Here is a 41078-nt window from a genome sequence, read left to right on the forward strand (position 1 = left end):
AATACATTCATTATTATAACAATATTCGTATTCAAACGAAACTAAACAACCAATCACCGATAAACTATCGACAATTGGCTGTTTAAAAGGTGTTTTGATCCCTGTCTCAAAAACGGGGGTCAGTCCCCTATTTCGGACTAAGGTTTTTTTATATCCTTACAGCCAAGTTGACACTTTTGAAAGCGGTAAGCGATTGCTTTGATGAGCAGGTTTCACTGCTTTTCCGATTGAAATAAGCATAACCGGAACATAGCGCTCACTCACATCAAATTGCTTTTGGAACTGCTCTTTATTAAATCCGCCTATTGCGCAAGTGTCATAACCTTTTGCTTTTGCGGCAATCATAAGCTGCATAGCTGCTAAAGAAGCATTTAAGAAAGCGGAATCACGTGCGAATTGCTCGCTTTGGTAGGCACCGTTGATTTGGCCGAGTAGTGTTTGTTTGATTTCCTCTGTGATATAGCCTTGGCTTGCTAATTCATCGTAAACTTCTTCACCGTTTTCATTTGCTTTTAAATCGCCTAAAATGGCAACAACAGCAGAAGACTCAACGATTTGTTTTTGATTATACGCTATAGGAAGAAGCGCCGCTTTTGATTCATCGCTGTGGAAAACAGTGAAATGCCAATGCTGAAGGTTCCAAGCTGAAGGTGCTTTAACGGCAAGGTCCAGTAGCTCAGTCAGCTCCTCCTTAGAAATTGGGGCATTTGTATCATATTCCTTTACAGATGCACGTGCTTTTAAAACATCCAGAGTATTCGTCATAGTGTTTCCTCCTTCGGATAAACGTGGTATGATAATAGAAAAGTTAGAAGCTTACTAAATGTAACTTGAAAGATTATTGTAATGGATCATTTAATACATGTCAATCAATAGATGAAGGGATGAGGACTTATGGGAAATACAATGTGCCCTAAAATGGAATCCGCTTTCTCATTGTTGGGAAAACGATGGAACGGTCTGATCATCCATGTGCTTATGGATGGGCCGAAACGGTTTAAAGAAATAACGGAAACAATTCCGATGATCAGCCAAAAAATGCTCGCAGAGCGCCTTAAGGAGCTTGAACAAAATGAGATCGTCGAACGGCAGGTTCTCCCTGAAACGCCGGTCAAAGTCATCTACACGCTGACTGAAAAAGGAACAGCGCTTCAGGCTGTATTCCAAGAGATGCAGGCGTGGGCCGACCAATTTTGCGAGCCTGGTGATACCGTGTGCAAGGAAGAAAAGTAAGGAAAGAGGCGTTCGGGAAAGGGTCTTTATTTCATAACATATAGTCATGTAAGGGGGTGGTCGTTCATACCGCTTACATGGCTTTTTATATTGGTCAAGTGAGATCCAGGCTCCAGATCATCCCGCTATACCTCGTTTTGCTGGCAGTTTTCACACTGATTATTTCGCTCTTACCAAAAAGAAATAAGACAATGAAAAGAGAGGGCCTCTGATGAAGCCCTCTCTTTTTAAGCGCATTTTCATTAATTTATAGTTTTCCATTCGAAAATTGCGGCTCACCAAGACCGAAACTCCAGTCTGCGGCACCATTCTCGGTAATAGAAACCATTAGGTCTTCTGGAGATATCCCGCATTCTGTTTCTAGTTTTTCAGCCAGGAGGGAGATTTGTCTCAGACGCATGGGGGCTATCGAATTGCCATTACGCTAATCGACAGTTCGGGAGGAATCAAATACAGGCGGCGGTGGTCATTGCCCTGTTTTTTGAAATTGGTCTTGTTCTGTTGATTCCGATTGTGTATGCGATTGCCAAAGAATTAAAAATGCCTTTTCTCTATCTGGGAATCCCGATGGCAGCCGCCTTCAATGTTACGCACGTTTTTGCCCCCGCATCCTGCGTCAACTGCCATCTCAGTTGCATCCTGCGCCCATATTGGCCAGGTGCTGCTTTTAGGAATCATCATCGCTGACCCGACGACTGTCATTGCCGGGCCTTTATTCAATTAATTTGCGATGAAGCGGTTTCCCGGTGCGTATCAAAAAAGCGGAAACTTATCAGCGTTAGGGCCGCGGAAAGAATTTCAGCTGGATGAAACACCAAGCTTTTCAATCAGTGTTGCCACGTCTTGATTTCCGGTTATTTTTATGGCGATTGCGACTGTTTTTTCTTTATTGTTCAAAGAACATTCAAAAGGAAAAGACATCATAGAATGTATCGGTACGCCAGGGACGGCAATGCTTATTTCGCTTTTGCTTGCGCTCTATACGATGGGGTTTGCGCGTAAAATATCTGTGAAGGAGATCAGCAAATCATTATCAGAATCAATTTCACAAATCGCGATGATGCTGCTCATAATAGGTGGGGGAGGGGCGTTTAAACAGGTGCTGATTGACGGCGGGGTTGGTGATTTTGCTGCTGATCTTTTCAGTCAAACAAACATGTCGCCGCTGCTCGTTGCATGGATCATCGCTGCGGTTCTGCGTCTGTGCTTGGGCTCTGCTACCATGGCTGCACTTCCACTGCGGGAATGGCAGCTCCGCTTATGCACACGGGCAGTGTAAACCCGGCATTAAGGGTACTGGCAACCGGAGCGGGAAGTGTCATCGCTTGTCATGTAAATGATGCAGGATTTTGGATGGTGAAGGAATTTTTTGGCTTGAGCATGAAAGAAACATTTCAAACTTGGACGCTGCTTACAACAGTCCTTTCCGTAACCGGGCTTGTCTGTGTGTTTATTGGCAGGGCTTGTGATTAACACCGATAGATTCAGTCCATAGCCCAATCGTTTTTCTTCCTTGTTGAATACCTTACGTATAGGCAGACATAAAGGAGGAAAAATCATGTACCCTCATCATTCGTATTATCGCGGGAACCCAGACCCAGCCGGATACCCGGTGCGTAATCCTTTCTTGTTTGGAGCTCCTTTAGTCGGTGGTTTATTAGGTGGTTTTCTTGGGAGTGCTCTGTTTAACTATCCTCGTCCCTATGCTTATCCGCCTGGCCCTTACGGATATGGAGGCGCACCGTACGGTTTTGGCGCCGGCGCGCCATACGGGGGTTATCCCGGCTTCTATTAATGAAAAACGGCCTGCATCGGTGCAGGCCGTTTTTATCGGATGATTTCTATCTCGGACATATTGTAGTCTTGCTGTTTCTGAAACATGACTTCCAGAAGGCCGTCCTTATAGACGGCTTTTGTTCCTTTGCGTTTGACTAAACAAGGCAGGTTTATCTTTTTGGGATGCCCCAAATTCGGAAAATTTTCTATCATTAATGCGTGAGAGGTGTGTTTAATTTTCAACTGGTTCAGCTGGCTCTCATTAATTGGCACCTTTACAAACACATGGTCTGCTGTTTCGAATATATCAATATCAGGTTTGGCATTAGGTTTGGCGGGCTGTTCTTTTTTGGGAAGGGGATCGCGGAAAGGAAATTGAGCAGCGTAATCACTTCCGAACACACTTTCCATCACACGATTCACATATGTTTCAACTTCTTTTGGATCAGCTTTTTTTAAAGCTTCTTTAGAAAATTGATTGTGGAAAGGAAAGTACTTGTTCCACTCAAACATCGTCGTCACACCCTTTCTTCATGGACAAAATAGTATATGCCCGACAGATCTTTCACGTGATATAATATAAGATGCTCTAAAGAAAGGCAGGGATTTACATGCAATATACAGAAACGAAAAAAGGCGTTCTTTACACAGCCGTTTCCTTTATCATGTGGGGGCTGTTTCCGCTCTATTGGAAGCTTCTCGAACAGCTGCCGGCTCTTGATATTTTGGCTCACCGTATTATATGGTCTTTTGTTTTTATGTGTATCGTGCTTTTTTTCTTGCGGCAATGGAAAACAGGGTGGCAGGAGATGCGCTCTTTGAAAAAGAACGGAGGCATTCTATCTTTATTTCTCGCTTCTGTCCTGATTTCGATTAACTGGTTTGTATACATATGGGCTGTCAACCATGGTTTTTTGCTTGAGGCAAGTCTTGGCTATTACATCAATCCGCTTGTATCAGTGCTCCTTGGAATTTTATTTTTAAAGGAAAAATTGAATCGCCTGCAACTGGTGGCGGTTTCGATTGCGGCGGCAGGCGTCATTATCTCAGCGTTCCAATACGGCTCCATTCCTTATGTTGCGCTTCTGCTCGCATTCAGCTTCGGCCTGTACGGGTTAAGCAAAAAAAGAACAAGTCTGCCGAGCGCCATCGGTTTAACGCTTGAAACATTCATGATTATGCCGATTGCATTGGGATATTTGCTGGTGAGCGGCCGTGTTTTGCCAGCGGGTGCAGAAAGCGGGGGCACGGGCACATGGGTGCTTCTCTTTTTTGCTGGAGTGTTTACGGCTTTGCCGCTATTATTGTTTGCGGAAGGGGCGAAACGGCTTCCGCTCTATCAAGTCGGTATCTTGCAATATATTGCACCGACCATTACCTTGCTGATCGGGCTGTTTGTTTACCATGAGCCATTTTCAAGCTCAAAGGCTTTTACTTTCAGCTGTATATGGGCTGCGCTGCTCTTGTTTACGTTTTCACAAGTAAAGTGGAAACGGGCGTCAAAAAGCCATTGAGGCCTTTGGCTTTTCAGCTAAAGCATATATTATGTATAATCATTTCATGTATGTAAGACATAAAGGAGCAAGACGATGGACATTGATAAAGAGATAGTGAAAGCATACGCTTCACTTTGGAACAACAGATCTCTCACAAGTGATGACGCAGAAGCGGTAGCAGAGGCGATTGATCTTGAGCTCTTGGATAAACGAACACATCCGAGACTCCGGAAACCGATGCTGGAAAAATACGTTGCCGCGATTCAGCGCATTGTAAATTCACAGCTCGAACCGGCTATGAAATATCAGCTGGTCAAATTACATACAGAACGTGCAGAGCATTTAAAAGAAGAAAGAGGGGAGCAATCATGAAAGCAATCATAAAAGAAGATGTGCAAGCATCTTTAGAGCGATATGCGGACCGCCCTGTATATATCCATTTAGAAACCACAACCGGTTCTTATTCAGCGCACTTAAATGAAAAAAACATGACGGTTGTTGCATACATCCGCAATGCAAAAGTCACCTATCATCAGGCGAAAATCAAAGGCAGCGGACCTTACCGTGTTGGCTTAAAAACAGAAGAAGGCTGGATTTATGCCGAAGGCTTGACTGAATACACGATAGATGAAGAAAACCGTTTATTAATGGCGGGACACTTGCCGGGCGGTAAACTGGCTATTTCTCTGCAAATTAGCGAAAAACCGTTCACAGTTTAAAGAAAAGGGTGAAAAATAATGAAAGAACACGTACTTGTAATCCTGCCTCACCCTGATGACGAATCATACGGAGTGGCAGGCCTGATTGCCTTAAACAGAAAAGAAGACATACCCGTTACGTACGCCTGTGCCACTTTAGGTGAAATGGGCAGAAATATGGGCGATCCATTTTTCGCGAATCGGGAAACATTGCCATTGTTAAGAAAACAAGAGCTCATTAACGCTTGCAAAGAAATGGATATTAATGATCTTCGAATGCTGGGACTGCGTGACAAAACGCTCGAATTTGAAGACGATGAGTATTTAGCTGATATCATGGAAGAGATCATAGATGATGTAAAACCAAGTTTAATTGTCACATTTTACCCTGGACACGGTGTGCACCCTGACCATGATGCGTGCGGGGAAGCGGTTATTCGTGCATTGTACCGGAAAAAGAAAGAAGACCGGCCGCGCACGCTCTGCATGGCGATTACACGCAATAGAGAAGAGGTTCTCGGCGAAGCTGATGTTGTACTTGATATCAAAGAAGTAGCTGATATTAAAATGAATGCGTTAAGAGCGCACCGCACTCAAACAGAAGGCATGCTTAGAGAGCTTGAAGAAAAATTGAAAAACAATGAACCTGTTATGGCAACATGGTTTGAAGAAGAAGTATATTGGACGTATCAATGGAATGATTAATCAAAAAGGTATAAGGCCTTAAGCCTTATACCTTTTTAAATTTCAAGTCAGATGCAATCGCTGAAGCGAGGGTGGATCTTAAGGAAATATCTTCAAAAGACAAACCTAGCTGAACCGCGGTTTGCGCGATTTCTGGGCGAATTCCCGATAATGTGGATGAAACGCCGATTAAACGCAGCGCTTCAATCAGACTGAACAGCTGGTGGGCAACCATTGTATCAATAACAGCTACTCCTGACAAATCAATATACAGCTGCGTCACCTTTTTCTCCGCACATTGATGCAGGGTGTTTTCCATAATCAGCTTGGCGCGTACTGTATCAATATCTCCGATTAAAGGCAACAGTCCGACGCTATGAAACAGCACAATAACCGGTGCGCTTAATTCAGTAATCATATCTTTTTGAGCCTGAAGCTGAAGGCTTGTGTTTTTGTACATTTCTTCTATAAAAATATGAATCACAAGATCGAACGCTTTTATTAGGGAGTGATACAGATCTTCGGCTTCTTCTCCTTTCACAGTGTCCTGATTGAGATGGACAAATTCTTTCACATAGGAAACATATATATCTCTCACTCTAACAAACTCCCGGATGATATAGTGGATAGGAGTTTTTAAATGCTCTTGATCCTGTGTCACTTCAAAGGCCCATTCTTTCAGTATAGGCAGGTATACCTCCTCATCATCCATGAAAATGCGATTTATCTTATAATTGAAGGCGAGATTCTGGCTCTTTAAATTGTGAATGACAGCAGGGTCAGTTGATGCATAAATGGAATTCGGATCAGTTTCCTCGATTGTTTCGTACCATGTAGAACTGATCGTCTCCGCATGCTGAGAAAGATATTCGTATAATTTCTTATTTTTTGCCATGATTGATCACCTCTTTTAAATGTGTTGTTTTTGCGAATAACGTTTTTGCAGTTTAGCCAGCCTGAAAAACAGTCCAACTGCTCCTGCGGCGAGTCCTGTAATTAATCCGATCCAATAGCCAAATGCGCCGAGGCTTGTAAACGTACCGACCGCATAACCGACGGGAAGGCCAATGACCCAATAAGAGACAAAGGCGGCCACAAGCGTATAGTTCACATCTTTGTATCCTCGAAGCGCTCCTTGGATCGGTGCTGCAACAGCATCGGAAAGCTGAAAAAACAGCGCAAAAATTAAAAAGTGCTGTGTCAGCCGGAGCACATCGGGGTCAGTGGTGTACATGCCTGCAATTTGCTCTCTGAATAAAAGGATACAGGCTGCTGTCAACAAAGAAAAACCGATCGCCATCATGATGCCGATTAAGCTATATGAGCGCGCATCCTTAAAACGGGCTGCACCGGCTTCAAAACCGACGACAATTGTTAATGCCATGGACACGCTGAGCGGCAGCATATATAAAAGTGAAGCAAAGTTCATGGCTGCCTGGTGGGACGCGATAGTCACTGTATTAAAATGGCTCATCAGAAGTGTGACAGCTGCGAAAATGCTCGTTTCAAAAAACACGGCGAACCCAATAGGCAGACCGATTTTGAGCATATTTTTGCATGCTCCCCATGAAAATGTATACATTGTATGGAAAATCGCGTATTCGGAAAACGGTGCTGATTTATGAATAATGAAAAAACTGATGATGCAGATACACCAATAGGTAAGCGCGGACGCTAGCCCGGCGCCCACACCGCCAAGTGCCGGCATGCCGAATTTCCCGAAAATGAATACGTAATTCAATACAAAATTGATCGGAAGAGAACTGAGTGTAATCAGCATAGTGACTCTCGTTTTTCCTAATGAATCAATGAATGATCTCAAAACGGTGTAAACAAATAAAGGGAAAATTCCCAGCGATAAAAAGCCTAAAAAGTGTTTGGCAATTTGATGGACATGAGTTTCAAGGTCTAATTGGCCAAGAATTAGGTCAACTGCAGCATATCCAATCGCTAAAACGGCGACGCTAAGAAGCGCGGCCACGTATACAGCCTGTAAAACAGTAAAGGGAATTTGCTGTTTTTTTTCAGCGCCTAAAAACTGAGCGACAATCGGGGTGACCGCCATTAATATACCTGCAAGTCCTGTATAAACAGGGGTCCAAAGGCTTGAGCCAATAGCGACACCAGCTAAATCAGCGGGGCTGACTTTCCCAGACATCACCGTATCTAAAAAAGTCATAAGAGAAAGCCCCGCCTGGGTAATGAATATCGGAATTAAAATGTGCAAAAGCTGTTTGATCTTTTGCCGGGCGTTTCGAGTTTCTTTCATACATTGATCTCCGTTTCTTTTTCATAACGAGAGAAATTATAACATTTTATGTATAAAAAGCAATGAACGCCGGCCCTATTCTTTTTTTGTCGGTTTCGTTTTTCTAAACATTTGGGCATAAATAAAAGAAAGCGAAATCACGCCTAAAAAGGTGCAAACATACTGAATGATTCTTTCGATTTCCATTCTTTACATCCCTCCTTTACCAATAGAATGTGCATCAATAAGGTAAGCATGCGTGAAAAGTTGGAAATTTAAAAAGGAGATGAAGGTCTATGCGTTATGAACAGATATCAGAAAATGCATTTAAGGGAAAAATACAAGTGTATTTAGAGCAAATATTAGGTGATGCGTCGCTAATCTTAAAAACGCTACATGAAAAAGACCAGTGCCTTCTTTGTGAATTAGATGAATTGGGCCACATTTTTCAGGACATGCAGGGCATCGCATCATCGTTTTATTTGCAGACATACATTGAGCAATTTACACCGGCATTTATCGAGCTGGCCAAGGCGATTAAAGCCCTATCGGAACATAAACATGGTGCTTTAATTGTGATTGAAAGAGCGGAACCTGTTGAACATTTTATTCAAAAAGGAACCTCCCTTCATGCGGAGATCAGCGCTTCATTAATTGAAAGCATCTTTTTCCCCGGTAATCCTCTACATGACGGCGCTTTATTAGTGAGGGAAAATAAACTTGTCTCAGCAGCCAATGTCCTCCCGCTGACAACAAAGGAAGTGGATGTCCAATTGGGAACAAGGCATCGCGCGGCTCTTGGTATGTCGGGGTATACGGATGCGCTTGTGCTCGTTGTTTCAGAGGAGACAGGGAAGATGTCGTTTGCCAAAGATGGTGTATTATATCCGTTAATTTCGCCAAGAACGTAAAAATAAATAAAAGGGCCTGATTAAGAAACCTATCATGAGACAAAATGCCTGAATTCAGACCTTTTTTTAAAGCATTCACTTTAAGCTGAATGCTTTTTGTTTTGGAGACAGGAAATATAAACTGGTAGAAAAGTTTTACAAGATTAATATTAATTAAGTTAAATACTTTACCGTATTCTGTATTTGTAGTACCGTATAAAATATTACATAAATTTTAAAGGAAGGGTGCTGCGCCATGGCTAATGTATTAATGATCGGTTTTCCCGGTGAAGGGCATATTAATCCGTCTATCGGTGTAATGAAGGAGCTGAAATCACGGGGAGAACATATTACTTACTACGCAGTGAAGGAATACAAAGAAAAAATTGCAGCTCTTGATATTGAGTTTCGTGAGTATCATGATTTTCGAGAAGATTACTTTGGAAAAAACGCAACAGGAGATGAAGAAAGAGATTTCACGGAAATGATCTGCGCCTTTTTGAAAGGCTGTAAGGATATTGCGACTCATATTTATGATGAAGTCAAACATGAATCGTATGATTATGTCATATATGATCACCATTTACTGGCCGGTAAAATCATTGCCAACCTGCTGAAGCTGCCAAGATTTTCATTGTGTACTACCTTTGCAATGAATGAGGAATTTCTAAAGGAAATGATGGGTTCTTACATGAAAGGGCCAATTGAAGAATCGCCTCATTATGAATCTTATCAGCAACTTGTAGAAACAATAAATGCTGATTTTCAAACAGCGATCAAGAAGCCTTTTGACGTTTTTTCTTCAGATGGGGATTTGACAATTGTTTTTACATCAAGGGAATTTCAGCCAATGGCTGAGCAATTCGGTGATCGGTATGTATTTGTCGGCCCTTCTATTACAGAAAGGGCCGGAAACAACGGTTTCCCATTTGATCAGATTGACAATGAAGACGTGCTGTTTATCTCAATGGGAACCATTTTTAACAATCAAAAGCAGTTTTTTAATCAGTGTCTCGAGGTATGTAAAGACTTTGACGGGAAGGTTGTGCTTTCCATCGGCAAACATATTAAAGCAAATGAGTTAAACGACATACCGGAGAATTTCATTGTACGCCCGTACGTCCCACAGCTTGAGATCCTGAAAAGAGCCCGCTTATTTGTAACCCACGGGGGAATGAATAGCACAAGTGAAGGTTTGTATTTTGAAACCCCGCTTGTAGTCATTCCAATGGGTGCTGACCAATTTGCTGTAGGGAATCAAGTGGAAAAAATAGGCGCAGGAAAAGTGCTGAAAAAAGAACAATTATCTGAAGGCCTTCTGAAAGAAACCATTCAAGAAGTGATGAACAATCCTGTATATGCTGAAAAGGCGAGAGACATTGGCCAATCATTGAAAGCGGCAGGCGGCTCTAAAAAAGCAGCCGACAACATTCTTGAAGTTGTGAAACTCAAAACTCAATCAGCCAACGCATAATAATAAATGCCTGTTCTTATCAAAAGAACAGGCATTTTGACATTTTCATAAGAAAGCAGAGGAAGGGATTTGATACGACGATAGAGAATTGATAAGAAAAACAGACAAGAAAGGAGGAAGATCTGCTTCATTCATCAATAGAAAACCATCATTTTTACCCCCGCTTAATTAGTTCCTTAGACTTTCGAAAAACATGTACAGCTTATGTAAAATATTAGGTGTTTATTTGATTTAAAGGTCGAACGATGCTGAAATTGCAGCCAAATCTTTGAAAAAGGGTGTAACTTGCTGAAAAAGTGACGATAAAATTGATGTGTTCCATTTTTGGAAACAAAATACTAACTGTTTTTGCGATATAAACAGTTTAGGAGGTTGAATAATGAAAAAGAAGATTGTAGCCGGCTTGGCTGTTTCCGCGGTTGTCGGGTCATCAATGGGCTCAGCACCCGCGGAAGCAAAAACGATAAAAGTAAAAAGCGGTGACTCTCTTTGGAAGCTTTCCCGTCAATATGATACGACAATATCAGCGCTGAAATCCGAAAATAAATTGAAATCAACGGTGCTTTATGTCGGACAAAGCCTTAAAATTCCTGAAAGCAGTAAAAAAAGCACGACATCCTCACCAAGCTCAAGCAAAACATCAACATACACAGTTGCATATGGTGATTCGCTATGGATGATTGCTAAAAATCATAAAATGAGTGTTTCTGAGCTTAAAAGCTTAAACAGCCTGACCAGCGATCTGATTCGTCCTGGGCAAAAGCTTAAGATCAAAGGGACAAGCAGTTCAAGCGGCTCAAACGGTTCCAAAAAAAACAGCGGTTCCAATTCTTCTGGGTCATCGAAAAGTACATATACGGTTAAGCTTGGTGATTCACTGTGGAAAATAGCAAACAGCTTAAATATGACTGTAGCTGAATTGAAAACCTTAAATGGTCTAACATCAGATACCCTTTACCCTAAGCAGGTACTCAAAATAAAGGGCAACAGTTCACCTAAGAGCGGAAACAGCGGTTCCAAGAAGCCGTCAAACTCCAACTCCCCAAAAACAACTACATACAAGGTAAAAGCAGGCGATTCGCTGTGGAAAATCGCGAATCAGCTCGGTGTCACTGTGCAAAGTATCCGCGATAAAAACAATTTGTCATCTGATGTCTTGCAAATTGGACAGATACTGACCATCTCGGGAACAACAAAGTCTAACAATTCAAATCAGACAAAGCCAAAAGACAATTCAGGGTCAAACATTCAAATAGGTTCGAAGATTGACAGAATGATAACTGAAGCGAAAAAATATGTCGGGGTGCCATACCGCTGGGGAGGAAACACGCCTGCAGGTTTTGATTGCAGCGGCTTCATATATTACCTCATTAATAATGTATCATCGATATCAAGATTGAGTACGGCAGGATATTGGAATGTCATGCAAAAAGTCAGCCAGCCGTCAGTCGGAGACTTTGTCTTCTTTACCACATATAAATCCGGCCCGTCTCACATGGGAATTTATCTAGGCGGCGGAGACTTTATTCATGCAAGCTCATCAGGCGTCGACATTTCCAATCTTAGCAATTCATATTGGAAACAGCGCTATTTGGGCGCAAGAAGCTATTTTTAAAAATAAGTATGACAAAAAGCCTTTTTATAGGCTTTTTTGTTTATATCAGAAATTGATTGACCACACTGTTAGAAAAAACAAGGGGGAGACAGTATGTACCGTCTCTTGCTGTTCATGATGGTGACGGCACTGGGAGTTGCGGGATGCGGACAAAAAAAACCTCATGACCCTCCTAAGCGGGTACCGGAAAAAGAAGTGGTTGAAACGTCAGCGTTTGGCCATCATGTCCAGCTGATGAATCGTGAAGGCAAAGCAGTCGGTTTTATAGAAATTAAAGAATCAGAAGACGAGGGACTCGATATTCATATTTCCGCAAACAGCCTGCGCCCCGGCGCTTCGCTCGGTTTTCATATCCATGAGAAAGGTTCATGTGTCAGGCCGGATTTTGAATCAGCGGGAGGTCACTTTAATCCGCTAAACAAAGAACACGGCTTCAACAATCCGATGGGTCATCATGCCGGAGATCTGCCGAACCTTGAAGTCGGTGCTGATGGAAAAGTAGATGTCATAATGAATGCGCCGGACACCTCAATGAAAAAAGGAAGTAAACTAAATATTCTCGACCAGGACGGAAGTGCTTTTATTATTCATGAGCATGCCGACGATTATTTGACGAATCCTAGCGGCAATTCAGGTGCGCGTATCGTCTGCGGAGCCCTTTCCGGCAATAATGAGAAACAGTAATATCGTCCAAGCCCTTTTGTATTGAGCATACAGGGGCTTTTTTAGTATACTCGTTAATGGAATACGAATAGGAAAGGGAACTTGTCTATGACAACTCAATTACAGCACTTAACATTGCCGGAAGATATACAACAAAAGCTATTATCATATAAAGATCAGCCGATTTCCCCAGAGTTTCATTCGCTCATCGGGACATCAGGCTATGAGGCGGACGATGAAGCGATTTTATTCGACGCCATTATCGCATTAGCCATGGGAAAAAATGTCCTGCTGAAGGGGCCTACAGGCTCAGGAAAAACAAAGCTGGCAGAAACATTGTCGAGCTATTTTCATAAACCGATGCACAGTGTCAACTGTTCTGTTGACTTGGACGCAGAAGCCCTGGTCGGCTATAAAACGATTGACAATCAATCTGGCCAGGCGACGATCGAGTTTGTTTCAGGGCCTGTCACAAAAGCCATGAAAGAAGGCCATTTTCTTTATATAGATGAAATCAATATGGCAAAGCCGGAAACACTGCCTATTTTAAACGGTGTATTAGATTACAGAAAAATGATGACAAATCCGTTTACAGGAGAAGTTATTCGGGCTAAAGAAGGTTTTGGCGTCATTGCAGCCATCAATGAAGGCTATGTCGGAACTGTTCCGCTGAATGAAGCGTTGAAAAACCGTTTCGTCATCATTGATGTGCCTTATATTAAAGGCGAGCTACTGAAACAAGTGCTCATGTCTCAGTCAGCCCTGCAAGATGAGAAATTGATTGACCGGTTTATCACGCTTTCCTCTGACCTGATCGTTCAAGCCAATAACGGACAGGTATCTGAAGAAGCGGCATCCATCAGAGCGTTAATTGATACATGTGATTTAGCCGCTTATATTCCGCCGCGTCGCGCCATCGAGCGGGGAATTGTAGAGAAGCTTGATGATGACCGGGAAAAGGCGGCCGTCCGAAATATCGCAGAAACTCTGTTTGAATGAGGGCGCTGCGATGAAATTTATCAAATTTAATGACAGCACAATAGATTCGTTTTTATTTATGATGCTCACTGATTTGGCCAAAACACTCACCAAGAGTGAAGCGGTAGAAGTGGAATATGGCGTTCAGTCCTATTACAACCCATTTGAAAAGAAAATCTATATGAGCCACTTTTGGAAAGACAGGGCAGCGGAGGACATGGAAGCGGGCCTGAAAAGTGACGTCTACCTGCGTTCGGTCGGAACGAGATATAGCTCGCTGCAAGAGTTTGCAAACTTTTTGGATGATATTCATCGGCAGCTTACGTTCAAAAGCTTTGCCAAGCAGCTGTTTATGCTGCTTGAGGACATCAGAATAGAGGAATGTATTAAACATGAGCGCCCGGGTACGAAACATGTATTTGCGAAGCGAAAAGACATGTACAGAAAACACTTCTCCACTCAGCTGACTTTAAATTTAGAGCGAAGCATTTTTACGGATGCCCTCTTTTGCGCCATCTATGTCAAGCTAACAACGGAATCACCGCTCGAGACCCTTCCGTCTATGCGTGAAGATATTGATCTAATGCGCCCGTTTATTGAGCAGCAGCTCCTGCGCGTGTATGAAGCAGATTCGACACGGCAGGTTCTAAAAATTGTTGAAGACCTAATGGACGGACTCGAAGAGGTGCTCGATAAAGACATGTTGAACACCTACTTCTTTTTGCCTGAGCTTGATTACGCAAAAGCTGCAGAACAACCGTTATTTGAAGATGAGAAAAAAGCGCCGAAGCTGAGTGATGACATCACGCTTCCAAAAAAATCAGAAGGTGATGAGGATATCCACGAAGAAGAAATGCCGACATGGCACCGGGAAACAGAAGCACCGTCTAAAAGCTTCCTTCAATTTGATATTGAACACGGAGCAAAATCAGATTTAGGAAAAGACGCTTCAAGGGAAGGCGACGATGGAGATCAAGCCCTTGGCTCTGTCCAGGGATCAGCCAGACAAACAAAACGGAAAGACTATTCCAAGCTGGAAGCGCTGGAGTCTCAAAAAGACCAGCCGAACAGTGCGGGTATGGCTGACGGGAAAGAAAATAAATACGCATTTCCGATTTATAAAGAGCCGCAGAAGGCAACGAGTGAAGAAGAGCTTTCTTATAAACAGCAGGCAAAAACGATTGAATCGTATCAAAAGCGATTAAAACAAATGATTCAAAAAACGCTGGAGCATAAAAAAACATTGCCTAGAACAGACCTTCATGCCGGACGGCTGAACAATAAGCTCCTCCGTTACTTCACTGAGCGAAATCCGCGTCTTTTCTACAAAAAACAAGAACCATCATCAGAAATTGACGCGGTTTTTACATTGCTGGTCGATTGTTCTGCCAGCATGTTCGACAAAATGGACGAAACAAAGCGGGGAATCGTGCTATTTCACGAAGCGTTGAAATCGGTAGCGGTTCCGCATCAGATTGTCGGCTTTTGGGAGGATACAAACGATGCGACCGAAACAAGCCAGCCAAACTATTTCAATACGGTAATTCCCTTCCAATCATCATTAAGACAAGAGGCTGGACCTGCAATTATGCAGCTTGAGCCTGAGGAAGATAACCGTGACGGCTATGCGATCCGACAGATGACAAAAAAAATGCTGCAGCGAAGCGAGGCGCAAAAGTTCTTGATCGTTTTTTCAGATGGAGAGCCGGCCGCGTTTGGCTATGAGCAAAACGGGATTGTCGATACAAGCGAAGCCGTTATTGAAGCCCGAAAGAGAGGAATAGAAGTGATAAATGTTTTTCTCTCCAACTCAGAAATAGAAGAATCGCAAATGAAAACCATTCAGGATATGTATGGAAAGTTCAGTATATTTGTCCCGGATGTTGATGAGCTCCCCGATGTACTGTATCCGCTGCTGAAAAAACTACTCCATAAAAGCATAGGATAGCCCTTTATCCTATGCTTTTTGGCGTTTCTTTTTTCAAATGATTAAATTTTTTGTTTTTTATAAAGGTTTTTTACTATTTTGTGAACAATCAAGGTAGAATCAAATTGCAAACAGTGGTAAAATATCGGTGGAAGCGTTTTTATTACATAATTTTGGACACAGCGTTCGAAAGTTATTTTAAGATAGTGAATCATTCACTTGATTATCTAAGTTGGGGGTAATATTCAAATGTTTCAAAATAGTATGAAACAACGAATGAATTGGGAAGATTTTTACGGTCCGAACCTCGGCTATGCGCTGGAGCTTTACGATCAGTATACCCAGGATCCGACCAGCATTGATCCGGATCTAAAGGAAATGTTCGACGAGCTCGGCGCTCCGCCAAACGATATAAAAGAGGCCTCGGGAACAAAAGAAAAGGGACGTGTTACAGCCGATCTGATTCAAAAGATCGCATCCGCAGTCAGACTTGCAGAAGATATCCGAACCTATGGCCATTTAAACGCTTCCGTCAATCCGCTCAGAAAGGATGGTAAAAAGAGCGAGCTCTTTCCATTATCCGATTACGGGCTAACAGAAGAAGAAATAAAAGCAATACCTGCGTCAGTGATTTGCAAAGACGCTCCTAAAAACATTACGAACGGTTTAGAAGCCATTCAGTATTTACGAAATACGTATAAAAGAACCATCTCATTTGAATTTGACCATGTGCATGACTTTAAAGAGCGCGAGTGGCTGACAAAGATGATTGAATCCGGCGAGCTGTTCCAGAAGAACTCAGCTGAGAAGCTGTCGGCTGTTCTGGAAAGACTGACAGAAGTAGAGAGCTTTGAACAGTTTTTACACCGTACATTCGTCGGGCAGAAGCGCTTTTCCATTGAGGGGCTGGACGCACTTGTCCCAGTGCTTGATGACATTATTGCACAATCTGTTAAATCTGGCACGACGAGTGTCAACATCGGGATGGCACACAGAGGGCGCCTGAATGTTTTGGCACACGTGCTCGGCAAACCGTATGAAATCATTTTCTCTGAATTCCAGCATGCGCCGAACAAAGATCTTGTCCCGTCTGAGGGTTCAATCGGAATTAGCTACGGATGGACAGGGGATGTCAAATACCATCTGGGGGCGAATCGGGAGCTTCAAGACACTGAAACAAAATCAGCGCGCATTACGTTAGCAAACAACCCGAGCCACTTGGAATTTATCAATCCGATTGTTGAAGGCAGCACGAGAGCGGCACAGGAAACGAGAACACAAAGCGGATATCCGGTGCAGGATGAAACAAAATCGCTTGCCATCTTAATTCATGGAGACGCTGCATTCCCTGGGGAAGGAATCGTCGCTGAAACATTGAATTTAAGCTCTTTAAAAGGGTATCAAGTAGGCGGTGCGATTCATATTATCGCCAATAACATGATCGGATTCACAACTGAAAGCGCTGAATCAAGGTCGACAAACTACGCCAGTGACCTGGCGAAGGGCTATGAAATTCCGATTGTTCACGTAAATGCGGACGATCCAGAAGCCTGTCTTTCAGCTGTTAAGTTTGCGGTCGAATACCGAAAAACATTCAATAAGGACTTTCTGATTGACTTGATTGGGTACAGACGCTATGGACACAATGAAATGGATGAACCGTCTACCACTCAGCCGATGCTGTATGATGCTGTCAGAAAGCATCCGACCGTCAAACAAATTTTCGCCGAAAAGCTCGTAAATGAAGGCGTGCTTACCGAAGAAGTTGTTCAAAACATCGAAAAATCGGTAACGAAGCGCATGGAAGATGCTTATCAGAAAGTGCCGTCTAAAAAGGAACATACCGCAAGTGAAATTGAACTTCCAGAGCCTGTTTCAAACGGTTTCCCTGATGTGGACACTTCCATTGATTTTGATGTACTCCGTAAGCTGAATGGGGAATTAATCAATTGGCCGGAGTCATTTAACGTTTTCGGCAAGCTTAAGCGTATTTTAGAAAGACGCGCCAAGGCGTTCGATGATGATAGAAAAGTGGAATGGTCTTTGGCTGAATCACTTGCGTTTGCTTCTATTTTGAAAGACGGAACACCGATTCGTTTAACTGGACAGGATTCCGAGCGCGGAACGTTCGCCCAAAGAAACCTTGTGCTTCATGACAGTGAGACGGGCGAAGAATTTGTGCCGCTGCATCATTTATCTGACTGTGACACGTCTTTTGCTGTTCATAACAGCCCGCTGTCTGAAGGATCGGTTCTTGGCTTTGAATACGGGTATAACGTGCATTCACCGGAAACGCTTGTCATGTGGGAAGCGCAGTATGGAGATTTTGCCAACGCTGCTCAAGTGTATTTTGACCAATTCATTTCTGCCGGACGCGCGAAATGGGGCCAAAAATCTGGATTAGTCATGCTTCTTCCGCACGGTTACGAGGGACAGGGGCCCGAGCACTCAAGCGGAAGAATCGAGCGGTTCCTGCAGCTTGCCGCGGAAAACAACTGGACGGTTGCCAACCTGACAAGCGCTGCACAATATTTTCATATTTTAAGAAGACAGGCCAAAATGCTGCTTCGTGAAGAAATCAGGCCGCTCGTCATTATGACGCCGAAGAGCCTTCTTCGTAATCCGAATACGGTTTCGGAAGTGCAGGAGCTCAGCGAAAGCCGCTTTCAGCCTGTATACGAACAGTCCGGACTTTCTCATGACTATGAAAAAGTAACCAGACTTGTATTATCCAGCGGTAAAGTGTCTATTGACATCAGCGACCATTTCAATAAGTTAGAAGACGGTAAAGAGTGGCTTCACATTGCGAGAATTGAACAGCTGTATCCATTCCCGGCAAAAGGAGTCAAAGAATTATTAGCGAAACTTCCGAACCTGAAAGAAATCGTTTGGGTGCAGGAAGAGCCGCAGAACATGGGGGCCTGGAGTTATATCAGCCCATATTTGACAGAGATTGCACCACAGGGAGTAAGCGTTCAATATATTGGGCGAAGAAGACGATCCAGCCCTGCAGAGGGAGATCCGACAGTGCATAAAAAAGAGCAGGAACGTATTGTATCTGATAGCTTGACTCGCAAAAACTAAGGGGGAAATGAAAAAATGGCGGAAATTAAGGTACCTGAATTAGCAGAATCAATCTCAGAAGGAACAATAGCCCAATGGTTGAAGCAGCCTGGTGATTATGTAGAACAGGGTGAATATCTGCTTGAACTAGAAACGGACAAAGTAAATGTTGAATTGACAGCAGAAGAATCGGGTGTACTTCAAGAGGTATTGAAAGATTCGGGTGATACCGTCCAAGTTGGAGAAATTATCGGTACGATTTCAGAAGGCGCGGGTGAAAGTTCTGCCCCTGCACCTTCAGAGAAAGCTGAAAGCAAAGATAGCGAGAAAGAAGAGAAACAGGCTGAACCAGCTGCAAAAGATAGCGAGGAAGCACAAGCCGAAGCAAAATCAAGAACGATCGCTTCCCCTTCAGCCCGTAAGCTGGCAAGAGAGAAAGGAATTGACCTGTCTCAGGTTCCAACGGGAGATCCGTTAGGGAGAGTGCGCAAGCAGGATGTCGAAGCGTACGAAAAACCAGCGTCAAAACCGGCTCCTCAGAAACAACAGCAGCCTCAGGCTCAAAAAACACAGCAAAGCTTTGACAAACCTGTCGAAGTGCAAAAAATGTCACGCCGCAGACAAACGATTGCAAAACGACTTGTAGAGGTACAGCAAACATCAGCGATGCTGACTACATTTAATGAAGTAGACATGACGGCTGTCATGAACCTCAGAAAACGCCGCAAAGATCAATTCTTTGAGCAAAACGAAGTGAAGCTCGGCTTTATGTCTTTCTTTACGAAAGCGGTTGTTGCTGCATTGAAGAAATATCCGCTGCTGAATGCGGAAATTCAAGGCGATGAGCTGATCGTTAAGAAATTCTACGACATCGGGATTGCTGTTGCAGCTGATGAAGGCCTTGTCGTTCCGGTTGTACGGGATGCGGACCGTTTGACATTTGCAGGCATCGAAAAAGAAATCGGCGAACTTGCGAAAAAAGCAAGAAACAATAAATTAACCCTTAGCGAGCTTCAGGGCGGTTCCTTTACCATTACAAACGGAGGAACTTTCGGTTCACTGATGTCGACTCCAATTTTAAACAGCCCTCAAGTCGGTATACTGGGCATGCATAAGATTCAACTGCGACCTGTAGCCATTGATGAAGATCGTTTCGAAAACCGTCCGATGATGTATATCGCTTTATCTTATGATCACCGGATTGTTGACGGTAAAGAAGCGGTTGGTTTCCTAGTGACAATCAAAAATTTACTGGAAGATCCTGAACAGCTTTTATTAGAGGGATAATAAAAAAAGGTACATCACGATAAAGTGATGTACCTTTTTTGATGCGTATTTTAAAGAGACAGATTGTTGCTGTTGGATGCTGTTTGTTCCTTTTTCGCTTTTTTTGACCAGTATGTTGCCAGCATGGAACCAGAAAGGTTATGCCACACACTGAATATCGCGCTGGGTACGGCAGATAGCGGTGAGAAATGAGCCGTGGCGAGTGCGGCCCCAAGTCCTGAATTTTGCATGCCAACTTCGATTGCAATTGCTTTTTGAGACGGATAATCCATTTTTAAAAGCTTTGCACAAAGAAATCCAAGCAAATAACCGATTCCGTTATGCAGGATGACAACAGAAAAAATGAGCAACCCTGATTGAAGGAGATTTTCCCGGTTGCCGCTGACAACAGCTGAGACAATCGCAACGATGCCAATGACAGAAACAAGCGGAAGGGCATGTACAGCTTTTTCCACTTGCTTTCTGAAAAACATTTTGACGATCACGCCTGCGATGATCGGAAATAAAACAGCCTGTAAGATTGAAATAATTAAAGACCCTGGCGAGACAGGGAGCCATTCCCTGGCAAACAGCATGATCAAAACTGGTGTTAAAACAGGTGCCAACAAGGTAGAAATTGTTGTAACAGCAACAGATAAAGCCGTATTTCCTTTTGCTAAAAATGTCATGACATTAGAGGCTGTGCCGCCAGGACAGCAGCCAACAAGAATAACACCCACTGCGATCTCAGCTGGAAGATGCAGCCCAAATGAGAGGCCGAAAGCAACGAGCGGCATGATGGTATACTGTACAATTACCCCGATAATGACATGCCAAGGTTTTCTGATCAGTTCTTTGAAATCATCGGCTTGCAGTGTAAGACCCATTCCAAACATGATAATGCCAAGAAAAATCGTAATATAAGTACTGATCCATGTAAAATAAGACGGGAAAGTAAATCCCAGCAGGGCAAAAACAATGACCCATATGCCAAAGGTTTGTCCCGCGAAATGACTTATTTTTCTAATGATGTCCATCAAAACACTCCTTACACATTTATCAAGAACTTCAGCAGAAATTCTCACAGATTTTGAAGCATTCTCTTATTATAATTAATTTTCTGAATAATTCAATATTAGTAGATGAATTGACTTTTGATAGAAAAGCAATAAATGCGTTATGTAAACGAATTAAAATGTTCTTGACTATATAGGAAGATATTCTTACAATGAATCTTTATAATGGTTAGATAAAATAGGAGTGATAGGGTGAAGGAAGCGAATCAATGGTCTTCGAAGCTCGGCTTTATTTTAGCCGCGGCAGGATCAGCTATCGGGCTTGGTGCGATATGGAAATTTCCATATGTAGCGGGAACCAGCGGAGGAGGAGCATTTTTACTTATTTTTATTTTATTTACGGTTTTAATCGGACTGCCTTTATTGTTAGGTGAATTCATCATAGGCAGAAAAACACAGAAAGATGCCGTACAATCCTATAAAACACTTGCTCCGGGAACGAAGTGGCATTGGATCGGTTATTTAGGAATGGCGACGTGCTTTATTCTTTTATCTTTTTATAGTGTCGTCGGCGGGTGGATTTTAATTTATATTACAAAAGGCTTCACTGGCGGTTTATCGCAAACATCTGGTTTTGATACGATATTTGCTAGTACGATTTCAAATCCTTATCTGGCAGTAGGAGGCCAGCTGCTCTTTATGGTGGTGACAATTTTTGTTGTTGCAAAAGGGGTTAGCAGCGGAATTGAAAAAGCAAGCCAAATATTAATGCCGGCGCTTTTTATATTATTTGTTATTTTAATGGTGCGTTCGGTTACACTTGATGGAGCGATGGAAGGGCTCAAGTTTTTCCTGATGCCTGATGTAACCGCGATTAATGCCAATACGATTTTATATGCGATGGGCCAATCCTTTTTCTTATTAAGTGTCGGTGTATCAGTCATGGTAACGTATAGCTCTTATTTAGAGAAACAGGAAAACGTAGTGCAGTCCGCTGTATCAGTAACTGTATTAAACATGCTTGTTGCTGTAATGGCAGGAATTGCGATTTTTCCAGCTGTATTTTCATTCGGCCTCAAACCAGACCAAGGGCCGGTCCTGTTATTTAACGTACTGCCGACTGTGTTTAATCAAATGCCGTTCGGAATTATCTTTTTATTAGCATTTTTAATTCTATTTTTATTTGCGGCATTGACATCCGCTTTCTCAATGCTGGAAATTTTGGTCGCAGTGCTTTCAAAAGGCGATGTCAATAAGAGAAAACGATTCGCTTGGTTAGGCGGGATTGCTATTTTTATTGTCGGTGTGCCGTCTGCATTATCCTACGGTGTCTTAAGTGACGTCTCTCTATTTCACTTGTCTATTTTTGATGCGGCCGACTATCTTGTAAGCAATATTTTAATGCCGTTAGGCGCATTATTGATTTCTATTTTTGTCCCGCTAAAAATACCGAAACAGGATTTGTTTAATGAGCTGAAAAGCGGTTCCAATCTCAAACGAAAGTGGTTTGCGGTTTGGCTGCTGCTCATTCGTTATCTATCTCCTGTTGCCATCATTATCGTATTTTTGCATGTGGTAGGCATTTTTTAAAACACGAAGCCCCCGGGAAAAGGGGGCTTTTTTTTAATAGAGTTTCCAAACGACATCTTTTGCCTGCTCGAAACGTTTTTCTGCCTCGCGCCAATCCACGACATTCCACCAATGATCAACATAGCTTGCCCTGTCATTTTTATATTGCAAATAGTAGGCATGTTCCCATACGTCAAGCGGTAAAAGAGGGATCACATCCCATTGGCTGAAGAGCTGGTGCTTTTCTGCCGTTAAGATCTCCAGCCGTCCCGATCGGGGAGCCCAGACCAGAATCGCCCAGCCGACTCCTTCCACTTTTTTAGCGGCCTGAGTAAAATGTTCTTTAAAGGCCGAGTAGCTTCCAAATGAAATATCGATCATTTGGAACAATGCTCCTGTAGGGCGCCTTTTTCCGTTTGGATGCATCGAAAACCAAAAAATACTGTGCAAATAATGGCCTGCTCCATGAAATGCAAGCTCTCTTTCCCAATGAGTGATCAAGTCATAATTCTTTGATGCTCTCGCTTTTTTTAGCTCTGTTTCTGCTTTGTTTAAACCGTCAACATAGCTCTGATGATGCTTCGTATGATGAAGGACCATAATGTCACGTGATATATAAGGTTCTAAGGCGGAATATTTGTATGGAAGCTTTGGCAGCACATGTTTCCCAATAGGGACGTAAGCACGTCTTTCACTTGTATCCTCTGATTCTGTAATATCCCGATAAAGGGCAGCAGCCTGCTTATACCAATCTTCTTCTGTTGTTTGGTCATCTTCCAGCGCTTCAATCATTTTGTCAAATTGATCTTCAAATTGTTCAAGCTGTCCTCGCTTTTGAATCTGATCCTTCAAGGCTTCACACCAATTGAACATCTCCGTTTGATAAGATTCACGTTTCATTTGCTGTCTCCTTTTCAATAGAATTCAAATATTTTCCGACAGCCAGCAAAGAGAATACATATGGATAACTGTGATAACGAATATAAAATTGCTTTGGCAATCCGATTCCTGCTGGATAGGCCAAGCTATCGGCGCTATGATAACGGCTGTCCGTAAGATATTGCATGCCTTTCACAACAGATGGGTGTTCGGAATTTTCGTATGTGAGCAGTGCGTCTAAAGCCCAGGCCGTTTGTACAATAGTTCCTTTATGAAGCGGGACGTACGTTTTGACTTCGGCGCTTTTACAGGATTCTCCCCAGCTGCCGTCATCATGCTGTATGGATTTGAGCCAGCGCAAGGCCTTTTGTATAACAGGGTGCTTTCGGTCAACTCCGCAGGCCTGCATGCCCGTGAGAGCAGCCCATGTTCCGTAAATGTAGCAAACACCCCATCTCCCGTACCATGACCCATTTTGTTCTTGATGTTCGACAAGCCAGTTCACAGCGCGCTGAATATGTTGATGTTTCTCACTGAAACCAGCTTTCTCGCCTAAAAAGTGCAGCACACGTCCGGTGAGGTCGGCGGTTGAAGGGTCAACCGCTGCGTCCTCGGCGGATTCAAGCGGGAGAAGCCGAATCAGAGGATGGTTCACATTTTTTTCAAAAGCAGAAAATCCGCCGTCATTGTTTTGCATCGATAAAAGCCAAGACACCCCTCGCTCCCAAGCTGAAGGAGAATAACTGCGGGGAATCGCTTTTAATACGGCTGCAGTGTCGTCACAGTCAGGGTTATTTGTATTGATGTTTGAAAACCCCCAGCCGCCGGGCGCTGCTCTCGGGTTTTTGACAGACCAATCTGCTCTTTTGGTATGCTGGCGTTCTAGCAAATAGGCAGCAGCTTTTGTGATAGAGCCGTCTGTTTCGGTCACGCCGTTTTTTTGAAGGGCATAGCTGATCAAAGCTGTATCCCAAACAGTTGAAGTAGAGTTTTCCAGATAAGGAATCCCGCTGCACTTTGTCATCAATGATTTGATGCCGTTAATCGCCCTCTTGATAACAGGAGAGTGGCGTGACACACCAAGTGACAGAAGGCTGTAAACCATAAATATGGTTGCGCTCGCGTAGCTGTATAATGTTCCGTCTTTTTCAATCCGGTCCAGCATATATGTTTTAGCCATCTGTAAGCCGAGCTGCTGAAAAGCAAAGGGTGCATGAAAAATGCGATTCCAATGTGACCAAATAGACGTGAGATCTCTTTCTTCAAAAGCATCAGATCGAAGCCAAGTGAAAGGGTTTTTTGTCATATGCGGATCGAGATGGCGAAGTGATGAAATATTGCGGTTTTTAAGAACAAATCGCTGATTGAGTGTTACAGCCATAGGAGCAAAATGAATTCGGGCATATGCGCTAAACTGATAGAAATGAACCGGTAACGTTGGGGGAAGCGCCATGAGTGATAATGGTAAATACAAAACAGGCCAAGGATACAGCCCGTTCACGGCAAGCATCCATTTTGTCATGAAATGAACATGTCTCAAACCGCCATGTGAGATGATAAATTGTTCAGCTTTCCTCATGTGCGGGTCAGATTGGTGAAAACAACCAGAAGCCAGCATCCCGACATATCCTTGGACGGTAGCGGTTAGATTTCCGCTCGTTTCATCGGGATAATTGATGAATGTCCCGTCGGGCTGCTGTTTTTCGCGAATGCCGGCTGCAAGCGCTGATATTCGTTCTTTTTCATTCTTGCCTTCATTTAGTGAGGTGAGGAGTAAAATAAAAAAGGAATTTGTCATGATTGGTCCTTCAAAGCAAAATGTCCACGAACCGTCAGCATTTTGCCTGTCTTTTAACTCTGCAATGGTTTTCTTTTGATAACGCCTCACTTTCTCCTGAAGTGTGCCCATCACGCTCAACTCCTTCAGAAGCATATATATTCTGCGTCATTTACAGCCATTACAGAAAGAAAAAAAACTGCTGGCAGGCAGCAGTTTTTTGACATACATGTTAGTCTTCGAGATTTATCCATACACTTTTGACTTCTGTGTAGTTATCTAAGGCATATGATCCCATTTCACGTCCGAGTCCTGACTGTTTATAACCGCCAAACGGAGATGCTGCGTCAAACACATTATAGCAGTTTACCCAAACGGTACCGGCTTGAAGACGGTCCGCGATATAGTGGGCATGCTTGACGTTCTCTGTCCATAGTCCGGCTGCGAGTCCATATTCTGAATGATTCGCTCGTTCAATGACTTCATCGACTGTTTCGTACGGAATAGCAGTCAGCACCGGTCCAAAAATTTCTTCTTTTGCGATGGTCATCTCGTCTTCAACATTCGCAAACACAGTCGGTGCGACAAAATATCCTTCTTCAAAAGGACAGCTTCCCCCAGTCACTGCTTTCGCTCCTTCGTCTTTTCCTTTTTGAATATAGGAAAGAACGCGTTCGTGCTGTTCCTTGCTCACGAGAGGCCCGATTTGTGTATCCTTATGAAGTCCCGCTCCTTGGCGGAGTGATTCAGCATAGGACACCATCTCATCAACAACTTCATCATATTGGTCTTTATGAATGAAAACGCGTGAGCCCGCACAGCAGACTTGGCCTTGGTTAAACATCACACCGTTTAAAGCGCCTGGGATCGCTTTTTTCAAATTCGCATCCGGCAAGAGAATATTTGGTGATTTTCCGCCCAGCTCCAATGTAACCCGCTTAATGCTTTTCGCAGCGGTGGACATGATTTTCTTTCCAATTTCAGTGGAACCGGTAAAGGCAATTTTATCAACCGCTTCATGGTTCGTCAGCGCTTCTCCCGCATCTTCACCGAATCCCGGAATGATATTGATGACACCGTCAGGGAAGCCGGCTTGGTCAATTAATTCTGCCAAATAAAGAGCAGAAAGCGGTGTTTGTTCAGCCGGTTTGAGCACGATTGTACAGCCTGTTGCAAGAGCAGCACCCATTTTCCACATCGCCATCAGGAGCGGGAAATTCCATGGAATGATCTGGCCGACGACGCCCACAGGCTCATGGCGCGTATAATTAAAATAAGCGCCGGAAACAGGAATCGTCTGTCCTGTTATTTTTGTACACCAGCCGGCGTAATAGCGCATATGCTCAATAGCCAGCGGTATATCTCCATTCGTCGTTTCATTTATAGGTTTTCCGTTATCAAGCGTTTCAAGTTGAGCAAGCTCAGTTTTATGCTCTTCCATTAAGTCTGCCAGCTTATACATCAGTCTGCTTCTTGAAGCCGGAGACATTGTTCTCCATTCTCCTTGGTCAAAGGCTTTCCGGGCAGCTTTAACCGCTTTGTCCACATCCGCAGCCTGGGCTTCATACAGCGTCATCAAAGTTTCGCCGGTCGCCGGGTTGGGTGTGTCAAATGTTGCCCCTGAGGCACTCGGAACAAACTTTCCGTCAATATAAAGCTTCTTTGTTCCTTTTAAAAATGTCTCCAGCCTTTTCGTCACTTGCATCGTTAAAGAACTCATCTGTAACAAACCTCCAGTCATTTTTTATGGTCTGTTTTGAGATTCTTGGTGATAGCACATTGATTTTCATTGATCGAATAGCAGGAATAAGCTGTGATTTTTGCTATAAGAGTAAGCGTATAAAAACATTCTATAATAGAAAACAAGGCAAAATCAATGAATAACCGATATTGCAATTTACAAAAGAAAAAAGCTACAATAAGCTTATAGATATGAAAAGGAGATTTCATTTATGATTCATAACAATTGGCTTGAAAAAGAAACAATCAAAAAGGTAAAATGTGTGCAGACAAACGCAAAAAAATATATCGTAAATCGCGTTTTAACTCCGGGAAAAGAATATGAAGTGAAAAATGAAACAGAGGAGTTTCTCTTTGTGATCGACAATACGAATAAAGTCGGTGGCTATTATAAAGAATACTTCGAAGAGGTTTAAAATCGCAGCAGAGCTGCGGTTTTTTTTTTTGATAAAAACAGGAAAAATAAAACAAAATCAATGAAAACTCTAAGAACCACTTTTTTTAAAAAAAACAATGCTGAATATTGAAACTTTTTTCTCTATACGTGCGTATTACTTGATGACAACAGCACAAAAGATGAAAAACAAATCAAAAATCTGAAAAATGTAATCTGTTCGTAATGGTTTAAATGTCTTCTATGTCGTATTCTTATATAGGGATAAAGGACTTATTTTTATATAGTGAATGAATAAACAAATAGATAAATGCAGAAAGAGGGGTTCTTCATTGGGTATTTTTTCTGTTAGCAGATCAGCGGATGCAAAGAAGCTTGAAGCTTTGCTCGTTGAAGGAGAAAGAATAGAATCGATTTATAAGCTCCGAGTGGACCAAATTTGCTTTACAAATAAGCGGATCATTTTTTTTGACAATAAAATGTTTTCTAAAAAGAAGGTTCGTGTATTTCTTCCATATAAAACAATTGAAAGCTTTGCGATCCAAGAAGCGGGCATGTTCGATCCGGACACTGGGCTTTTATTGATGACTAGAAGCAAAACGTTCGAATTAGAATTTGCGAAAGACACCGATTTAAGCGAAGTTCAAGCGGTGCTGACAAAGCACTTGTGCAGCTGAATATTTGATGAGCCAGCCGTTCAAAAAATGGTTAGGCTTTTTTTATATAAAAAACAGAGAAGAGCGTATATGCATTGTTCTGGTGGCGATGCGTTCAAAGATGCATTAGCTCATCTTTCTATCAAGTTCCCATGTTTGACAGTGGGCAAAACGGGAAACAGGATAGAAAGGAGAGGATACACATGGCGTTGACTAAAGAACAAAAGAAGCATCTCTATTATAAATTGCTCGATATGAAAAAAGAATTATCTGGCGAGAAGAAGGAAACAGAATCAATAACGGAAGAAGTAGGGGAGCTTTCCAATGGGGTTGACAACCACATGGCAGACCACGGCACGCTCGTCACAGACCGGATGACAGACCAAACGGTGAGAGAGGTCGACCGGGAGCTGTTAGAGGAGGTCAACCATGCGTTACAAAAAATGAAAGATGGCACGTACGGAGTGTGTGAAAAAACTGGCCAAGACATTCCTTATGAAAGGCTTGAAGCTGTTCCTTATGCAAGAATGACAGTGAAGGCCCAAGCTGATATGGAGGGTGATGTAGAGACAGATGCTCCATCATTTGAAAGAGAGTTTCACGAGCAGGTAAAGGATCTATCCAATAAAGAAACCATTGATCAAAAAAGCTCTCAGACGTATGAAATTTTGGATCGTGAACAAGATTCGAAGTGAAAATGGCAAGCAAGTACACCGATATTAGATGTACTTGCTTTTTTTTTGTAAAAAATCTCATATTCAAAATAAAGTCATTGACTTTACGTAAAAAAGAAAGTAACATACTATTTGTAAGTTAATATAAAAAGTTTACCGGGAGGAATACAAATGTCTACAGTATTATTTGTAAAAACAAGCGACCGTACAGCCGAAGAAGGCGTTTCAACTAAACTTTACGAGGCTTTCTTAGCTGCTTATAAAGAAAATAACCCTGCTGACGAAGTGGTTGAATTAGATCTTCATAAAGAGAACCTACCTTACCTTGGAAGAGATATGATTAACGGAACATTTAAAGCAGGTCAAGGAATGGAAATGACAGAAGAAGAGAAAAAACAAGCTGCAATTGCCGATAAATATCTGAACCAGTTTGTAAAAGCTGACAAAGTTGTTTTCGCATTCCCGCTTTGGAACTTCACAGTGCCGGCAGTTCTTCATACTTATGTTGATTACCTGTCTCGTGCAGGCGTTACATTCAAATACACACAAGAAGGACCAGTTGGGTTAATGGGAGACAAAAAAGTTGCACTCCTTAACGCGCGCGGCGGCATTTACTCTGAAGGGCCAATGGCTGCACTTGAAATGTCATTAAACTTCATGAAAACAGTTCTTGGCTTTTGGGGTGTTCAAGACTTGCACACTGTTGTTATCGAAGGACATAACGCAGCACCTGATCAAGCTCAAGAAATCGTAGAAAAAGGTTTACAAGAAGCAAAAGATCTCGCTGCGAAATTCTAATGAAACAAAGACTCCTATCACTGCGATAGGAGTTTTTTGTATACATATTATCTAGAAGAAAGAGAACGAAAAAGGCTGTTTTTTTATTGTAATATATTTTTTATTTGTCAAATCGTCAGATATAATAGCGAAAAAGCAGTTTTAATCGCTGGAAAAAGTTTTTCTAAACAATTGTTCTGGCCCCTTGATAAAAATCGGCTGATGGTGTACTATATAAAAGAAGCTACTTTGTGCGTATTGTTAATTAAGTTTTAACCTTTAAGCTGTAATAGGGAGTTTTATATCGAAGCTGGAATGTCATGCCTCCATTGCAGAGGACGACAGGAACGTTTCTGCAAACACCCACTTTGAGGAGTGGTGGTTTAAAACTTTCTTACTTGCATACGGCAAGACGTAGCGAAAGCCATTTCCTTTTTGGAAATGGCTTTTTATTTTATCTAAAAAAGATAGGTATAGTGAAAATTCAATTTCTGTGTGTCAGAAATGAAGGCCGCTTTTTTATGATATGATGGGAGAAATTCAAGGAAAAGCGAGGTTTACACGTTATGTTACATAGAGCCCAATCCCTTCTGGCCCATTATTTCGGTTATGAAAAGCTCCGCAGTGGACAAGAAGAAGCGATCCGCTCGGTGACGGAAGCGAGACAAAATACGGCCTGCATTATGCCGACGGGAGGAGGCAAATCAATATGCTATCAAATTCCGGCACTAATGTTTGAAGGGACAACGATCGTTATTTCGCCGTTGATTTCCTTGATGAAGGATCAAGTCGATGCGTTAGAAGAAGCAGGGATTACCGCCGCCTACATTAACAGCACACAATCCAATCAGGAGATTTATGAGAGGCTGAACGGACTCAAAGAAGGGGCTTACAAGCTTTTTTACATTACACCGGAGCGACTAACGTCCACGGAGTTTATACGGATTTTGCAGAGCATTGATGTTCCTTTGGTCGCAATAGACGAGGCGCACTGTATATCTCAATGGGGCCACGATTTCAGGCCAAGCTACAGAAATATTGAAATTTTGTTCCGAGAATTACATGACAAGCCTGTCATCATGGCATTAACAGCAACAGCAACACCTGAGGTTCATGAGGATATATGCAAACAGCTGCATATTCAAAAAGAAAACACGATACATACCGGATTCTCTCGAGACAATTTAACCTTTAAAGTAGCAAAAGGAGAAAATAAGGATCGTTTTATTGATGATTATGTGCAAAACAACAAACATGAGGCAGGAATTGTATACACAGCGACCAGGAAAGAAGCTGATCGAATATATGAGAGATTAAAACGAAATCAGATCAGTGCGGGCAGATATCACGGGGGCTTGGCAGATGATGTGAGAAAAGAGCAGCAGGAAAGGTTTCTTAATGACGAGCTGCAAGTGATGGTGGCAACCTCTGCTTTTGGTATGGGCATTGATAAATCAAACATCAGATTTGTTCTGCATGCACAGATTCCAAAAGATATGGAAAGCTACTATCAAGAGGCTGGACGAGCTGGGCGAGACGGTCTTGCCAGTGAATGTGTACTTCTGTTTTCACCGCAGGATATTATGGTGCAGCGCTTCTTAATTGAACAATCAGAGCATGAAGAGAAACAAAAGCAGGATTTAAAAAAGCTGAGACAAATGGTCGACTATTGTCACACGGAAGATTGCCTGCAGCGTTTTATCCTTATGTATTTCGGAGAAAAGGAGCCTCATGCGTGCGGACAGTGCGGAAATTGCACTGATACAAGGACGTCCCATGATGTGACTCGGGAGGCACAAATGGTCTTATCTTGTATCATTCGCATGAAAGAACGGTTTGGCAAGACGATGGTTGCCCAGGTGCTAGCCGGATCTAAAAATAAAAAGGTTCTTGAAAACGGCTTTTCCGAACTCACCACATATGGGATATTAAAACACCAATCAGTAGGGGAAATCAGTGATTTTATCGAATTTCTCATTTCTGACGATTTTATCAGGATGTCAGACGGTACGTTTCCGACTCTTTTTGTCAGCAGTAAAGGAAGGAATGTGCTGAGAGGAGAATTATCAATAAAGAGAAAAGAAGCGTTAAAAGCATTAGCGATTACTGAAAATGACGAACTGTTTGAGCGATTGCGCATGGTTCGCAAAGAAATTGCGACAGAGCAGGGTGTTCCTCCTTTTGTTGTTTTCTCTGACCAAACGTTAAAAGAAATGTCAGGAAAACAGCCCGTAAATGATGAGGAACTGTTGTCTATAAAAGGAGTCGGAGAACAAAAAAGGGCAAAATACGGCCGGCTTTTTTTACAAGAAATACAAGCTTATGCAGGGATGTCAGACTAAAAAAACAGTAAATCAACCTTTTTTTCTATAAAAAACACATTTTATTTTCTCTTTTTTTCCTCAAGATAAAAAGACTTGCGAAGCCTATTATATCAAGGGTTCAGCAAGTCTTTCCAGCAGAGAGAAATCCTTCATGTAAAGGAACTGTAATCTAAATCATATCTTTTTGTTATTGATTTGACATTTACGTGTGTTACGATATCACCTGTTAGCCGCCAATAAAAAGCTAACAAGGGAGGATTTACTTATGAAGAAGACGATTATGTCCTTTGTAGCAGTTGCTGCACTTTCATCAACTGCATTCGGAGCTCACGCTTCTGCAAAAGAAATCACGGTGCAAAAGGGTGAAACGCTCTGGGGAATCTCTCAGAAAAACGGAGTGAACCTAAAGGACCTAAAAGAATGGAACAAGTTAACTTCTGATAAAATCATTGCAGGAGAAAAACTGACCATTTCTTCAGAAGAAACAACCACTACTGGGCAATATACAATCAAAGCGGGGGACACGCTGACAAAGATTGCTCAACAATTCGGAACAACAGTCAATAACCTGAAGGTTTGGAATAACCTAAGCTCTGACATGATCTATGCTGGATCAACACTTTCAGTAAAAGGTCAGGCAACAGCAGCAAACACAGTTACTGAGAATACGCAACCAAGCGCACCTCAAACTGAAACAAAACAAGAAGCTGTGCAAAAAGAGCAACCTAAACAAGAAACAGTTCAACAACAACCTAAACAAGAAACAAAGGCTGCAGCAGAAACTTCTGTTCCTACAGAAGAAAAGGCTGTTCAATCTAATACAAATAATCAAGAAGCTTCAAAAGAACTGACAGTTACTGCTACTGCTTACACTGCTAACGACGGCGGCATCTCCGGTGTTACAGCAACAGGCGTTGACTTAAATAAGAACCCAAACGCGAAAGTTATCGCGGTTGATCCTAATGTGATCCCACTAGGTTCTAAAGTCTATGTTGAAGGCTACGGTGAAGCAACAGCAGCAGATACTGGCGGCGCTATTAAAGGAAATAAAATCGACGTATTTGTACCCAATAAAAGTGATGCATCTAATTGGGGCGTCAAAACTGTAAATGTAAAAATCTTAAACTAATCATATAGATTGTGATAAAAGACATGAGCCTTTGGCTTGTGTCTTTTTTCGTTCTGTTTAGAGATGTATATATGTATCATATGGTGATAAAAGAAAAGCGGTTCCGATGTTTTTTACGTGTGAAAAATGGGTAGATGGTAAATGCCCCTATCATCTAACTATTTGCAGAAGGAGTTGCTGGCTGTTGCTTTGGATCATTGTATCTTTTCTGGTTATCAATATCGGGATATTTCTATTTTCATGGCGGAGAACAAAGGAGGTTAACTTGCAATCGTCCGATGGATATTTTCTCGGAGGAAGAAGCCTTACTGCATTATATATCGGGAGCTCGCTGCTGTTAACCAATTTATCAACTGAGCAGATGGTCGGGTTAAATGGACAAAGCTATGCAGGGTCTATGACAGCGATGTCATGGGAAGCGAGTGCACCGCTTGCGTTAATTTTCCTGGCACTTGTCCTTTTGCCCCGTTATTTGAAAACGGGAATTACCACGATAACTGATTTTCTAGAGCAGCGGTTTGATCAAAGAACAAGACAGATCGTTTCTGTACTGCTTATCATTGGTTACGCTGTTTCATTCCTGCCAACAGTACTGTATTCAGGGGCTCTCGTGTTAAATCAAGTATTCCGCATTACAGAGACGTTTGGCATCAGCACATTTATGGCAGTTTTGCTGATATCCTTAATCATTGGCGTAACGAGCTGCTGTTATATCTTTTTTGGCGGGTTGAAAGCCGCTGCCTCAGCAGATGCCATATACGGAATTGGTTTAATTTTCGGCGGTTTCTTTATCGTGATATTAGGCATTCTTGCAGTCGGACAAGGCAGCTTTGGGGGCGGAGTTGCTCAACTGATGGCTTTACATACGGAAAAACTCAATTCAATTGATATCAGCAATTCGGCAGATGTACCGTGGCCGACAATTTTAACAGGGCTTTTAGTGAATAATCTCTTTTATTGGGCTGTTAACCAAGCGATCGTTCAGCGGGCATTAGGAGCGAGAAATTTGGCTGAAGGACAAAAGGGCGCTCTGTTAGCAGGTTTCTTTAAACTCATCGGCGTTTTTTATTTAGTCGTCCCTGGAGTGATTGCCTTTCATTTATATGGAGGCGGCATTGAAAATGCTGACAGTGTATATCCCCGGTTGATCGTCGATCTATTGCCGGCATCGCTTACAGGTGTATTCGCTGCTATTTTATTCGGAGCGATTTTGAGCTCGTTCAATGGCTCTCTGAACAGTACCATTACGTTGTTTACTCTGGACATTTACAAACCGTTATGCAAGCCTCATGCAGATGAAGCTGATCTCGTCAAAACAGGACGGATTTTCGTCGCAGTTCTAGGACTATTATCAATTGTCATCGCACCCTTTATTTTATATGCGCCATCAGGGCTGTACAGCTATCTTCAAGAGATGTTCGGATTTTTTAATGTACCGATATTAGCAGCGGTCGTCGTTGGTTTTTTTACAAAAAAAGTACCGGCTTTAGCTGTAAAAATAGCGATACCTGCCCATATTGTTTTATACGGCTTATCAAAAGTCTATTTAGGGCACATTCATTTTCTGTACATCCTTGCCGTGCTCTTTCCATTTTCAGTGGCTGTGATGCTTCTGACAGGAAAGTTGTATCCGAGGGAAACGGATTATAAGCTTGATTACAATCCGCAAGTGGATGTAATACCTTGGAAACACGTAAAGCTGGCGTCCTGTATCATTCTAATGTTGGTTGCGGCGACGTACCTTTTGTTTTCTCCTTGGGGAATTGCTGGCTAACAAAAAGGAACTTGGCATCTGCCAAGTTCTTTTTTATTTAAACCAGCCTTTTTCCTTTGACCTGGTAATAGCTTCTATTCGGTTTTTCACTTCAAGCTTTTCTAAAATCACAGAGATATAATTTCGAACCGTTCCGCTTTTGATGCTGAGTTCCTGAGCGATTTCTTTTGTGTTTTTACCGTCAGCCACAAGTTCGAGCACTTCTTTTTCCCTGTCTGTAAGAGGATTAGCCTCGCTGTATATGTCCTCCATCAGCTCAGGTGCATAGATGCGTTTTCCGTTCATGACGCTTCGGATGGCGCTCGCGAGCTCTTCGCTCGGACTGTCTTTTAACAAATAGCCTTTAACGCCTGTTTTAATGGCTCTCTGAAAGTAGCCGGGTCGTGTAAAAGTAGTTAAGATAATAATTTTGCAGCCTGTATCCTTTAATTCCTCAGCAGCTTCAAGCCCGGTTTTACCAGGCATTTCAATATCCATAATGCATACATCAGGCTGATGTTTTTTGACAAAATCAACAGCATCTTGACCGTTTGTACCCTTGCCTACGACTTCCATATCGTCTTCTAAGTTTAGAAGTGATCCTAAAGCGCCCAAGAGCATTTGCTGATCTTCCGCAATAAATATACTAATCATGTAAGCCATCCTTTTTGTTTATTTTGAGTTATTAGGAATTGACATGGTAAGCTTGGTGCCTTTTTTTGTATCGATGTGAAGGCTCCCGTTTGCAAATTCAAGCCGTTCTCTCATGCCAAGCAGGCCATGTCCTTTTGAAAAGTATTTCTCTTCACCTTGAAACGTTCCATCGTCAGTCACTGTAATGACAACTTCCTTCCAGAGCTGCTGAATGTCAACTCGGCAGGTCTTAGCTTGACTGTGTTTAACGACGTTAGTGACAGCTTCCTTTAAGCACATACTCAATATGTTTTCATTAAGCAATGAGATATTTTCAGGCAATTTATCTTCTTCGTAGATAAACGTAATGCCGGCAGCTTCAAGGATTTGTTTAATGTTTATGATTTCATCCTTGAGCCGGATGCCTTTCATGGAGGATACAATTTTTCTGACTTCATTTAAAGACGTTCTCGCAGTTTGCTGAACGCTTTTCAGTTCACGTGTTGCTTGTTCAGGATCTTTGTATATCAATTTTCTCGCCAAGTCGCTTTTTAAACCGATTAGAGAAAGCTTTTGCCCAAGTGTATCGTGGAGGTCGCGGGCAATTCGCTGCCGCTCTTCTAATTTCACCAGCTCGGCAATCCGTTCATTTGCATCCTCGAGTTTTTCTTCCAGCCGTTCGCGCTCTTTGCGGCTTCTTATACTGAAGGGCAACAAAATCGCGCTAATGAGGGTAATGACGACAAAGGGTATTTGAGTCAGAAAAAATTCTTTTTTTAACACGAGACTGAAATTCGCTGCGACGGCTGCGCTTATTAAATGGACGTAATATAAAACATAAAAGGGGACGCGTTCCTTTATATTTCCAATAAAATATGCGATAAAAAAAGCAAAATAAATATAACTGAACATCGTAATAGAGGCAGTTGAAATGCCGATTAACAAAAACGCCCATAAATAAATGGCCCAGCCTCTTGAGACAAAAGCAAATCTATATACCGAAAAAAATAAAAGCGTCAAAATGATGCCTACGATGATAACGGCTGTAGATGATGATTTCCATATAAAGTAGAAGGGGAGGATAAAAAATATCGTCCATATATAGGGGGTAATCCCACTTAGCTTTTGAAATGTAAAATGCTTTTTAATCATTATATTACCTCATTTTCAGCTTTTCATCTTACATGTAACTTTATCATTGCGAAAGCCAGAATGCACCCTTTAAACAATAAAAAGGAGGCCTTCTTGTGTTTAAGAGAAGACCTCCTTTATCATCAGGCGTACTTCCGCAGTTTCTGTTTTTCTGTTGAATCAGGCGGAAGGCTTGAAGGGTTATGTTTGATATCCCGAAATGACACAAATTGTTTTTTATCTTCATCCCAAAGGCGGAATGCAAGTGATTGCAGGCTTGTTTTTAAGGTAATTGTCGGTACGTTTTTTAAAGGCTCATGATGTTCATGGGCATCTTCAAGCTTATAGTTAGGCACCTTTGGACTCAAATGATGAACGTGGTGGTAACCGATATTGCCTGTCAGCCACTGAAGCAGTTTCGGCAGTTTATAAAATGAACTGCCTTCCACAGCAGCCTGAACGTAGCTCCAGTTCTCATCTGCTTCAAAATAAGAATCTTCAAATGTATGCTGCACATAAAACAGCCATACACCGATTGAACCTGAGATCAGAAAAATAGGGCCTTGCACAAGTAAAAACGATTGCCAGCCAAAGATCAGACAGCAAGCAGCAGCCAATGCCACAATTGCCAGATTCGTAAGGTATGTGTTTACACGCTCCTTACGTCTTGCTCCTTTTTTGTTGAAACGGTTCGTGATGAGAAAAACATAAATCGGTCCGAGAATAAACATGATAAACGGATTTCTATAAAGTCTGTATGCAAGCTTTGTACGTGTAGATGCAGCTTTATATTCGTTTACCGTTAATAGCCATATGTCTCCTGTTCCGCGTTTATCCAGATTACTGCTTGTCGCATGATGAATCGAATGGCTGTGCTGCCATTGAAGATACGGGAATAAAGTCAGAACACCTGTCAGGAAACCGAGAATGTGGTTATAGCGTTTTTTTCTGAAAAATGATTGATGGCAGCAGTCATGGAAGATGATAAAAATTCTTGTCAAAAATCCTGCGGCGATCACTGCTAAAGCTAACGTAAGGAGGTAGGAGACATTGAGGCTGAAATAAGCCAGAAACCAAAGTCCGAAGAAAGGTATAAACGTGTTCAAAAGCTGAATCAGGCTGTTTTTTGTTTCGGGCTGAGCAAAAGCGGCGACTTGCTTTGTCAGCTGTTTTTGTTTATGTGCAATGGTTTGTTCAGTCATAGTAAGTATCCTCTCATTTTGTGTCTCTGTTCAGTATACGTCAATGAGAGATGTCGTTTGTAGTAGCACACATCATGCATCATATATGACAGTTGTCATGTCTCCTCGTGTAGTTGCATAAATGGTTGCGCTAAAAAAGCTTGTAAAAAAATTTACAAGCTGATTAATGTTTGTCAATCCATATTTGTGATGTTCCCGAAACAGCTTCAATCCTGCATGTTCCGCCTATAGGGAACGTGGCAATCGGAGAGGTGTGTCCGGCATTTACATTTGCGATAATGGGAAGAGCGGATAATTCTTTTTTCGTTTCAATCATGGCTTTTACTTGTTCTATTGATACATTTGAAGCTTTTTGAAATCTGCCAATCATAATCGCTTTCACATGGGAAAAAGAGGGGAGGTGGATGAGTGATTGCAGGTCGCGGTCAAACATGTGGATGTCTGACATGTAATCATCTTCAATCAATAAAATGGCATTTTCTGTTTCAGGAAAATACTCCGTTCCCTGCAGCAAATTAAGTGTGCAAAGGTTTCCTCCAATCAAAGTGCCTTCCGCATAACCCTCTTGGATCACAACGGGGCCGTTATTAGGGTAAAAGTGCCTGTTTTCTTGATCCAAAAACCAACGGTCATCGCTCCACTCGCTAGAAGGGTGAATTTCAAATGGATCATCCGAAGCGCAGCAAGAAAGAAAATACTCTGTTGTATAATCGAGTCCTTTTTTCATTGCAAATGTTGAAAAGTGGGGGCCTGAATACGTAACAAGGCCTGTTTTTTGATAAATGGCGTTGCTAAGAGCGGTTATATCGGAATAACCGCATAGAATTTTTGGATGCTGTTTGATTTTCTCGTAATCAAGATAACGCAGCAGCTGATTTGAATTGAAACCGCCGAGTGTCGTTAAAATCGCTTTGACTCCGGGGTCGAAAAAAGCAGCGTGCAGGTCACGGACTCTTGACTCGATAGAGGATGAATTGAATTCGTTTAATTCAATTGCATGTTCAGCGATGGTTACCCGATAACCTAAGCGTTCTAACGCTGTTTTTGCTAGCATTTTTGTTTCATTTGATAATACGGACATGCTGGTCGCGGGAGACACGATTCGAATTTCGTCACCCTTTTTCAGTTTTGAGGCGAACATAGAACCCTCCATCAATGGTTTTACACCATTACAGCACATCTTGGCTCATTCTTCCAGGTTTTTTACAAATCAACCCACTTAATGCAGCCTGATTGTGTATCAGGATCGACGGTTACTTTGAATTCATGTTTTTCATAAAAATGAATCAGCCGGTCTACATGATTCCAGTCCCGTTTGGCAATGTCGCCGGTGACTTTCGGTATATTGTGGTCTCTGGCGATATCCTTTAAATATTTCATGCAAATGGAACCAAACCCGTGATTCGGAGGACCTTTTATGTCGCCGATATGAATGGCATCGTCCTTGTAAGACGCCACAAGTGAAAAACAGCCTTTTCCTCTATAAGCCGTTTTACAATCGGTAAGCATAATTTTGCATGTTTGGCCATCATCAATCGAGGAAACGATCATCCACTCTTCATGTTTCGATTGATCAATACCAAGCACTTTGGCATCTTTGGATAGATCCTTCATGTTCTCCTGCATGCGGTAAATTTGAAATTCTAGATCATGTAGTTCTTCCTCAAGTTCTTGACGATTTTTTTCTTTAACAGTAAACAAAATCAATCTCCTTTCAAAAATAAGCTTAGAAACACAGTTATCAATTGTATTAGATGAGAGGGGCATTGTAAATAACAAATCCATTATTACTAGAAATTGCGAAAAGGAAGGTTTGATCGTTTTTAAGAGAGGAAAAAAACTAACCTGTGAAAAAGGAGGAATCGGAATGGCAATTGATTCATTGATTAATAAATTACAGTATGTTAATTGGAACCGCCGGTTAACATTCTTTCCCTATATCTTAATACAGACATGAGAGATTCACAGGTGGGAGAATGGAAAATTGCCGTAAAATCTGGATTCAACCGATTAAAGGAGTATTTGGCAGCAAGTGATCGAGAGGAAGAGAAGTGTCTAGATAAATCAGAACGAAAATTGATCAATATCTTAAGGAAATGGGAAAAGACATGCCTCGCAGTCTCGTATTTTTTGTTTCCGATAACGGTCTATGGGAGCCAATTAAGCTTCAAATCCCTATAGAAACAAGATTTTACTGGGAAGAAACATCCGTTCTGGATCAGTTAAAGGATTTCCGCCAAATGTACCCAAGCACGGCGTTTATTTTAACTCAGCAGCATGAAGTCAAAATTATTGAAACCGTTCTAGGCAAGATTGAGGCGGTTGAGCATTATGAGTACGATATCATCAATGAGTCTTGGGAGAATTGCCATTCCTCTGCAAAAAAAGCGATATCATTTGAAGAGAACCGGATGAGGGAATATGTAACAGAGAACCAAACAAGACTGTATAAGCCGCTGGCTGCCAATCTTATCAAGAAGCGGCAGATATCTTGGATCAGCACATGAATAAATTTATTCATTTGAAAATTCAAAAGAATCCGCTAAATGAAAATGATATAAGGCCGTTGAGCATTTGGTCAAAGAGGCGTAAACCTAACTGGGGCCGGGGCTAAAAGCCGCCGGACAATGAAGTGTGTCTAATTTCTGACGAAGCAATCGAAAACGTTGACATCTCCTTTGAATTTGCATACGATTTGGATAGCCAGTACAAATTAGGAGAGGTCACCAAATGAATCAAACAGAAAATAAACCGAAAAATTATACGGGAATTGTCCTTACGCTGACAGTTCTAATTAACGGTTTAATCGCAGTGCTGTTTTTTATGCCTAAATTAGATCAGTTCAGCCATGCGAATATTCACATTTTGCCAATGCTGAATGCGATATTCAACAGCTTTACGTTTATCTTCTTATTGGCCGCGCTGATTATGATTAAACAGAAAAATATCAAAGCGCATAAACGCTTTATTTTAGCCGCATTCACAACAACATTACTATTTTTGATTTGCTATGTTGTTTACCACTCGATTGCGGAGAATACGCTGTATGGCGGAGAAGGGATTATGCGCCCGATCTACTTCTTTATTTTAATTACGCATATCTGCCTTTCTGCGATCATTGTGCCGCTTGCGCTGTTTACCCTGATCAGGGGCTTCAGCATGCAGGTGGAACGCCATAAAAAAATAGCCAGATGGACAATGCCTCTGTGGCTGTATGTAAGCCTTACAGGTGTTATTGTATATCTGATGATATCTCCTTATTATTAAAAGCCATACTCTGTATGGCTCAGGCTGTCGAGAAAATCTCGACAGCTTTTATTTTCCCTTAAAATATCCATTCTCCTGTAATAAAATAAAAGAAAGACTTCAAAAGGACGGTGTCTTTCTTATGTTCCACACAAGAAATTCTTCTC

At 42.1% G+C, this 41078-nt stretch carries 37 protein-coding genes, 1 other RNA gene and 3 pseudogenes; 27 read left to right on the forward strand and 14 right to left on the reverse strand.

Features of this window, described 5'->3' with window-relative positions; all coding sequences use genetic code 11:
* The coding region (locus tag Q3W56_RS18335) for an IS3 family transposase (RefSeq protein ID WP_131121716.1) at positions 1-86 on the forward strand (86 nt) is incomplete at its 5' end.
* A 70-nt stretch (positions 87-156) separates the two neighbouring features.
* Here Q3W56_RS18335 and Q3W56_RS18340 read toward each other — a convergent pair.
* Positions 157-765 (reverse strand): nitroreductase family protein, encoded by a 609-nt coding sequence (locus Q3W56_RS18340; RefSeq protein ID WP_302896407.1) that lies wholly within the window; start codon positions 763-765, stop codon positions 157-159.
* Between the two features lie 129 nt (positions 766-894).
* Here Q3W56_RS18340 and yodB point away from each other — a divergent pair, with 129 nt between their 5' ends.
* Complete coding sequence (yodB, locus tag Q3W56_RS18345; RefSeq protein WP_302896409.1) at positions 895-1233, forward strand: transcriptional regulator YodB; 339 nt, start codon at positions 895-897, stop codon at positions 1231-1233.
* A 247-nt stretch (positions 1234-1480) separates the two neighbouring features.
* On the opposite strand, the pseudogene Q3W56_RS18350 reads toward yodB, so the two are convergent.
* Positions 1481-1615, reverse strand: a pseudogene (locus tag Q3W56_RS18350) (tautomerase family protein); the annotation flags it as partial.
* On the opposite strand from Q3W56_RS18350, the pseudogene Q3W56_RS18355 reads away from it, so the two are divergent.
* Together Q3W56_RS18355 and Q3W56_RS18360 are read left to right on the forward strand one after the other, a co-directional pair.
* Positions 1570-2728, forward strand: a pseudogene (locus tag Q3W56_RS18355) (gluconate:H+ symporter). The pseudogenes Q3W56_RS18350 and Q3W56_RS18355 sit on opposite strands and share 46 nt — an antisense overlap.
* A 63-nt stretch (positions 2729-2791) precedes the next feature.
* A complete protein-coding gene (locus tag Q3W56_RS18360) occupies positions 2792-3028 on the forward strand; it encodes a hypothetical protein (RefSeq protein WP_003220090.1) in 237 nt (78 codons plus the stop codon).
* A gap of 32 nt (positions 3029-3060) precedes the next feature.
* Here the strand turns inward: Q3W56_RS18360 and Q3W56_RS18365 are convergent, their stop codons facing one another.
* The gene (locus Q3W56_RS18365) at positions 3061-3522 is read right to left on the reverse strand and encodes an Hsp20/alpha crystallin family protein (protein ID WP_019714656.1); all 462 of its coding nucleotides are present in this window, start codon (positions 3520-3522) and stop codon (positions 3061-3063) included.
* Between the two features lie 98 nt (positions 3523-3620).
* Here Q3W56_RS18365 and rarD point away from each other — a divergent pair, with 98 nt between their 5' ends.
* The 4 genes from rarD (at position 3621) to bshB2 (ending at position 5908) form a co-directional block, all read left to right on the forward strand.
* Positions 3621-4523, forward strand: coding sequence for an EamA family transporter RarD (gene rarD / locus Q3W56_RS18370; protein WP_302896411.1), 903 nt, complete (start codon positions 3621-3623; stop codon positions 4521-4523).
* 75 nt (positions 4524-4598) lie between these two features.
* Entirely contained in the window at positions 4599-4877 is a 279-nt protein-coding gene (locus Q3W56_RS18375; protein WP_302896413.1) for a hypothetical protein, read from the forward strand.
* Entirely contained in the window at positions 4874-5224 is a 351-nt protein-coding gene (locus tag Q3W56_RS18380) for a YojF family protein (RefSeq protein WP_003220097.1), read from the forward strand. Before Q3W56_RS18375 ends, Q3W56_RS18380 begins: the two co-directional genes overlap by 4 nt.
* Before the next feature lie 18 nt (positions 5225-5242).
* The gene (bshB2, locus tag Q3W56_RS18385; RefSeq protein ID WP_268401063.1) at positions 5243-5908 is read left to right on the forward strand and encodes a bacillithiol biosynthesis deacetylase BshB2; all 666 of its coding nucleotides are present in this window, start codon (positions 5243-5245) and stop codon (positions 5906-5908) included.
* A gap of 25 nt (positions 5909-5933) precedes the next feature.
* Here the strand turns inward: bshB2 and rsbRC are convergent, their stop codons facing one another.
* Positions 5934-6782 carry an RsbT co-antagonist RsbRC gene (gene rsbRC / locus Q3W56_RS18390; protein WP_302896417.1) on the reverse strand — a complete coding sequence of 283 codons (849 nt, stop codon included), beginning with the start codon at positions 6780-6782 and terminating at the stop codon, positions 5934-5936.
* 15 nt (positions 6783-6797) lie between these two features.
* A complete protein-coding gene (locus Q3W56_RS18395; protein WP_302896418.1) occupies positions 6798-8156 on the reverse strand; it encodes an MATE family efflux transporter in 1359 nt (452 codons plus the stop codon).
* Positions 8157-8431: 275 nt separating this feature from the next.
* On the opposite strand from Q3W56_RS18395, the gene cdaS reads away from it, so the two are divergent.
* From cdaS to odhB, 8 genes are all read left to right on the forward strand, one after another.
* Entirely contained in the window at positions 8432-9046 is a 615-nt protein-coding gene (gene cdaS / locus Q3W56_RS18400; RefSeq protein ID WP_268401067.1) for a cyclic di-AMP synthase CdaS, read from the forward strand.
* Between the two features lie 235 nt (positions 9047-9281).
* Complete coding sequence (locus Q3W56_RS18405) at positions 9282-10499, forward strand: macrolide family glycosyltransferase (protein ID WP_302896420.1); 1218 nt, start codon at positions 9282-9284, stop codon at positions 10497-10499.
* Positions 10500-10878: 379 nt separating this feature from the next.
* Entirely contained in the window at positions 10879-12114 is a 1236-nt protein-coding gene (cwlS, locus tag Q3W56_RS18410; protein WP_302896422.1) for a D-gamma-glutamyl-meso-diaminopimelic acid endopeptidase CwlS, read from the forward strand.
* Between the two features lie 93 nt (positions 12115-12207).
* Positions 12208-12798 carry a superoxide dismutase family protein gene (locus Q3W56_RS18415; RefSeq protein WP_019714647.1) on the forward strand — a complete coding sequence of 197 codons (591 nt, stop codon included), beginning with the start codon at positions 12208-12210 and terminating at the stop codon, positions 12796-12798.
* A gap of 87 nt (positions 12799-12885) precedes the next feature.
* Positions 12886-13776, forward strand: a complete 891-nt coding sequence (locus Q3W56_RS18420) for an AAA family ATPase (protein ID WP_302896424.1) — start codon at positions 12886-12888, stop codon at positions 13774-13776.
* 10 nt (positions 13777-13786) lie between these two features.
* The gene (locus Q3W56_RS18425) at positions 13787-15703 is read left to right on the forward strand and encodes a vWA domain-containing protein (protein ID WP_302896425.1); all 1917 of its coding nucleotides are present in this window, start codon (positions 13787-13789) and stop codon (positions 15701-15703) included.
* Positions 15704-15931: 228 nt separating this feature from the next.
* Positions 15932-18766 carry a 2-oxoglutarate dehydrogenase E1 component gene (gene sucA, locus Q3W56_RS18430; protein ID WP_302896427.1) on the forward strand — a complete coding sequence of 945 codons (2835 nt, stop codon included), beginning with the start codon at positions 15932-15934 and terminating at the stop codon, positions 18764-18766.
* Between the two features lie 15 nt (positions 18767-18781).
* Positions 18782-20032 carry a 2-oxoglutarate dehydrogenase complex dihydrolipoyllysine-residue succinyltransferase gene (gene odhB / locus Q3W56_RS18435; RefSeq protein ID WP_302896430.1) on the forward strand — a complete coding sequence of 417 codons (1251 nt, stop codon included), beginning with the start codon at positions 18782-18784 and terminating at the stop codon, positions 20030-20032.
* A gap of 50 nt (positions 20033-20082) precedes the next feature.
* On the opposite strand, the gene Q3W56_RS18440 is transcribed toward odhB, so the two are convergent.
* Positions 20083-21048: a bile acid:sodium symporter family transporter gene (locus Q3W56_RS18440; RefSeq protein WP_302896431.1), complete on the reverse strand. Its 966-nt coding sequence runs from the start codon at positions 21046-21048 to the stop codon at positions 20083-20085.
* 231 nt (positions 21049-21279) lie between these two features.
* Here Q3W56_RS18440 and Q3W56_RS18445 point away from each other — a divergent pair, with 231 nt between their 5' ends.
* A complete protein-coding gene (locus Q3W56_RS18445) occupies positions 21280-22617 on the forward strand; it encodes a sodium-dependent transporter (protein WP_302896432.1) in 1338 nt (445 codons plus the stop codon).
* Between the two features lie 33 nt (positions 22618-22650).
* Here the strand turns inward: Q3W56_RS18445 and Q3W56_RS18450 are convergent, their stop codons facing one another.
* The 3 genes from Q3W56_RS18450 to dhaS form a co-directional block, all read right to left on the reverse strand.
* Positions 22651-23496 (reverse strand): superoxide dismutase, encoded by an 846-nt coding sequence (locus Q3W56_RS18450; protein WP_302896433.1) that lies wholly within the window; start codon positions 23494-23496, stop codon positions 22651-22653.
* Positions 23486-25384: a terpene cyclase/mutase family protein gene (locus Q3W56_RS18455; protein WP_302896435.1), complete on the reverse strand. Its 1899-nt coding sequence runs from the start codon at positions 25382-25384 to the stop codon at positions 23486-23488. The genes Q3W56_RS18450 and Q3W56_RS18455 overlap by 11 nt, the downstream gene beginning before the upstream one ends.
* 100 nt (positions 25385-25484) lie before the next feature.
* Positions 25485-26972, reverse strand: a complete 1488-nt coding sequence (dhaS, locus tag Q3W56_RS18460) for an aldehyde dehydrogenase DhaS (protein ID WP_302896437.1) — start codon at positions 26970-26972, stop codon at positions 25485-25487.
* 232 nt (positions 26973-27204) lie between these two features.
* Between dhaS and Q3W56_RS18465 the strand changes: the two genes are divergently transcribed.
* From Q3W56_RS18465 to Q3W56_RS18500, 8 genes are all read left to right on the forward strand, one after another.
* Positions 27205-27408 (forward strand): DUF6501 family protein, encoded by a 204-nt coding sequence (locus tag Q3W56_RS18465; protein WP_003241656.1) that lies wholly within the window; start codon positions 27205-27207, stop codon positions 27406-27408.
* Between the two features lie 310 nt (positions 27409-27718).
* The gene (locus tag Q3W56_RS18470; protein ID WP_302896439.1) at positions 27719-28063 is read left to right on the forward strand and encodes a PH domain-containing protein; all 345 of its coding nucleotides are present in this window, start codon (positions 27719-27721) and stop codon (positions 28061-28063) included.
* Between the two features lie 182 nt (positions 28064-28245).
* Positions 28246-28737: a TraR/DksA family transcriptional regulator gene (locus Q3W56_RS18475; RefSeq protein ID WP_302896441.1), complete on the forward strand. Its 492-nt coding sequence runs from the start codon at positions 28246-28248 to the stop codon at positions 28735-28737.
* Between the two features lie 150 nt (positions 28738-28887).
* Positions 28888-29514 carry an FMN-dependent NADH-azoreductase AzoJ gene (gene azoJ, locus Q3W56_RS18480; protein WP_302896442.1) on the forward strand — a complete coding sequence of 209 codons (627 nt, stop codon included), beginning with the start codon at positions 28888-28890 and terminating at the stop codon, positions 29512-29514.
* A gap of 217 nt (positions 29515-29731) precedes the next feature.
* Positions 29732-29918, forward strand: a non-coding RNA gene (gene ssrS / locus Q3W56_RS18485) — 6S RNA.
* 141 nt (positions 29919-30059) lie between these two features.
* Positions 30060-31835 carry a DNA helicase RecQ gene (recQ, locus tag Q3W56_RS18490; protein ID WP_302896444.1) on the forward strand — a complete coding sequence of 592 codons (1776 nt, stop codon included), beginning with the start codon at positions 30060-30062 and terminating at the stop codon, positions 31833-31835.
* 247 nt (positions 31836-32082) lie between these two features.
* Positions 32083-32946 carry a 3D domain-containing protein gene (locus tag Q3W56_RS18495; RefSeq protein WP_019714633.1) on the forward strand — a complete coding sequence of 288 codons (864 nt, stop codon included), beginning with the start codon at positions 32083-32085 and terminating at the stop codon, positions 32944-32946.
* A gap of 184 nt (positions 32947-33130) precedes the next feature.
* A complete protein-coding gene (locus tag Q3W56_RS18500; protein WP_302896445.1) occupies positions 33131-34720 on the forward strand; it encodes a solute:sodium symporter family transporter in 1590 nt (529 codons plus the stop codon).
* A gap of 33 nt (positions 34721-34753) precedes the next feature.
* Here Q3W56_RS18500 and desR read toward each other — a convergent pair whose 3' ends face one another.
* The 5 genes from desR to Q3W56_RS18525 form a co-directional block, all read right to left on the reverse strand.
* The gene (gene desR, locus Q3W56_RS18505) at positions 34754-35353 is read right to left on the reverse strand and encodes a two-component system response regulator DesR (protein WP_019714631.1); all 600 of its coding nucleotides are present in this window, start codon (positions 35351-35353) and stop codon (positions 34754-34756) included.
* A gap of 18 nt (positions 35354-35371) precedes the next feature.
* A complete protein-coding gene (gene desK, locus Q3W56_RS18510; protein WP_019714630.1) occupies positions 35372-36484 on the reverse strand; it encodes a two-component sensor histidine kinase DesK in 1113 nt (370 codons plus the stop codon).
* Between the two features lie 122 nt (positions 36485-36606).
* Complete coding sequence (desA, locus tag Q3W56_RS18515) at positions 36607-37665, reverse strand: Delta(5) desaturase DesA (RefSeq protein ID WP_302896446.1); 1059 nt, start codon at positions 37663-37665, stop codon at positions 36607-36609.
* Positions 37666-37828: 163 nt separating this feature from the next.
* Positions 37829-38806, reverse strand: a complete 978-nt coding sequence (locus Q3W56_RS18520; protein ID WP_302896447.1) for a S66 family peptidase — start codon at positions 38804-38806, stop codon at positions 37829-37831.
* A 62-nt stretch (positions 38807-38868) separates the two neighbouring features.
* Positions 38869-39366 carry an N-acetyltransferase gene (locus tag Q3W56_RS18525; RefSeq protein WP_302896448.1) on the reverse strand — a complete coding sequence of 166 codons (498 nt, stop codon included), beginning with the start codon at positions 39364-39366 and terminating at the stop codon, positions 38869-38871.
* A 166-nt stretch (positions 39367-39532) separates the two neighbouring features.
* Between Q3W56_RS18525 and Q3W56_RS18530 the strand changes: the two are divergent.
* Both Q3W56_RS18530 and Q3W56_RS18535 read left to right on the forward strand, forming a co-directional pair.
* Positions 39533-40257, forward strand: a pseudogene (locus tag Q3W56_RS18530) (VLRF1 family aeRF1-type release factor).
* A 138-nt stretch (positions 40258-40395) separates the two neighbouring features.
* Complete coding sequence (locus tag Q3W56_RS18535) at positions 40396-40932, forward strand: DUF420 domain-containing protein (RefSeq protein WP_019714625.1); 537 nt, start codon at positions 40396-40398, stop codon at positions 40930-40932.
* The last annotated feature ends 146 nt before the right edge of the window (positions 40933-41078 follow it).

The sequence above is a fragment of the Bacillus sp. C28GYM-DRY-1 genome, from assembly GCF_030519405.1.
In the GTDB taxonomy this organism is placed as follows: Bacteria; Bacillota; Bacilli; order Bacillales; family Bacillaceae; genus Bacillus; species Bacillus spizizenii_A.

What these genes read in the sequence shown, in the direction of transcription:
- cwlS (WP_302896422.1), top strand. Translation starts at nt 10,879, where the DNA reads ATGAAAAAGAAGATTGTAGCCGGCTTGGCTGTTTCCGCGGTTGTCGGG.
- Q3W56_RS18380 (WP_003220097.1), top strand. Translation starts at nt 4,874, where the DNA reads ATGAAAGCAATCATAAAAGAAGATGTGCAAGCATCTTTAGAGCGATAT.
- Q3W56_RS18520 (WP_302896447.1), bottom strand. Translation starts at nt 38,806, where the DNA reads ATGTTCGCCTCAAAACTGAAAAAGGGTGACGAAATTCGAATCGTGTCT.
- Q3W56_RS18420 (WP_302896424.1), top strand. Translation starts at nt 12,886, where the DNA reads ATGACAACTCAATTACAGCACTTAACATTGCCGGAAGATATACAACAA.
- Q3W56_RS18415 (WP_019714647.1), top strand. Translation starts at nt 12,208, where the DNA reads ATGTACCGTCTCTTGCTGTTCATGATGGTGACGGCACTGGGAGTTGCG.
- Q3W56_RS18340 (WP_302896407.1), bottom strand. Translation starts at nt 765, where the DNA reads ATGACGAATACTCTGGATGTTTTAAAAGCACGTGCATCTGTAAAGGAA.
- rarD (WP_302896411.1), top strand. Translation starts at nt 3,621, where the DNA reads ATGCAATATACAGAAACGAAAAAAGGCGTTCTTTACACAGCCGTTTCC.
- dhaS (WP_302896437.1), bottom strand. Translation starts at nt 26,972, where the DNA reads ATGAGTTCTTTAACGATGCAAGTGACGAAAAGGCTGGAGACATTTTTA.
- desR (WP_019714631.1), bottom strand. Translation starts at nt 35,353, where the DNA reads ATGATTAGTATATTTATTGCGGAAGATCAGCAAATGCTCTTGGGCGCT.
- odhB (WP_302896430.1), top strand. Translation starts at nt 18,782, where the DNA reads ATGGCGGAAATTAAGGTACCTGAATTAGCAGAATCAATCTCAGAAGGA.
- Q3W56_RS18465 (WP_003241656.1), top strand. Translation starts at nt 27,205, where the DNA reads ATGATTCATAACAATTGGCTTGAAAAAGAAACAATCAAAAAGGTAAAA.
- Q3W56_RS18455 (WP_302896435.1), bottom strand. Translation starts at nt 25,384, where the DNA reads ATGGGCACACTTCAGGAGAAAGTGAGGCGTTATCAAAAGAAAACCATT.
- desA (WP_302896446.1), bottom strand. Translation starts at nt 37,665, where the DNA reads ATGACTGAACAAACCATTGCACATAAACAAAAACAGCTGACAAAGCAA.
- Q3W56_RS18440 (WP_302896431.1), bottom strand. Translation starts at nt 21,048, where the DNA reads ATGGACATCATTAGAAAAATAAGTCATTTCGCGGGACAAACCTTTGGC.
- recQ (WP_302896444.1), top strand. Translation starts at nt 30,060, where the DNA reads ATGTTACATAGAGCCCAATCCCTTCTGGCCCATTATTTCGGTTATGAA.
- Q3W56_RS18450 (WP_302896433.1), bottom strand. Translation starts at nt 23,496, where the DNA reads ATGAAACGTGAATCTTATCAAACGGAGATGTTCAATTGGTGTGAAGCC.
- Q3W56_RS18375 (WP_302896413.1), top strand. Translation starts at nt 4,599, where the DNA reads ATGGACATTGATAAAGAGATAGTGAAAGCATACGCTTCACTTTGGAAC.
- Q3W56_RS18405 (WP_302896420.1), top strand. Translation starts at nt 9,282, where the DNA reads ATGGCTAATGTATTAATGATCGGTTTTCCCGGTGAAGGGCATATTAAT.
- Q3W56_RS18475 (WP_302896441.1), top strand. Translation starts at nt 28,246, where the DNA reads ATGGCGTTGACTAAAGAACAAAAGAAGCATCTCTATTATAAATTGCTC.
- Q3W56_RS18360 (WP_003220090.1), top strand. Translation starts at nt 2,792, where the DNA reads ATGTACCCTCATCATTCGTATTATCGCGGGAACCCAGACCCAGCCGGA.
- Q3W56_RS18425 (WP_302896425.1), top strand. Translation starts at nt 13,787, where the DNA reads ATGAAATTTATCAAATTTAATGACAGCACAATAGATTCGTTTTTATTT.
- bshB2 (WP_268401063.1), top strand. Translation starts at nt 5,243, where the DNA reads ATGAAAGAACACGTACTTGTAATCCTGCCTCACCCTGATGACGAATCA.
- Q3W56_RS18495 (WP_019714633.1), top strand. Translation starts at nt 32,083, where the DNA reads ATGAAGAAGACGATTATGTCCTTTGTAGCAGTTGCTGCACTTTCATCA.
- cdaS (WP_268401067.1), top strand. Translation starts at nt 8,432, where the DNA reads ATGCGTTATGAACAGATATCAGAAAATGCATTTAAGGGAAAAATACAA.
- azoJ (WP_302896442.1), top strand. Translation starts at nt 28,888, where the DNA reads ATGTCTACAGTATTATTTGTAAAAACAAGCGACCGTACAGCCGAAGAA.
- Q3W56_RS18535 (WP_019714625.1), top strand. Translation starts at nt 40,396, where the DNA reads ATGAATCAAACAGAAAATAAACCGAAAAATTATACGGGAATTGTCCTT.
- rsbRC (WP_302896417.1), bottom strand. Translation starts at nt 6,782, where the DNA reads ATGGCAAAAAATAAGAAATTATACGAATATCTTTCTCAGCATGCGGAG.
- Q3W56_RS18395 (WP_302896418.1), bottom strand. Translation starts at nt 8,156, where the DNA reads ATGAAAGAAACTCGAAACGCCCGGCAAAAGATCAAACAGCTTTTGCAC.
- desK (WP_019714630.1), bottom strand. Translation starts at nt 36,484, where the DNA reads ATGATTAAAAAGCATTTTACATTTCAAAAGCTAAGTGGGATTACCCCC.
- Q3W56_RS18365 (WP_019714656.1), bottom strand. Translation starts at nt 3,522, where the DNA reads ATGTTTGAGTGGAACAAGTACTTTCCTTTCCACAATCAATTTTCTAAA.
- sucA (WP_302896427.1), top strand. Translation starts at nt 15,932, where the DNA reads ATGTTTCAAAATAGTATGAAACAACGAATGAATTGGGAAGATTTTTAC.
- yodB (WP_302896409.1), top strand. Translation starts at nt 895, where the DNA reads ATGGGAAATACAATGTGCCCTAAAATGGAATCCGCTTTCTCATTGTTG.